The 56,781-nt window shown below is 70.5% G+C and carries 55 protein-coding genes (1 of these 55 running past the window's edge); 35 read left to right on the top strand and 20 right to left on the bottom strand.

What is annotated here, in order from left to right; translation table 11 throughout:
* Positions 1 to 165 precede the first annotated feature (165 nt).
* Together L324_RS04555 and L324_RS04550 are read right to left on the bottom strand one after the other, a co-directional pair.
* Complete coding sequence (locus L324_RS04555; protein WP_037304323.1) at positions 166 to 807, bottom strand: nitroreductase family protein; 642 nt, start codon at positions 805 to 807, stop codon at positions 166 to 168.
* A gap of 10 nt (positions 808 to 817) precedes the next feature.
* Positions 818 to 1,666: an alpha/beta fold hydrolase gene (locus L324_RS04550; RefSeq protein ID WP_037304322.1), complete on the bottom strand. Its 849-nt coding sequence runs from the start codon at positions 1,664 to 1,666 to the stop codon at positions 818 to 820.
* A 58-nt stretch (positions 1,667 to 1,724) separates the two neighbouring features.
* Here L324_RS04550 and L324_RS04545 point away from each other — a divergent pair, with 58 nt between their 5' ends.
* A complete protein-coding gene (locus L324_RS04545; protein ID WP_037304321.1) occupies positions 1,725 to 2,258 on the top strand; it encodes a CGNR zinc finger domain-containing protein in 534 nt (177 codons plus the stop codon).
* A 73-nt stretch (positions 2,259 to 2,331) separates the two neighbouring features.
* Here L324_RS04545 and L324_RS04540 read toward each other — a convergent pair whose 3' ends face one another.
* On the bottom strand, positions 2,332 to 2,859 hold the full coding sequence (locus L324_RS04540) for an amino-acid N-acetyltransferase (RefSeq protein WP_034312131.1): 528 nt from the start codon (positions 2,857 to 2,859) through the stop codon (positions 2,332 to 2,334).
* 88 nt (positions 2,860 to 2,947) lie between these two features.
* Between L324_RS04540 and rimO the strand changes: the two genes are divergently transcribed.
* The 7 genes from rimO to L324_RS04505 all read left to right on the top strand — a co-directional run bounded on the left by rimO (position 2,948) and on the right by L324_RS04505 (position 10,538).
* Positions 2,948 to 4,396, top strand: coding sequence for a 30S ribosomal protein S12 methylthiotransferase RimO (gene rimO / locus L324_RS04535; protein WP_037304319.1), 1,449 nt, complete (start codon positions 2,948 to 2,950; stop codon positions 4,394 to 4,396).
* Positions 4,393 to 5,040 carry a CDP-diacylglycerol--glycerol-3-phosphate 3-phosphatidyltransferase gene (gene pgsA / locus L324_RS04530; RefSeq protein ID WP_037304317.1) on the top strand — a complete coding sequence of 216 codons (648 nt, stop codon included), beginning with the start codon at positions 4,393 to 4,395 and terminating at the stop codon, positions 5,038 to 5,040. Before rimO ends, pgsA begins: the two co-directional genes overlap by 4 nt.
* Positions 5,037 to 5,501 carry a CinA family protein gene (locus L324_RS04525; RefSeq protein WP_037304315.1) on the top strand — a complete coding sequence of 155 codons (465 nt, stop codon included), beginning with the start codon at positions 5,037 to 5,039 and terminating at the stop codon, positions 5,499 to 5,501. The genes pgsA and L324_RS04525 overlap by 4 nt, the downstream gene beginning before the upstream one ends.
* A 101-nt stretch (positions 5,502 to 5,602) precedes the next feature.
* Complete coding sequence (locus L324_RS04520) at positions 5,603 to 6,049, top strand: helix-turn-helix domain-containing protein (protein ID WP_037304313.1); 447 nt, start codon at positions 5,603 to 5,605, stop codon at positions 6,047 to 6,049.
* Positions 6,050 to 6,362: 313 nt separating this feature from the next.
* Positions 6,363 to 7,205 carry a PspA/IM30 family protein gene (locus tag L324_RS04515; RefSeq protein ID WP_020637705.1) on the top strand — a complete coding sequence of 281 codons (843 nt, stop codon included), beginning with the start codon at positions 6,363 to 6,365 and terminating at the stop codon, positions 7,203 to 7,205.
* Positions 7,206 to 7,278: 73 nt separating this feature from the next.
* Positions 7,279 to 8,268: a phage shock envelope stress response protein PspM gene (gene pspM / locus L324_RS04510; protein ID WP_037304311.1), complete on the top strand. Its 990-nt coding sequence runs from the start codon at positions 7,279 to 7,281 to the stop codon at positions 8,266 to 8,268.
* Positions 8,269 to 8,900: 632 nt separating this feature from the next.
* Entirely contained in the window at positions 8,901 to 10,538 is a 1,638-nt protein-coding gene (locus tag L324_RS04505; protein ID WP_037304309.1) for an amidase family protein, read from the top strand.
* Here the strand turns inward: L324_RS04505 and L324_RS04500 are convergent.
* From L324_RS04500 to L324_RS04480, 5 genes are all read right to left on the bottom strand, one after another.
* Positions 10,498 to 11,547: a quinone-dependent dihydroorotate dehydrogenase gene (locus L324_RS04500; RefSeq protein WP_037304307.1), complete on the bottom strand. Its 1,050-nt coding sequence runs from the start codon at positions 11,545 to 11,547 to the stop codon at positions 10,498 to 10,500. The two genes, L324_RS04505 and L324_RS04500, sit on opposite strands and share 41 nt — an antisense overlap.
* 22 nt (positions 11,548 to 11,569) lie before the next feature.
* Positions 11,570 to 12,130: a GNAT family N-acetyltransferase gene (locus L324_RS04495; protein ID WP_037304306.1), complete on the bottom strand. Its 561-nt coding sequence runs from the start codon at positions 12,128 to 12,130 to the stop codon at positions 11,570 to 11,572.
* A gap of 380 nt (positions 12,131 to 12,510) precedes the next feature.
* On the bottom strand, positions 12,511 to 13,560 hold the full coding sequence (gene add / locus L324_RS04490; protein ID WP_037304305.1) for an adenosine deaminase: 1,050 nt from the start codon (positions 13,558 to 13,560) through the stop codon (positions 12,511 to 12,513).
* A 128-nt stretch (positions 13,561 to 13,688) separates the two neighbouring features.
* Positions 13,689 to 14,492 carry a DNA-formamidopyrimidine glycosylase family protein gene (locus L324_RS04485; RefSeq protein WP_037304304.1) on the bottom strand — a complete coding sequence of 268 codons (804 nt, stop codon included), beginning with the start codon at positions 14,490 to 14,492 and terminating at the stop codon, positions 13,689 to 13,691.
* A 5-nt stretch (positions 14,493 to 14,497) separates the two neighbouring features.
* Positions 14,498 to 15,361: a ParA family protein gene (locus L324_RS04480; protein WP_037304303.1), complete on the bottom strand. Its 864-nt coding sequence runs from the start codon at positions 15,359 to 15,361 to the stop codon at positions 14,498 to 14,500.
* Positions 15,362 to 15,472: 111 nt separating this feature from the next.
* Here L324_RS04480 and L324_RS04475 point away from each other — a divergent pair, with 111 nt between their 5' ends.
* The 3 genes from L324_RS04475 to L324_RS04465 all read left to right on the top strand — a co-directional run bounded on the left by L324_RS04475 (position 15,473) and on the right by L324_RS04465 (position 18,337).
* Positions 15,473 to 16,204: a methyltransferase domain-containing protein gene (locus L324_RS04475; protein ID WP_037304301.1), complete on the top strand. Its 732-nt coding sequence runs from the start codon at positions 15,473 to 15,475 to the stop codon at positions 16,202 to 16,204.
* 301 nt (positions 16,205 to 16,505) lie between these two features.
* The gene (gene dinB / locus L324_RS04470) at positions 16,506 to 17,723 is read left to right on the top strand and encodes a DNA polymerase IV (RefSeq protein WP_037304299.1); all 1,218 of its coding nucleotides are present in this window, start codon (positions 16,506 to 16,508) and stop codon (positions 17,721 to 17,723) included.
* A 197-nt stretch (positions 17,724 to 17,920) separates the two neighbouring features.
* A complete protein-coding gene (locus tag L324_RS04465; RefSeq protein WP_037304297.1) occupies positions 17,921 to 18,337 on the top strand; it encodes an SCO2097 family morphological protein in 417 nt (138 codons plus the stop codon).
* A 199-nt stretch (positions 18,338 to 18,536) separates the two neighbouring features.
* On the opposite strand, the gene L324_RS04460 is transcribed toward L324_RS04465, so the two are convergent.
* The 3 genes from L324_RS04460 to L324_RS04450 are packed head-to-tail and all read right to left on the bottom strand — an operon-like array spanning position 18,537 to position 23,437.
* A complete protein-coding gene (locus tag L324_RS04460; RefSeq protein WP_037304295.1) occupies positions 18,537 to 21,059 on the bottom strand; it encodes a transglutaminase TgpA family protein in 2,523 nt (840 codons plus the stop codon).
* Positions 21,056 to 22,330, bottom strand: coding sequence for a DUF58 domain-containing protein (locus L324_RS04455; protein ID WP_037304293.1), 1,275 nt, complete (start codon positions 22,328 to 22,330; stop codon positions 21,056 to 21,058). The genes L324_RS04460 and L324_RS04455 overlap by 4 nt, the downstream gene beginning before the upstream one ends.
* 18 nt (positions 22,331 to 22,348) lie before the next feature.
* Positions 22,349 to 23,437, bottom strand: a complete 1,089-nt coding sequence (locus tag L324_RS04450; RefSeq protein ID WP_037304291.1) for an AAA family ATPase — start codon at positions 23,435 to 23,437, stop codon at positions 22,349 to 22,351.
* Between the two features lie 283 nt (positions 23,438 to 23,720).
* Between L324_RS04450 and L324_RS04445 the strand changes: the two genes are divergently transcribed.
* The 21 genes from L324_RS04445 to L324_RS04345 all read left to right on the top strand — a co-directional run bounded on the left by L324_RS04445 (position 23,721) and on the right by L324_RS04345 (position 44,699).
* Positions 23,721 to 24,074, top strand: coding sequence for a hypothetical protein (locus L324_RS04445; protein WP_037304290.1), 354 nt, complete (start codon positions 23,721 to 23,723; stop codon positions 24,072 to 24,074).
* A gap of 4 nt (positions 24,075 to 24,078) precedes the next feature.
* Positions 24,079 to 24,621 carry a DUF3558 family protein gene (locus L324_RS04440; RefSeq protein ID WP_081736187.1) on the top strand — a complete coding sequence of 181 codons (543 nt, stop codon included), beginning with the start codon at positions 24,079 to 24,081 and terminating at the stop codon, positions 24,619 to 24,621.
* Between the two features lie 9 nt (positions 24,622 to 24,630).
* Entirely contained in the window at positions 24,631 to 25,209 is a 579-nt protein-coding gene (locus L324_RS04435) for a PPE domain-containing protein (RefSeq protein ID WP_081736179.1), read from the top strand.
* On the top strand, positions 25,206 to 25,958 hold the full coding sequence (locus L324_RS04430) for an ESX secretion-associated protein EspG (protein WP_037304286.1): 753 nt from the start codon (positions 25,206 to 25,208) through the stop codon (positions 25,956 to 25,958). The genes L324_RS04435 and L324_RS04430 overlap by 4 nt, the downstream gene beginning before the upstream one ends.
* Positions 25,959 to 25,992: 34 nt before the next feature.
* Positions 25,993 to 26,532 (top strand): YbaB/EbfC family nucleoid-associated protein, encoded by a 540-nt coding sequence (locus tag L324_RS04425; RefSeq protein ID WP_037304285.1) that lies wholly within the window; start codon positions 25,993 to 25,995, stop codon positions 26,530 to 26,532.
* A complete protein-coding gene (locus L324_RS04420) occupies positions 26,529 to 26,852 on the top strand; it encodes a type VII secretion target (RefSeq protein ID WP_037304284.1) in 324 nt (107 codons plus the stop codon). Before L324_RS04425 ends, L324_RS04420 begins: the two co-directional genes overlap by 4 nt.
* Positions 26,849 to 27,988, top strand: a complete 1,140-nt coding sequence (locus L324_RS04415; protein ID WP_037304283.1) for a WXG100 family type VII secretion target — start codon at positions 26,849 to 26,851, stop codon at positions 27,986 to 27,988. The genes L324_RS04420 and L324_RS04415 overlap by 4 nt, the downstream gene beginning before the upstream one ends.
* A 58-nt stretch (positions 27,989 to 28,046) precedes the next feature.
* Complete coding sequence (locus L324_RS04410) at positions 28,047 to 28,574, top strand: hypothetical protein (RefSeq protein WP_051173611.1); 528 nt, start codon at positions 28,047 to 28,049, stop codon at positions 28,572 to 28,574.
* Complete coding sequence (locus tag L324_RS04405; protein WP_235783393.1) at positions 28,574 to 29,164, top strand: DUF6346 domain-containing protein; 591 nt, start codon at positions 28,574 to 28,576, stop codon at positions 29,162 to 29,164. Before L324_RS04410 ends, L324_RS04405 begins: the two co-directional genes overlap by 1 nt.
* A 441-nt stretch (positions 29,165 to 29,605) precedes the next feature.
* On the top strand, positions 29,606 to 30,037 hold the full coding sequence (gene mraZ, locus L324_RS04400) for a division/cell wall cluster transcriptional repressor MraZ (protein ID WP_005156436.1): 432 nt from the start codon (positions 29,606 to 29,608) through the stop codon (positions 30,035 to 30,037).
* Between the two features lie 204 nt (positions 30,038 to 30,241).
* Positions 30,242 to 31,201, top strand: a complete 960-nt coding sequence (gene rsmH, locus L324_RS04395; protein ID WP_037304282.1) for a 16S rRNA (cytosine(1402)-N(4))-methyltransferase RsmH — start codon at positions 30,242 to 30,244, stop codon at positions 31,199 to 31,201.
* On the top strand, positions 31,198 to 31,914 hold the full coding sequence (gene ftsL / locus L324_RS04390) for a cell division protein FtsL (protein ID WP_037304281.1): 717 nt from the start codon (positions 31,198 to 31,200) through the stop codon (positions 31,912 to 31,914). The genes rsmH and ftsL overlap by 4 nt, the downstream gene beginning before the upstream one ends.
* Positions 31,914 to 33,842, top strand: coding sequence for a peptidoglycan D,D-transpeptidase FtsI family protein (locus L324_RS04385; protein WP_037304280.1), 1,929 nt, complete (start codon positions 31,914 to 31,916; stop codon positions 33,840 to 33,842). Before ftsL ends, L324_RS04385 begins: the two co-directional genes overlap by 1 nt.
* A 333-nt stretch (positions 33,843 to 34,175) precedes the next feature.
* On the top strand, positions 34,176 to 35,681 hold the full coding sequence (locus L324_RS04380) for a UDP-N-acetylmuramoyl-L-alanyl-D-glutamate--2,6-diaminopimelate ligase (protein WP_037304279.1): 1,506 nt from the start codon (positions 34,176 to 34,178) through the stop codon (positions 35,679 to 35,681).
* Positions 35,678 to 37,210 (top strand): UDP-N-acetylmuramoyl-tripeptide--D-alanyl-D-alanine ligase, encoded by a 1,533-nt coding sequence (locus L324_RS04375; RefSeq protein WP_037304278.1) that lies wholly within the window; start codon positions 35,678 to 35,680, stop codon positions 37,208 to 37,210. Before L324_RS04380 ends, L324_RS04375 begins: the two co-directional genes overlap by 4 nt.
* Positions 37,207 to 38,292: a phospho-N-acetylmuramoyl-pentapeptide-transferase gene (gene mraY, locus L324_RS04370; protein WP_037304276.1), complete on the top strand. Its 1,086-nt coding sequence runs from the start codon at positions 37,207 to 37,209 to the stop codon at positions 38,290 to 38,292. Before L324_RS04375 ends, mraY begins: the two co-directional genes overlap by 4 nt.
* A 3-nt stretch (positions 38,293 to 38,295) precedes the next feature.
* Positions 38,296 to 39,699, top strand: a complete 1,404-nt coding sequence (gene murD, locus L324_RS04365) for a UDP-N-acetylmuramoyl-L-alanine--D-glutamate ligase (protein WP_037304274.1) — start codon at positions 38,296 to 38,298, stop codon at positions 39,697 to 39,699.
* Positions 39,686 to 41,170, top strand: coding sequence for a putative lipid II flippase FtsW (gene ftsW, locus L324_RS04360; RefSeq protein WP_037304272.1), 1,485 nt, complete (start codon positions 39,686 to 39,688; stop codon positions 41,168 to 41,170). The genes murD and ftsW overlap by 14 nt, the downstream gene beginning before the upstream one ends.
* Positions 41,167 to 42,291, top strand: coding sequence for an undecaprenyldiphospho-muramoylpentapeptide beta-N-acetylglucosaminyltransferase (gene murG / locus L324_RS04355; RefSeq protein WP_037304270.1), 1,125 nt, complete (start codon positions 41,167 to 41,169; stop codon positions 42,289 to 42,291). Before ftsW ends, murG begins: the two co-directional genes overlap by 4 nt.
* Entirely contained in the window at positions 42,284 to 43,693 is a 1,410-nt protein-coding gene (gene murC, locus L324_RS04350; protein ID WP_037304268.1) for a UDP-N-acetylmuramate--L-alanine ligase, read from the top strand. The genes murG and murC overlap by 8 nt, the downstream gene beginning before the upstream one ends.
* 178 nt (positions 43,694 to 43,871) lie before the next feature.
* Positions 43,872 to 44,699: a cell division protein FtsQ/DivIB gene (locus tag L324_RS04345; protein WP_037304265.1), complete on the top strand. Its 828-nt coding sequence runs from the start codon at positions 43,872 to 43,874 to the stop codon at positions 44,697 to 44,699.
* Positions 44,700 to 44,798: 99 nt separating this feature from the next.
* Here L324_RS04345 and L324_RS04340 read toward each other — a convergent pair whose 3' ends face one another.
* The gene (locus L324_RS04340) at positions 44,799 to 45,554 is read right to left on the bottom strand and encodes a TetR/AcrR family transcriptional regulator (RefSeq protein WP_037304263.1); all 756 of its coding nucleotides are present in this window, start codon (positions 45,552 to 45,554) and stop codon (positions 44,799 to 44,801) included.
* A 96-nt stretch (positions 45,555 to 45,650) separates the two neighbouring features.
* Here L324_RS04340 and L324_RS04335 point away from each other — a divergent pair, with 96 nt between their 5' ends.
* Positions 45,651 to 46,484 (top strand): NAD(P)H-binding protein, encoded by an 834-nt coding sequence (locus L324_RS04335; protein WP_037304262.1) that lies wholly within the window; start codon positions 45,651 to 45,653, stop codon positions 46,482 to 46,484.
* Between the two features lie 133 nt (positions 46,485 to 46,617).
* Here L324_RS04335 and L324_RS04330 read toward each other — a convergent pair whose 3' ends face one another.
* A complete protein-coding gene (locus L324_RS04330) occupies positions 46,618 to 47,403 on the bottom strand; it encodes a hypothetical protein (RefSeq protein WP_037304261.1) in 786 nt (261 codons plus the stop codon).
* Positions 47,404 to 47,521: 118 nt separating this feature from the next.
* A complete protein-coding gene (locus L324_RS04325; protein WP_037304260.1) occupies positions 47,522 to 49,594 on the bottom strand; it encodes a PASTA domain-containing protein in 2,073 nt (690 codons plus the stop codon).
* Positions 49,595 to 49,778: 184 nt separating this feature from the next.
* Here L324_RS04325 and L324_RS04320 point away from each other — a divergent pair, with 184 nt between their 5' ends.
* Positions 49,779 to 50,147: an Rv2175c family DNA-binding protein gene (locus L324_RS04320; RefSeq protein WP_037304258.1), complete on the top strand. Its 369-nt coding sequence runs from the start codon at positions 49,779 to 49,781 to the stop codon at positions 50,145 to 50,147.
* Here the strand turns inward: L324_RS04320 and L324_RS04315 are convergent.
* Positions 50,116 to 51,294, bottom strand: coding sequence for an MFS transporter (locus tag L324_RS04315; RefSeq protein WP_037304257.1), 1,179 nt, complete (start codon positions 51,292 to 51,294; stop codon positions 50,116 to 50,118). The two genes, L324_RS04320 and L324_RS04315, sit on opposite strands and share 32 nt — an antisense overlap.
* A gap of 22 nt (positions 51,295 to 51,316) precedes the next feature.
* Here L324_RS04315 and L324_RS04310 point away from each other — a divergent pair, with 22 nt between their 5' ends.
* Positions 51,317 to 51,868, top strand: coding sequence for a CGNR zinc finger domain-containing protein (locus tag L324_RS04310; RefSeq protein WP_051173608.1), 552 nt, complete (start codon positions 51,317 to 51,319; stop codon positions 51,866 to 51,868).
* Positions 51,869 to 51,936: 68 nt separating this feature from the next.
* Here the strand turns inward: L324_RS04310 and L324_RS04305 are convergent, their stop codons facing one another.
* The 5 genes from L324_RS04305 to L324_RS04285 all read right to left on the bottom strand — a co-directional run.
* Entirely contained in the window at positions 51,937 to 52,722 is a 786-nt protein-coding gene (locus tag L324_RS04305; RefSeq protein ID WP_037304255.1) for an LLM class F420-dependent oxidoreductase, read from the bottom strand.
* Positions 52,719 to 53,648 carry a phytoene/squalene synthase family protein gene (locus L324_RS04300; RefSeq protein WP_037304254.1) on the bottom strand — a complete coding sequence of 310 codons (930 nt, stop codon included), beginning with the start codon at positions 53,646 to 53,648 and terminating at the stop codon, positions 52,719 to 52,721. Before L324_RS04300 ends, L324_RS04305 begins: the two co-directional genes overlap by 4 nt.
* Positions 53,645 to 55,120: a phytoene desaturase family protein gene (gene crtI, locus L324_RS04295; protein ID WP_037304253.1), complete on the bottom strand. Its 1,476-nt coding sequence runs from the start codon at positions 55,118 to 55,120 to the stop codon at positions 53,645 to 53,647. Before crtI ends, L324_RS04300 begins: the two co-directional genes overlap by 4 nt.
* Complete coding sequence (locus tag L324_RS04290) at positions 55,120 to 56,211, bottom strand: polyprenyl synthetase family protein (protein ID WP_037304251.1); 1,092 nt, start codon at positions 56,209 to 56,211, stop codon at positions 55,120 to 55,122. The genes crtI and L324_RS04290 overlap by 1 nt, the downstream gene beginning before the upstream one ends.
* A 177-nt stretch (positions 56,212 to 56,388) precedes the next feature.
* Positions 56,389 to 56,781 carry the 3' portion of a CGNR zinc finger domain-containing protein gene (locus L324_RS04285; RefSeq protein ID WP_037304250.1) on the bottom strand. Its footprint extends 156 nt past the window's final position, so only the last 393 of its 549 coding nucleotides appear in the window; the start codon falls outside the window, past its right edge; it ends in the stop codon at positions 56,389 to 56,391.

Here is a 56,781-nt window from a genome sequence, read left to right as displayed (position 1 = left end):
AGGGAGGGGTCCTTTTACGCGCGGCCACCGCGGCTGCTGGGGCAGGTGGTGTTTCTGAGGCTGCGGATAGCGATCGCGTAGTCCGTGAAGGCCTCCTTCCCTACCTTCAGAGTAGGCAAGGAGGCCTTCACGGACCTACCGCCAGCGCCTGCGGGTGTCCAAGGCCTAGAGTGCGTTGCCCCAGCCATCGAGGTACGCGACTTCGGACAGCGGCACACGGGCCGCGGGTTTGAAGTCCGGCACCGTCGTATAGGCGACCGGCAGCAGCCCGACCTGCGTGACGTCGGAGGGGATGCCGAGGATTTCGGCCGCCTCCGCCTCGTGGGTCAGGTGGTAGGTCGTGAGCGTCGAGCCGAGGCCGCGTGACCGCAGCGCCAGCTGGAAGTTCCACACCGCCGGGAAGATCCCGCCGTAGAACGCGGCGTCGGTCGCGTTGTCGCCGCTCGGCCTGCCTGCCAGACACGGGATGACGAAGACGGGCACCCGGTCGATCACGTCGATCAGGTGCTGTCCCGAAGCGAACGCGCGCGCCACGGAGGGCTCGGTGATCGCCTCGCCCAGCGCCGCCGCGTTCGTCTCCAGGTACGCCTTCCCGACCCGCCGGAACAGTGCGGACAGCCGGTCCTTCACCCCCTGATCCCGCACCACCAGCCACCGCCACGCCTGCTGGTTGCCCGGCGTGGGCGCCTGGAGCGCCAGCCGAAGGCACTCGCCGAGCACCTCGGGTTCCACCGGCCGGTCCAGGTCGAGTTTGCGGCGCACCGCCCGGGTCGTGCTGAGCAGATGGTCGGTGACCGAGGTGTCCATGTCCCGCCTTTCAGTGATGCGCCGCCAGGAAGCGGTCGATCAGCTCGCTGATCGGTTCGAGGTCCTCCTCCAGCGCGAAGTGTCCGGTGTCGAAGAAGTGAACCTCCGCCGAGGGAACATCATTCCGGAACGCCCCGGCCCCCGCAGGGATGAAGAACGGGTCGTTGCGGCCCCAGACGGCGAGCACCGGCGGCCGCGTCTCCCGTAGCCACGCCTGGAACTTCGGATACACGGGCGGGTTGTTCCGGTAGTCCCAGAGCAGGTCCAGCATCGCCTCCGTCCGGCCGGGAAGGCCGAGGAAGTACTGGTCCAGCAGGTAACTCGTGGGGTCGACGGTCTCCGGGTCGCGGGCGCCTTCGGTGTACTGGCCCTTGATCTGCTCCGGTGCGAGGATCTCCCTGAACCCGCGCCGCGCCTCGACCTCGTCCGTCATGGTGGCGAAGTCCGGCATCGCCGGCCCGAGCCCTTCGACGTAGGCGTTGCCGTTCTGCGTGATCAGCGCCGTGACCTCGGACGGCCGCGAGACGGCCAGCCGCAGCCCGGTCGGGGCGCCGAAATCGAAGACGTAGAGCGCGTAGCGGCGCAGTTCCAGCGCGTCCACGAACTCGCCGACCACGTCCGCGAGCCTGTCGAAGGTGAACGTGAAGCCTTGGGGCGTGACGGTCTGCCCGAACCCGGGCAGGTCCGGCGCGATGAGCCGCCACCGGCCGGCGAGACGGCGCATCAGCCGCACGAACTGATGCGAAGAGGTCGGGAAGCCGTGCAGCAGGAGCAGAACGGGAGCCTCGGGGTCGCCGGCTTCGCGATAGAAGACGTCGACGTCGCCGACTCTGACGGAACGGTGCCGGATGGTCGCCATGAACACTCCCTAATGGTTGGAACTGTTTTTAACCATTAGTACCTGCTAGTGTCAAGTCATGCTCGATCTCGACTCGCTCCCCGGTGACGATCTCGCGGTGAACCTCGCCGACACGGTCATGCTGGCCGTCTCGCCGTCGATCGACCTGCTCGACGACGGGCACGCCAGGTTCTGGTCGGCGCAGGCCTCGCTCCTGCCCGAAGGTGCCCGGCCGCCGTCGCCCGAGCGGACGAGGCGGCTGCGTTCGGCGGTGCGTGAGCTGCTGGAAGCCGTCGTGGGCGGACGGGAACCCGAGGCATGGGCGGTGGAGCGGGTCAACGCGGCCGCGGCCGCCGTCCCGACCAGCCCGCGGCTGACCGCCGAGGGCGCGGAGACGCGCTGGCACGGGGAGGACGAAGGCGAGATCGCCCTCGCCGCCGTCGCGGTCGCGGCGATCGACCTCGTGGCCGGGCCCCGCGCGGCCCGGCTGCGGCGCTGCGGCGCGCACGACTGCTCGATGCTGTTCGTGGCGGCCAACAGCCGCCGGGTCTGGTGCACGCCGTCGCTGTGCGGCAACCGGGTCCGGGTCGCCCGCCACGCCAGGAAGGGCTGAAGGGGCCCATCGCCGCATGCGACGGGGGGAAAGCGCCCTTCACCGCGTCGCATGCGGCGAAAGTCCCCTTCGGCTACAGCTCCAGCAGCATCCGGCTGTTGCCCAGGGTGTTGGGCTTCACGTACGGCAGGTCGAGGAATTCCGCGACACCCGGGTCGGCCGAGCGCCGCATCTCCTCGTAGACCTCCTGGGTCACCGGGGTGCCGTCGATCTCGACGAAACCGTGCCCGGCGAAGAAATGGGTCTCGAAGGTCAGCACGAACAGCCGCTTCAGCCCGATCTCGCGGGCGAAGTCGATCAGCTGCCCCACCAGCGCGTGCCCGATGCCACGGCCGCGGGAGTCCTTGTCGACCGCGATGGTGCGCAGCTCGGCGATGTCCTCCCACAGCACGTGGAGCGCGCCGCAGCCGAGTACGTCGTCACCGTCCTCGACCACCCAGAACTCCTGGACGCTCTCGTAGAGGGTGACGAGTTCCTTCTCCAGCAGCACCGTCCCGGCGTCGGAGTCGACCAGCGCCTTGATCTTGCGGACGTCCGCGATACGCGCGCGGCGAACGGTGGGGCGGCGGTGGAGTAGGGGGTCTGAGGGCACGTCCACCATTAAGCCATCCCGGGTGCGGGCGACGGTCGAAGGCTCGCCCGAGCGAGCGATCGCCGACCCCGGGAGCAGGCCAGCTACCCTAAGGCACGTGCCTTCTCCCACCACTGATCCTGTCGCCACCCGCCGCGTTTCCTTGCTGACCCTCGGTTGCGCCCGCAACGAGGTCGATTCCGAGGAACTCGCCGGACGGCTGGCGGCGGGCGGCTGGGAGCTCGCCGCCGAGCCCGAGGACTCCGACGTCGTGGTCGTCAACACCTGCGGCTTCGTCGAGTCCGCCAAGAAGGATTCGGTCGACACCCTGCTCGCCGCGTCCGACACCGGCAAGAAGGTCGTCGCCGTCGGCTGCATGGCGGAGCGGTACGGCAACGAGCTGGCCGAGAACCTGCCCGAGGCCGACGCCGTCCTGGGCTTCGACCACTACGCCGACCTCTCCGACCGGCTCGACGACGTCGTGGCCGGCCGCAAGATCGAGTCCCACACCCCCTCCGACCGCCGCAAGCTGCTGCCGATCAGCCCGGTCCAGCGGCCGACGGCCGCCGAAACGGTCGAGGTGCCCGGGCACGCGCAGCACGGCTGGGGCCCCCGCGTGCTGCGGACCCGGCTCGACACCTCCCCGGTGGCCGCGCTGAAGATCGCCTCCGGCTGCGACCGCCGCTGCTCGTTCTGCGCGATCCCGTCGTTCCGGGGTTCCTTCGTGTCCCGTCAGCCGGACGAGATCGTCGCCGAGGCGATGTGGCTCGCGGAGAACGGCGTCAAGGAGCTCTTCCTCGTCTCGGAGAACTCCACCTCCTACGGCAAGGACTTCGGCCGTGACGGCGCCCGCGCGCTGGAGCTGCTGGTGCCGCGCCTGGCCGCGGTGCCCGGGATCGAACGCGTCCGCGTCTCCTACCTGCAGCCCGCCGAGACGCGTCCCGGCCTGGTCAAGGCCATCGCGACCACGCCGGGTGTCGCCGACTACTTCGACCTGTCCTTCCAGCACTCCAGCGAGACCGTGCTGCGCCGCATGCGCCGCTTCGGCTCCACGGACTCGTTCCTCGCGCTGTGCGACCAGATCCGGGAGTACTCGCCCAACGCCGGCATCCGCACCAACGTCATCGTCGGGTTCCCCGGCGAGACCGAGGAGGACGTCGCCGAGCTGGAGCGCTTCCTGACCGGCGCGCGGCTGGACGCGGTGGGCGTCTTCGGCTACTCCGACGAGGACGGTACCGAGGCCGAGACCTTCGAGGGCAAACTCGACGAGACCGTGGTGGCCGAGCGGGTTTCCCGGATCTCCGCGCTGGTCGAGGAACTGACCTCCCAGCGGGCCGAGGACCGCATCGGCGACTTCGTCGACGTGCTGATCGAGCAGGCCGAGGACGGCGAGGACCCGATCGGCCGCGCCGCGCACCAGGCCCCCGAGGTCGACGGCGAATGCGTCCTGATCGAGACGGACGACCTGCCGTCGCTGGCGGTCGGTGACTTCGTGCGCTGCGAGGTCGTCGACTCCGAGGGCGTCGACTTGATCGTGCGGCCCGCGCCGCCCGAGGCAGACCGGTGAATGCCGCCCCGAGCGACGCCGGTGCCGGTGAAGGAACGGGAGGTGAGCACGCCCGGGTCCCCGAGGCCACCCCGGTCCCGACGCTGAACCTGGCGAACCTGCTCACCATGTCCCGGCTCGTGCTGGTGCCGTTGTTCGTGATGGCGCTGTTCACCGGCGACGGGGCCGACACCTTCTGGCGCGCGACGGCCACCGCGCTGTTCGCGATCGCGTCGTTCACCGACCAGGTCGACGGCTGGGTCGCGCGGAAGTACGGGCTGATCACCGACTTCGGCAAGATCGCCGACCCGATCGCGGACAAGGCGCTGATCGGCGCCGCGCTGGTCGGGCTGAGCGTGCTCGGCGAACTGGGCTGGTGGGTCACCATCGTCATCGCGATCCGCGAGATCGGCGTGACGCTGCTGCGGTTCTGGGTGATCCGGCACGGCGTCATCCCGGCCAGCCGGGGCGGCAAGGCCAAGACGCTCACCCAGATCGCGGCCATCACCGCGTACCTGCTGCCCCTGCCGCCCGCCGCCGAACCGGTCCGGTGGGCGCTGATGGGCCTCGCGCTGATCCTGACCGTCGTGACCGGACTCGACTACGTCGTGCGCGCGGTCCGGCTGCGCTCCGCCGGACGGCGTGCGGCGGGCACCGCGTCGTGACCGCCGGTGAGACCTTGGTCACTCACCTGATCGAGCGAGGGGAGACGGTGGCCACGGCCGAGTCGCTCACCGCCGGGCTGGTCTGCGCGACGCTGACCGAGGTCCCCGGATCGAGTGCCGTGGTCCGGGGCGGGCTGATCGTCTACGCCACCGATCTCAAGGCGTCGCTCGCCGGTGTCGACGAGGACCTCCTCGCCACCCACGGCGCCGTCCATCCCGAGGTCGCGGCGCAGTTGGCCATCGGCGCGAAGGACCGCTGCGGCGCCACCTGGGGCCTCGGCCTGACCGGTGTCGCGGGTCCGGCCGGGCAGGACGGCGTCGCACCCGGCACCGTCCACGTCGGCCTCGCCGGTCCGGGCGTGCTCACCGTCCGTACGCTGGACTTGAGCGGTGATCGAGCCTCGGTCAGGGGCGGTGCCGTGCGTGGCGCGTTCGCCCTGCTGGGGGAACATCTCGCATGATCGCCGCGTTCGCCCTTGGCGTATTGCCGTGTCAACACCTGCGCCCGGGGCACCGCTCTGGGTAACGTAGGGGACAGTCAGTCCTGGAAGGGAGGCGCGTGATGACCGTGCTGTTGCGCGAGGCTATCGGCGACCGGCTCCGACACGCCCGCACGAACCAGCGTCGAACCCTGCGGGACATCTCCCGCGCCGCCAGGGTGAGCCTCGGCTACCTTTCCGAGGTCGAGCGCGGGCAGAAGGAGGCGTCCAGCGAGCTGCTGGCGTCCATTTGCGAGGCCTTGGACCTTCCGCTGGGCGAACTCCTGCACAAGGTCGCGGCGGACGTCTCGGCGATGGACAACGTCGAGGTCGCCCCGGTGGACGAGAAGGTCGAGGCGGGCAAGCGGCGCGCTCCGGAGCGCGAAAGCGCCGAAGCGGGCCTCGAAGGCGGCCGCCTGGTGTCCGAGCTGATCGGCAACGACCTGGCCGACCTGCGGATCTCGCCGCCACCGCGGATGAGCCCCGCCCTGCGGACGACGATCGCCGCACCGAAGATGGTCGCCGCCTAGGGGTGGTGGCCTGAGCAAGGTCGTGAACGGAAAAAGGCCCCGGGCAGTCCGCCTGGGGCCTTCTTCCGTCGGTTCGCCGCGTCGCGGCGCCGACCCGGACCCGTCTTCACCCACGGTCACCGTCCGGTGAACCCGAAAGTCGTGCACATCACAGTCAGGGGGATCCCTGAATTCCGTCGGGGTCGCCTGGAACGCGGGACGCCGACCTGACACGATGGAACTCAACGCCGGGGTCGGGACGTTGCAACATCACAGAGGGGACGCCCCACCTCGAGGTAACAGCCCGTGGGATGCGAGAAGGCAGGCGGAGGAGATGGCCAACCCGTTCGTGAAGTTCTGGAAGTACATGATGGCGGCGTTCTCGTCGAAGATCGACGAGCACGCCGACCCGAAGGTACAGATCCAGCAGGCCATCGAGGAGGCGCAGCGCAACCACCAGGCGCTGACCCAGCAGGCCGCCTCGGTGATCGGTAACCAGCGTCAGCTGGAGATGAAGCTGAACCGCCAGCTCGGCGACGTGGAGAAGCTGCAGGCTTCGACCCGCCAGGCGCTGGTGCTCGCCGACGAGGCGCGCGCCAAGGGCGACGAGCAGAAGGCGACCGAGTTCGAAAACGCGGCGGAGAGCTTCGCCGCGCAGCTCGTCACCGCTGAGCAGAGCATCGAGGACCTGAAGACCCTGCACGACCAGTCGCTTCAGGCTGCGGAGCAGGCGAAGAAGGCCGTCGAGCGCAACGCGACCATGCTGCAGCAGAAGCTGGCCGAGCGCACCAAGCTGCTCTCTCAGCTGGAGCAGGCGAAGATGCAGGAGCAGGTCTCCGCTTCGCTGAACCAGATGAGCCAGCTGGCCGCGCCGGGCAACACCCCGTCACTGGAAGACGTTCGCGACAAGATCGAGAAGCGCTACACCACCGCGCTCGGCTCGGCCGAACTCGCCCAGAACTCCGTCCAGGGCCGGATGATGGAGGTCCAGGCCTCCACGACGCAGCTCGCGGGGCACTCGCGACTGGAGCAGATCCGCGCTTCCATGAAGGGTGACTCCGTCGCGCAGGTGACCGACGGCAAGACCGCGGCCGCGCCGAAGGCGTCGAGCGGTGCGGACATCCAGCGGGAAATCCAGGCACGGGTTCAGGCCGAACAGGGCAAGAACCCCGCCTGACACACCACCTAGAGCCGGTTCCGCACCCCGCGGGGTGCGGAACCGGTCTCACCGAAGACAGGGGCGAGGGCAAATGGGGCAGGGCAGGCGCAAGGACTTCGGGGAGTTCACCGCCAAGCTTGAGAAGCACATCGAAAAGCTGCCCGACTACGCCCAGCGCGCGCAGGAGAAGCTGCAGCGCTACATCCCGCCCTCCGAGCAGGGCTCCCAGCCCGCCACGCAGGCACCGCCGAAGCCGTCGCGGCCCCGGCCGCAGATGCCGCCGATGCCGGCCATGCCGAAGATCTCGCAGCAGCTGACGTCGATGGCGGCGGGTCAGATCCCGGTCGTCGCCGACGCGAAGGCCAAATGGGCCCGCTGGAACGAACCCGCCGCCAAACTGGAGCGGCGCAAGCGCCGGACCTCGCGCGCGCTGACCTTCTGGATCCTCCTCACCATCCTTTGTGGACTGTTCGCCGTCGTCGCGGGCACCGGCCTCTTGAAGGCGGGCCAGGCCGACGTCCTCCAGGCCATCGCGGGCGGCGCGTTCACGATCGTCTTCGGCACCTTCGGCGTCCGGTCGGGATTGCGGTTGCGGACGCTGAACCGCACCGTGCTGCCCGCCGCGCCCGCGGCTCCGCCGCCACTGCCCCCGGCACGGTCCGTCGCGCGGGAGCCGATGGAACGTCTCGTCGAGAGCGAGGCTTCGCTCGCGGAGCTGCTTCGCCAGCTTTCGCAGCCGACGTCGCTCGGCACCATGCCGGTGTCGGAGATCGCCGTGGCGGACGCCAGGACCACCGCCGCGGAGGCCGCACAGGCCCTGCGCGGACTCGCGGGCCGGATCCAGGCCATCGAACGCGGGCGTGACGCCGCGCCCGAGCGGGAACGCGGCGCCCTCGACGCCGCCATCAAGCAACTGCGCGAGCAGCTCGACGACGGCCTCGACGGTTACGGCGGGCTCGTCGCGGCCGCCGGGCACACCGTCGCCGCGAGTTCGGACGGCATGACGTCGTCCAAGGAGTCGCTCTCGGACGCGACCGACAAGCTCGCCGGCCTCGCGATGGCGATGCGCGAACTCTCCTGAGTCCAGAGGCCGTGAAGGCCTCCTTTCCTACCTTGAGAGTCAGAGTCCCGGCAAAGTCACAGAGCTGCTGGTCGGCACTGTTCTTGGTGGTCCGGATGTGGCATCGCGGGCGCCTGCAGGGTTCGAGCGTGGAGGATTTGGGACGTTCAACGTCCCGAATCCTCCACACTCGGGGGTGTACCGGGGCATGTCCCTGACCTTCAGAGTAGGAAAGGGGGCCTTCGCGGACCGCGGCTTGGTCTCACTCCGGGCCAAGGTGTCCCCAATGCGGCATTGGGGACAGAACGCGTCAGCGGACCACGCCGGGTGCAGACCCGTACCCCCGATCTGGCGTAGCCTCAGTGAGCGGGGCCGTCCTGAGCAGGCGCTTTCCTGGACCATCGTCCCATTCGTCGTCGCTAATACTCCATTGCGTAACGACTCGCTCACTGTGCGGTACCGAAACGCTCGCGTAACCCGAATCCGCTGGTGGCGGAAACCCGCGTTGCCTAACGTTTCTCCCATGCACGCAGTGCTTTTCCCAGCTCGGGCCTGAACCCAGCCCGCGTGAGCGGGCGTCCCAGGGTGGCGGACCGGACACAGTGGATCTCGCGCAGTGGTCTTTCTCGTCCCCACCGAGGAAAGGACGCCCAGTGACGACGCTCCCCCCGGAACCAGAGCCGATCCCGACCCCGCCTCCCAGCTCCTACCAGCGCGTCAAAGCCGCCTACGACCGGATCACCGAGGTCGACCGGCCGGACGTCTGGATCACCCTCCGCCCACTGGAAGACGCCCTCGTGGACGCGAAGGCGGTCGACGAACGCCTGCGCGCGGGCGCCGATCTCCCGCTCGCCGGAACACTGGTGGCGGTCGCCGACGTCATCGACGTCGCCGGTCTTCCCACCGCGGGGGAGGACGTCTGCTGTGTCGGCGCCACCTCGGTGTCCCGGCTGACCGCAGCCGGAGCGGTGGTCGTCGGCAAGACCAACTGCGACCCGTTCGGCAGCGACCTCGAAGACACGCACAGCCCGTACGGCGCCGTGAGCGCCGCGCTGAACACCGCCCGCGTCTCGGGGAGTGCCAGCAGCGGCGCGGCCGTGGCCGTCGCGCTCGGCCTGGTCGATCTGGCGGTCTGCGTGGACGACGCGGGAGCGGGCCGGGTGCCCGCGTCGCTCAACGGGATCGTCGGGATGCGGCCGACACCGGGTTTGGTGCCCAAGACCGGCGTCGTCGCTTCGCGGGACAGTGTGGCGTTGTTCGCGCGCAGCCTGACACTGGGGCAGCGCGCGCTGGGGCTGATGACCGGCCCCGACGGGGTCGACCCGCTCGCGCACGACTGGCCCGCCGACGTCCGGCTCGGCGCGGGAGACCGGCCCCGGGTCGCGATCCCGGGCTCCGAAACGCTCACCTGCCTGTCGCTCCAGTCCCGGTCCGCCTTCCTCGGCGCGGTTTCGGCGCTGCGCGCGTCCGGTGCCGTCGTGGAGACGGTGGAGGTGGCCGCCCTGCTGTCGGTGGGTGAGCTGATCCACGACGACGGCTTCCTCGCCGACCGGCAGCGGGTCGCCGAGGCCGGGATGCTCGCGCTCCGGATGCTGTCCGAGTACGACGCCCTGGTGCTGCCGACCGTCGCCGACCATCCGGAGGTCGCCGAGGCACTGTCCGATCCGGGTGGGGTCGCCGCCCGGCTGGAGCGGTTCACCGCGTTCGTCAACCTGCTCGGCCTCGCCGCGGTCACGGTGCCGTCGTCGCCGTCGGATCTCGGCCCGTACGGGGTGTCGGTGGTGGTGCGGCCGTTCGACGACCAGGTCGCCATCGACCTCGCCGCCGTGCTCACCGACGAACAGGCCGATTTCCCCTATCCGGCACCGGGTGCGGATCTCGTGGTGTTCGGCGCGCATCTGCGCGGGCAGCCGCTGAACGAGCAGCTGGTCGCCGCGGGGGCGCGGTTCACCGGACCGGTCCAGACCGGCGAGGGCTATCGGATGCTGTTGCTGCCGACCGAACCGCCGCAGCCGGGCGTGGTGCCGGTGAGCGGCTCGGGCGAGCACACGATGCTGTCGGGTGAACGCTGGCGGCTCTCGCCCGCCGCGCTCGGCGCCTTCGCCGCCGCGCTGCCCGAACCCTTCGTCCTCGGCCGGATCCGGCTGGAGAACGGGGAGACACCGCTGGCCGTGCTGTGTGATCAGGCGGCCACGGCGACGGCGACCGAGCTGACGCGGTACCAGTGCTGGCGGGCCTACCTGCGGTTCGTCAGTACGGCCGGGCCGCGAGACCTCGGGCGACCCGCTTGACCAGACCGGGACCGTGCAGGGCGAAACCGGTGTAGAGCTGGACGAGGCCGGCACCGGCGTCGAGCATGCGCGCGGCGGCGCCGGCGTCGAAGATCCCGCCGACGCCGATGATCGGCAGCTTGCCGCCGGTCTCGTCGTGCACGAACCGCACCACCTCGGCGGAGCGCGCGGTGAGCGGGCGGCCGGACAGGCCGCCCGCCTCCTCGCCGATGGCCGCTTCGGCCGGTGCGATCCCCTCGCGGGACAGCGTCGTGTTGGTCGCGATCAGCCCGGAGACACCGTGTTCGAGGCAGACCTCCAGCAGTTCCGCGAGCGCTTCGTCAGTGAGGTCGGGCGCGACCTTCACCAGCACCGGCGTCGGCGCGGCGTCGCCCGCCAGCTCGGCGGAGGTCGTGCGGAGTTCGGCGAGCAGTTCGGCCAGCGCGGCCTTGTCCTGCAACGCCCGCAAGCCGGGAGTGTTGGGCGAACTGACGTTGATCGCGAAGTAGTCGGCGTAGGGATACAGGGCCCGCAACGAGAACCGGTAGTCCTCGACGGCCTCGTCGAGCGGGGTCACCTTGGACTTGCCGATGCTGACCCCGAGCGGCACCGGCGGCTTCCCGTCCGCGGCGAGGCGGGCCGCGAGCGCTTCCGCGCCTTCGTTGTTGAAGCCCATCCGGTTGATCACCGCGTCGGTCCGGGCGAGGGTGAACAGCCGCGGCTTGTCGTTGCCCGGCTGCGGATGCCGGGTCACCGTGCCGACCTCGACGAAGCCGAAGCCGAGCGCGGGCCAGGCGTGCAGCGCGCGGCCGTTCTTGTCCATCCCGGCGGCGAGGCCGACGCGGTTCGGGAAGCGGAGCCCGAGGAACGTGACCGGATCGTCCGTCCGGTAGACGCGGCCGAGCGCGCCGAGCGCGGGGGAGACCCGGCTCAGCCTGGCGAGCGTGCCGATGGTGCGTTCGTGCACGGTTTCGGGGTCGTTGCCGGAGACCCGGTAGAGCGCGGGGCGGACGATCTTGTCGAAGAGCACGGCCCCATCATGCCTGGTGCCGCTAGGGCCTCGCCTTCCACTCGTCCTCGAGCATCGCGAAGACGAGTTCGTCACACCACTCGCCCTTCACGATCTCGTTCTCCCGCAGATGTGCTTCCTTCTTCATGCCGAGGCGTTCCATCAGCGCGGCCGACGCGGTGTTGCGCCCGTCACAGCGGCCGATGATCCGGTGCAGGCCCAGCTCCTCGAAGCCGAGCCGCAGCACCTCGACGGCGGCCTCCGCGGCGAGCCCCTTCCCGTGGTGGTCGGGATGGAAGACGAACCCGATCTCGCCCTGGCGGTGCTCGCTGCTGAGGTATTCGAGGTTCAGGTCGCCGATGAGCTGTCCGGTCTCGGTCAGTTCCGCGGCCACCGCGAGGAACTGCCCCTCCTTCGAGAGGGTGGCGCTGTGCACCCGTTTCGCGAGCGCGGCGGCGGATTCGGCCCGGCTGCGCGGACCCCAGTAGAGGTAGCGGGCGACGTCGGCGCGGGACTGGAAGGAGTTGAGTTCGTCGAGATCCGCCGGGGTGAAGGCGCGGAGTGTCAGTCGCGGCGTGGTGATCGGGAAATCGGGCCTCAACATGGGCGTCAGGCTATCCAGTCTGCGGGGTTCCGGAAGCGGAACAGCGGCGGACGGTCCTCCAGTGCGACGGGTGGTCCCCTTCGTGCTCGCAAAAGGGCCATATCCCGGAAATAAGGGTACCCCCGAGGTGGCTCCCGGACGCCGGAATCGGCGGCCGGGCCCGAGCCGGACCGGTGCTCGGGAACCTCGAGGGCCCGGTGACTGCCTGGTATTCGCTATCAGGCACCACGCGAAGCAGAGACGACGAGCCGAAGGTGGCTCCAACTTGCGTTGTATCGCTGCTCATAAGTCCTACGCGTGCGGTCCGCTAGCGGACAGTCACCTCACGAGTCCTGTTGGAATACAACTTTGGACCACCTCCTCTCTCGTGTACCGCCACGCTATGCGAGGAGTTCGGGGTCCTGCAACAAGATTTCTTCGATCTCCGTCACCAGCGCGGCTTTGTCCGCCGAAGGCAGAAAAGACGCTTCCACGGCGTTCTTCGCGAACAGGGCGATCTCGGTCGCGTTCAGGCCCAGCGTTTCGGCGACCGCGACGTACTCGCCGTCGAGGGTGGCGCCGAACATCGGCGGATCGTCGGTGTTGAGCGTGACCACCACGCCGTGGTCGAGCAGCCGCCGCACGGGATGCGCCGCGACCGAGGCGAACTGCCCCGTCCGGATATTCGACGTGGGGCACACCTCCAGCGGGATCCGTTGCACCGCAAGGTATTCCAGTAGCGCCGGATCGGTGTGCGCGCCGACGCCGTGCCCGATCCGCTCGGCGCCCAGATCGTGCACCGCCGACCAGACGGTGGCGGGCCCGGTGGTCTCACCGGCGTGCGGGACGCTGTGCAGCCCGGCCTCGCGGGCGGTGGTGAAGAAGGGGGCGAACTGCGCGCGGCCGACGCCGACCTCGGGTCCGCCGAGACCGAAGGACACCAGGCCGTCGGGGCGTTCGCGGAGCGCGAACACGACCGTCTCGCGGCCGGCGACGACCCCTTTCTCGCCGGGAATGTCGAAGCACCAGGCCAGTTCCACCCCGTGGTCCGCCCGTGCGGCCGCCCGTCCGGTGGCGAGACCGGTGAGAAGATCGTCACCGGTCATGCCGTCCAGAAGGTGGTTGTACGGCGTCACCGTGACCTCGGCGTACCGCGCGTTCTGCGCGGCCAGATCAGCCGCCAGCCCGGTGACGAGGGTGTGGATGTCGCGGGCGTCGCGCACCAGCGACGTCACCGCAAGGTAGTTGCGGAGAAAATGCGGGAAGTCGCGGAAGGTGAAGAACTCGGCGAGCGCCGCGGGGTCGGTCGGCACCCCCGCGGACGGTCGGCGCCGGGCCAGTTCCAGCACCGTGGGCAGACTCGCCGAACCGACGAGGTGGACGTGGAGTTCGACCTTGGGCAGGGCGTGCACGAACGCGCGCAGCGCCTCGCCGGTGAGGAATCCGGGCATGACGAAAGCTCCCTGAACTGGGGTGAAGGGTGACGTGCGGGGTGGACCGGGCGGCTCAGGGAGCGAGGTCGCCGCGTTCGGTGTCGGCCCCGTAGAGCGGGAGCTTGAACAACGTCACAGGGGTCAGCTTAGCGGCCGGGAGCGGGCCCGGACTGGCATTTCGGGCAGAACCACGTGGGCCGCGCCTGGTGCCCGGCGCCCTGGGAAGCGACCTGTAGCCGCCCGCCGCAGCGGAAACAGCCCTGCTTGGTCCGTTCGTAGACCCAGTGCTCCCGGCCGCGGCGCAGGTCACCGGTGGTGGTCTGCGAGGTGCGCCACGCGTTGGCCTTCAACAGCTTGCGGCCGAGTGCGACCGCCTTCGCCGGGTCCACTTCGGACACCGGCGTCCACGGCGTGACGCCGAGCAGGAAGCACATCTCGACCTTGTACATGTTCCCGATCCCGGCCATGATCCGCTGATCCAGCAGGGCGTCGCCCAGTTCGCGATCCGGGTCCGCGGCCAGCGCGGCCGCCGCCCGCCCCGCCAGTTCGTCCGTCCACTGTGGATCGAGCAGATCCGGGCCGAGATGGCCGACCAGGCTGTCTTCTTCGCCCGTGGGCACGAGTTCGAGATCGTGCACGCGGAAGCCGACCGCCTGCACGTCTTCGGCCGCGAGGATGACGCGCGCGTGATGCGCCGGATGGCGCCAGCGGGCCCCTGCCGGATAGACCGCCCACTTGCCGTCCATCCGCAGGTGGCTGTGCAGGGTGAGGTCGCCGGAGAACCGGGTCAGCAGGTGCTTGCCGACCGTGCCGACGCCGAGCACCTCCCGCCCGGCGAGATCCGCCGTGGCGAGCCGGGGAACCCGGAACTCGCCCCGGACGAGGGTCTTCCCGGCCAGTGCCTTGTCGAGGACCTTGCCGGCGAGGAAGACGGTGTCGCCTTCGGGCATCCGCGCTAACCCGTGCCGGTGTCGCTCAGCTTGGTGGGCTCTTCGGTGGGCTCCGGCTCGTCGCCGCGGACGCGATGCCGTCCGGCGCGGTTCGAGCGGAGCACCTTGGCCAGCACCATGTTGAAGGTGAGCGCGATCTCCTGGGCGCCGGGGGAGTGCCATTCGTGGATCGGGCTGCAGGCACCCTGGGCCTGCTGCACCGCGAGCCTGTCCGGGATGGCCGTCGGCATCACCAGCGGCCCGAAGTTCTCCCGCAGTTCCGCCACCCGGAACTGGTGCTCGTAGGAGCGCACGCGGAGCTTGTTGACCACGACGCCGATCGGGCGCAGCCCCGGGTTCTGCTCCTCGCGGATCTTCTCGATCGCTTCGAGCGCGCGGCGGGCGCCGGAGACGGCGTACATCGTCGGTTCGGTGACGATCAGGGCGCTGTCGGCGGCCACCAGCGCGGAGCGGGTCAGCCTGCCCAGCGACGGCGGGCAGTCGAGGATCACCAGTTCGTAGGGTTCCTCGCGCAGCGGGTTGGTGTGCAGTTCGTCGAGCGCGCGGGAGAGGTTCTCCAGACGGCGGCTGTCGGCGTCGGGCTCGTTGAGCATCTCCAGCTCTTCGGCGCCGACGAGGACGTCGATCCGGTCGCTCCAGACGCTGGGCGCGATCGCGCGTTCGAGCACCGAGCGCACCGGCGTCTCCAGGACGTCGGCCAGCGTGCGATCGGTGAGGGGCGGGTCCAGCGAGGTGGTGGCGTTGCCCTGCGGGTCGAGATCGGCCACGAGGGTCCGGGCGCCCCTGCGCAGGGCTGCGGACGCGACACCGAGAGCGACCGTCGTTTTACCGACGCCACCCTTCAGGCTGAGAACAGCGACCGTGTGCACTCGACACAGCCTACGGGCCTTCCGCGAGCCGGCTCCCCGGCAAGGTGTCGAACACCGCATCGGACTACACAGGTAATGCCCGCCGGAAGCCGGGCATTACCCTGTGCGCTTATGAAGACGGACACCGTGGCCACGCGGGGATCGGGGGCGGTCCGCCGGGTTCTCGAAGCAGAACTCCGGGCCGCCCGGGCGCGAGGCGCACAACAGCCGCACGTCGTCGACGTCGGCGGAGGGAGCGGCGGCTGGGCGGTGCCGCTGGCTTCGGCGGGCTGCCTGGTGACCGTCGTCGAGCCGAACCCCAACGCGCTGGCGACGCTGCGCCGCCGCGCCGAGGAAGAGGGCGTCTCCGCCAGCATCACGGTGATCGCCGACGACTCCGACGCGCTCGGCGCCCACGTCGCGGACGGCTCGGCCGACCTGGTGCTCGCGCACGGCCTGCTCGAGGTCGTCGATGACCCTGAGCTTGTGCTCGCCGCGCTGGCCGCCGCGGTCAAACCCGGTGGCGCGGTGTCGGTGCTGGTGGCCAACCGCCACGCCGCGATCCTGCAGCGCGCCCTGGCCGGACGGCTGGGCGAGGCCCGGGAGCTGCTCGCGGCCGAGAGCGGCGTGCTGGGCGGCGGCCGGGAGACCGTGCTGCGGCGCTTCGACGCCGAGGCGCTGCGGGCGCAGCTGGTCGCGGTGGGGCTCGAAGTGATCTCACTGCAGGGCGACGGCGTCGTGGCGGATTTCGTGCCCGGAGGGGTGCGGGAAGAGGACCTGGCGGAGTTCGAGCTGGCGGCCGCGTCGGTGTCGCCGCTGCGGGACATCTCCAGCCGGCTGCACGTCCTGGCCCGCCGCCCCTGAGCCTCGTGGGCGGTATGCCGGTCAGGCCCAAGCCCGGTCCGTGAAGGCCTCCTTCACTACCTTCAGGGTAGGAAACGCGACCTTCACACCTTCCCAAGTACATGAAGGCCCCCTTCCTTGCGCCAGGCGCAAGGAAGGGGGCCTTCATGTACTCCCGCCGGGACCCACGACACCGGCGACCGGGCCGGTCAAGTCTCGTGAGTGGTAATGACGGTTCTAAACCGTCATTACCACTCACGAGACTGTCGGTGGTCCGGGCTAGGTTCTGCCCGTGGGACGAAATGCCGAGCTGCCTGGCGGGATGGCCCGCTACCGCGTGACGACCGGGGCCACCACCTGGCCCGACGACACCGGTTGCGGGCTGCTGCACGTCGACATGGACGCCTTCTTCGTCTCCTGTGAGCTGCGCACCCGGCCCGAACTGGCGGGCAAGCCGGTGGTCGTCTCGGGCGGCGGGCCGAGGTCGGTCGTGGCGGCCGCGAGTTACGCGGCGCGCGAGTTCGGCGTCCGGTCGGCCATGCCGTTCTCGACGGCGAAGCGGCTCTGTCCGCAGCTGATCTGCATCACCCCGACACCCGGTCTCTACGGCGAGGTCTCGAAGGGCGTCATGGGGGTCTTCCGCGAGCTGACGCCGCTGGTGGAGCCGCTGAGCCTCGACGAAGCCTTCCTGGACGTCAGCGGGGCGCTCAAACGGCTGGACTCCACGCCCGCGCGGCTCGGCGCCTGGATCAGGGAACGGGTGGCCGCCGACTTCGGCATCAGCTGCTCGGTCGGCGTCGCGAAGGTCAAGTTCGTCGCGAAGCTGGCGTCCGGGATGGCGAAACCGGACGGCATGGTCGTCGTCCCGGCGGCCGAGACGCTCGCGTTCCTGCGTCCGCTGCCGGTGTCGGCGCTGTGGGGGGTCGGGAAGCGCACCGAGGAACATCTGCGGCAGCAGGGCCTCGACACGATCGCCGACGTCGCCGCCGCGCCGCTGCCCCGGTTGCGGCGTTCGCTCGGGCGGGCGCTGGGCGAGCATCTGTACGCGCTCGCGCACGGGCACGACGAACGCCAGGTCGTCCCGGAGACACCGGACAAGTCGATCGGCGCCGAGGTGACCTTCGACGTCGACCTCCACGACCGCTCGGCACTCGGGCTGGAACTGCTCCGGCTGTCCGAACGCGTCGCCGCCACCCTGCGCCGCCGGGGACTGCGCGGGCGGACGGTGTCGATCAAGGTCCGGTTCGCGGATTTCAAGACCATCACCCGCGCCAGGACAACCGCCGTTCCGGTGGACGTGGCCCGTGACATCCACCGGACCGCCGTCGAACTCCTCACCGAGCACGCGCCGGCGGGCGCGGTCCGCCTGATCGGCGTAAGGGTCGAGGGATTGGACACGGAGAGTAGTGGAGAACAACTACTTTTCGATTCACCCGAACCCCGTTGGCGGGATGCGGAGGTGGCCGCCGACGTCGCGAGGTCGAAGTTCGGCGCCGCGGCGGTGCGGCCCGCGTCACTGCTGACCCCCCGTGACCAGTGACATCGGCCGCTCGACCGTCTTCGAGAGAGCCGAGTCGGGTGGTTTCGGCCAATTCGATCCCTTCTGGATACGGGATCGGGTAGTCGGACGAGCGCGGGGCTCGTATCCTGGACAGAGACACCCCGCCTGGGGTTGTCTGTTGGGTCCATGACGTTGCGCGGCCCGGCGCCCGCGACAGCTGTGCCGGAGGAGGAAAGATGCCACTCTCCGAGCATGAGCAGCGGCTGCTCGATCAGATCGAGCGCGAGCTCTATGCCGAGGACCCCAAGTTCGCATCCACGGTGCGAGGCACCCGGTTGCGCCGCCCCGCCCGCCGACGGCGTATCCAGGGCGTTGCCCTGTTCGTAGTGGGCGTCGCACTGTTGGTGCTCGGCGTGGTGGTCAACATCCGGGTGGCCGAGATCCCAGTGATCAGCGTGCTCGGGTTCCTCGTGATGTTCTTCGGAGTCATGATGGCCGTCACATCGATTCGGCACGGAGCCGAAGCGGAGGACGCCCACGACAGCGGTGGTCCGCGAGCCGGTGGAGGTGGCGGCGGCAAGTCGTCCCCGCGCCGGAGCTCGTTCACCCAGCGCATGGAAGAGCGCTTCCGCCAGCGCTTCGAGGAGCAGTAGCTCTCACACACGCGAACATGCCGACGGGGCACCGCCTCGTCGGCATGTTCGCGTTCTCGTGTACTCCGCGCTCTGCTTGAAGGAGCTGAAGGGCGCTTTCCCCGCATGCGACGCGGTGAAAGCGCCCTTCAGCGCGTGAGATGCGGGGAAGGGGCCCTTCAGCTCCCGGGCCGGGGCGCCACCGCGGACCCGGCGGCGGCTACTTGCCCCGGCGCCTCAGCGACCGCGGGAACAGGCGGCCCTTCCACGACATGGGCGCGTTCCGTTTCAGGCTCCGGCGGACCTCGTCGAAGGCCGGGCCCAGCTCGTCGTCGCTCGCCGGCTTGTCCGAGTACCAGGACGTCTCCACCACGCCGATGACCGTCCGCAGGCCGGAGCGGCCCTCCTCGTCGAGGCGGTGCTTCTCGGCGACCTTCCGGCCCGCGACCCGCACCGTGTCCCCGTCGGAGAGCGGCAGGCCCCGGTCCGCGCATTCGTCCATCAGCTCGCGCCAGGCCGCGTCGGCCGCGGCGGGGGAGCGGGACGCGATCTTCTGCAGCCTCAGCCGCCGCTTGATCTCCCGGATCGCCGTCGGCGTGCCCAGCCCGCCGAGGACGACCACCAGGATCAGCGCGAACCACCACGAGACCCACGCCGCCAGGAACGCGAACGCCGCCACCCACAGCCCGATCGCGATCAGCGGCAGCCAGTTCGTGACGTTCGGATTGTCCAGGAACCCGCCGCCGCCCTCGGCGACCGGAGCCGGTGAATCCGGGGACGGCCCCGGGCGCATGAGCGCCCGGTATCTCAAGCGGGTGCGCACGATCACGACCACGGTGACCGCGGCCGCCAGGCCACCGAGGAGGCCGGCGAGGATCGCGGGCCACAGCGGCTCCTCCTCCTGCTGGCCCCCGGCGTCGCCCGCACCGAGATTCGGGTCCTGGTCCCGGGGCGTGCCGGTGGCGGGGGCGCTCGACGCGGGCGCGCTCGGCACTTCCTGGGTGTCGTTGGTCGTGGAGCTGCTGGTGTCGGTCTGCAGGTACGGCGGGACGACCGCGCGGCCGTCGACCAGCGGCGTCGGGTCGAAGCTGACCCAGCCCTTCGTCTGGAAGTAGACCTCGACCCACGCGTGCGCGTCCTCGGAGCTGATCGAGAGGTGATCGCCCTTCGGCGTGCCGGAGGTGAAGCCGATGGCGACCCGCGACGGGATGCCGACCGACCGCAGCATCACGGCCATCGCGGACGCGAACTGCTCGCAGAACCCGCGTTTGCCGTTGAGGACGAAGTCGGCGAGCGCGTCGGAGTCGGTGGCGTCGGCGGTCTTGGTGTCGTAGACGAAGCCGTTCTGCGCGGTGAAGAACGACCAGATCGCCTGGGCCTTGTCGAAGTTGTTCGACTCATTCTCGGTCAGCTGCCTGGCTTTCGCCGCCACCCGCGGGTCGACGCGGTCGATCTGGACGAACTGCTGCGGCACCTCGGCCAGGTTCGGGTCGTCGAGCCGGAGTTCGTCCTTCGACGGTTCCTTGATCGACGCGGTCTCGGTGTAGGCGGGCGCGTTCTGCTTGGTCGTGGTGAACACGGCGCCGCCGACCGGGTCGTACAGCCAGTTGTCGGCGAGTCCGGTGATCGACCGCGGCGCGCCGTAGATCGGCAGCCAGTTGTCGACCCAGTTCGTCGGCTCGATGCGGACCTCACGCGCCGGTCCGGCGCCGTCGTCGCCCGGAGCGGGCGGGAGCCCCTGGTTGGCCTGCACACCCTGCTGGGCCCGGCCGTTCTGCGCCAGTCCCCAGCCCTTGTTCGGGGTGAACGTGTCGAGGGTGAACGCGCGCAGCAGGCGCTTGTCCGCGCCCATCCCGTAGACCTTGAACAGCTCCACGTTCTCGCCCTGGTCGAGCAGTCCGCGCAGCTGCGTGAACGGCTCGACGCCGAACCCGCCCGCGCCGCCCCGGCCCGACCCGGTCCCGCCGGGAAGGCTGCCGACCGTGCCGACGCCGGTGACGGCCGCGCCGATGACCAGGCCCATCGCGATCGCGGCACTCACCACGCCGACGGGAGCGGTCAGCGTGCCCGCCGAGTTGCCCAGCCCCGGCGCGTCCCGGTTACGCCAGCGGCGATGCCGGTGGTTGCCGTCGACGGCGAGCAGCGCGGCGAAGGCCGCCGCGCCGAGCAGGAACGTCCACCACGGCAGCATTTCCTCGGCCAGCGCGGCCGGGACGGCGTACACGCACAGCAGCACCAGCCCCGTCGCGGCGGGCGCGGCGGCGGCCACCGCGAGGGTGTCGACCAGCACCGCGACCAGGCCGATCGCGATGGTGACCAGGCAGAGGATCGGCGGCGTGCCCTCGACCGGCGGCAGGCCGACGCGGATCTGCTCGGCCGACGCGGCGAGCACGCCGCGCAGTTCTTCGAGCGCGTCCGGGCCGGGGATGATCTTCAGGATCCCGCTGGTGGTGAACGCGCCGGTGACCAGGAACAGCAGCACCAGCAGCTGCGCGAGGCCGACGACGATGGTCGGCGCGCGCAGCGAGCGCAGGGCGAGCCCGGTCGAGGCGATCAGGACGACCGCCACCAGCAGGTAGCCGAACCACGCCCAGCCGGTGACGACGCCGGTGAGCGAGGTCGAGGCGAACAGGGTGGCGAGCCCGGCGGCGACCGGGGCGAGCACGCTGCTCGTCCAGACCGGCGGTGGCGCCTCGGGCCGGGGTTTCGGTGTGTGCGCGACGGGTGGCGCGGTCGTGGTCACAGGCCACCTCCGATCAGGGTGCCGCGGCGGGTGGCCGTCTGGCACAGCTCGGCCCAGACCTGCTGCATGGGCGAGCCGGGACCGGCGACGACGACGCCCCAGCCCGCGGCGCGCAGCAGCGCCACCGACTCCTCGGTGGCGGCGGCCCGGTTCTCGGGCCGGTTGACGCCCGAGGACCAGCCCGGGGTGTCGAGCAGCACGGCGAGGCTCCGGATCCCGCGTGGGCGGTACCGGGACAGCTCGTGCACGGATTCGTTGCTGACGGTGCCGAGCACGGCGATGAGTTCCTGTCCTTCGGCCGGGTCGTGGCCGAGGGTGATGTCGCGCTGGTGCGCGGGCTGGAGCGCGGCGAGGACGTCGAGCACGACGTTGTCGTAGTGCTCGCCACCCTCGCCGGGGGTGTCGGCCAGGGTCTGGCCGTGTTCGGTGATCAGCCGGACGCGGTGCCCGGAGCGGCGCAGGTGCAGTGCCACGGACGCGGCGAACGACACGGCCCATTCGAGGCTCGCGGCGGGTCCGGTGCCGTGGTGCGCGGCCGCGCGGTGGTCCAGCAGCACCGTGGTGCCGCCGCGCCACGGCCGCTCTTCGACGCGGACCATGATCTCGTCGCGGCGGGCGGTGGACCGCCAGTGCACCTTCCGCAGGTCGTCGCCCTGGCGGTACTGCCGGACGATCACGTCGGCCTCACCCTGTCCGGCGTGCAGGCGGATGCTGCCGTCGTCCCCGGCGCCGATCCCCGCCCCGCTGGGCAGACCCCACAGGCCGACCACCTTCGGCACGACGACCAGCCGCGAATGCCCGATCAGCTCCCGTTCGAACTCGCACAGCCCGAACGGGTCGGTGATCGTCGCCCGCAGCGGGCCGACCTGCTGGATCCCGCGCAGCACCGGCTGCAGCGGGTACCTCAGCGCGACGCGCCTGTCGTGGGGCAGCCGTTCGACGACGAACCGCGGGCGTGAACCCAGCGCGTAGGGCACGCCGTCTTCGAGGAGCACCTCGCCCGCCGGGAGCCTGCCGTCACGCCAGAGTTCGAGCTGGACCTCGCCGGGCGAGCCGACGGAGACCCGCTCCGGGCGCAGTGCGCGGGCCGCGCCCAGCCGCAGCCGGGTCGCCGAGATGAAGAAGGCGACCAGCAGCGGCAGGGCGACGACGAACACCGCCACCCGCAGCAGGTCCCGTTCGTTGAGCACGAACGAGCACACCGCCGCGGCGACGCCGGCGGCGAGGAGGCAGCGGCCGCGTGTGGTCAGGCCGGACAGAGCACGCAGCATGTGGCGCCGTTTCCTTTATCAGCGGTGGTTCGTACCCGCGGAGCCCTGCGGAACGGGGACACGGTGCAGGATCGCGCGGACCACGTCGGTGGCCGAGCGGCGGGCCGCGTGCGCCTCGGTGGTGAGCACCAGCCGGTGCGCCAGCACCGGGACCGCGACCGTGTGCAGGTCGTCCGGGACGACGAACTCACGGCCCGAAAGCGCGGCCTGCGCACGGGCGGCGCGGACCAGCTGCAGGGTCGCCCGAGGCGAGGCGCCGAGGCGGATCTCCGGCACCTGCCGGGTCGCGGACACCAGGTCGACGGCGTACCGGCGGACCTCCGGCGACATGTGCACCGAACGCACCGTCTCGATCAGCCGCTGCACCGAATCGCGGTCGGAGACCGGCTCGAGATCGGCCAGCGGGTTGTGCCCGGCGTGCTCGTCGACCATGGCCAGTTCGGCCTGCTGGTCGGGGTAGCCGATGGAGACCCGCGCGGTGAACCGGTCCCGCTGAGCCTCGGGCAGCGCGTAGGTGCCCTCCATCTCGATCGGGTTCTGGGTCGCGATCACCATGAACGGCTCTTCCAGGTGGTACGTCGAGGTGTCGACGGTGACCTGGTGCTCTTCCATGCATTCGAGCAGCGCCGACTGCGTCTTCGGCGAGGCGCGGTTGATCTCGTCGCCGACCACGATGTTCGCGAACACCGGACCGGGCCGGAACTCGAAACCGCCGCTCTGCCGGTTGTAGATGGACACCCCGGTGACGTCGCTGGGCAACAGGTCGGGGGTGAACTGGATCCGGCTCACGGTGCAGTCGATCGAGCGGGCCAGCGCCTTCGCCAGCGAGGTCTTGCCGACCCCGGGCACGTCCTCGACGAGAAGATGGCCTTCGGCGAGCAGGGTCACGAGCGCGATGCGGATGACTTCGGGTTTGCCGACCAGTACCCGCTCGACGTTGGCGGCGATCCGCCGCGCCGTCTCGTGCAGTTCGTCGAGCGACGCTCTGCCGTCACGGCCGTTCTGCCGGCCGCTGACCGAGCCCGTCGCCGTGGGGTACGGCGCCTGCCCGGTTGCCTGCTCGCCCTGCTGTTCGCCGGGCGTCGCAGACTGGATTCTCGACGTCACTCGACCTCCTGATGCCACGTGGCTGGTGTCCGCTGAGTCTGCTGAAGGCCAGCTTTCATCACTCGAGTGGTCCCCCGAGCAGCGGTCAGCCTCCCACGAAGTGTGTCAAACTCGGGCGAACTCTTGGGGGGAACCCCGCGAACCCCGGCCGATGACTCTGTGCGACCAGGAACCTTACCTCGATCGAGTGAGTCAAGGGCGTTTTCGGGTGCTCCCGCTGACGCGGGGTTTTGTCGTATGCTCCGATGCGAGGTCGCTCGACTACGGAGAGGCGTAATCGCATATGAGCGAGGTGAGTACCGCCAAACCACGGTTCGATCTGAGCGGGTTCGCGGTCGCCCCGGAGCTGGCGGCCGACGCCCATGTGAAGATCTCCGCCCTGCAGGACGTGGTCGGGCAGATGGTCCGCGAGGCCAAGGTGCTCGGCCGCACGGTTCCCCTCGGCGGGGGATACGCCGACGAGGTCGGCCGGTTCATGGCGCAGTACGGGATCGGTGCCGACGGCTCCGCGGTCGAGGCGCTCACCGCCTTCGGCAAGGAACTCGAGGCGCTCAAGAACCGGATCGAGAAGGCGCTGGCCCGCTACACCCGTCAAGATGAACAAGCGGCGGCGGATGTGGACTGTGTCGGCGGCTGAACCCATGAGCCCCCGCCTCCCCGGTTTCGGCGTCCTCGCTGCGCTTGTCCTCCTCACAGTGTCCGCCTGCGGGCAAGGGGCCGCAGGCCAGGCGCGGATTCCGGCCACCGAGAAGGTGGCGACCGGCGGTTCGGCCGCGGTCACCGCTCCGCCCGCCGCGCCGGATCCGTGCGCGCTGCTGGGCCCGGGGGACCGGTCGAGCGCCGGGCTGAACGTCCTCGGCGTCCCGAAGGAGATCAACGGCGCCCGCGCCTGCGACTGGACGGTGCCCGGCACCTTCGGCGTCACCATCACCGTGGACGAGCGCAACGGGCTCGCCGACCTCGAGGTCGCGCGCAAGACCGCCACGAAGACCAAGGTCGGCGACCGGGACGCGCTCAAGGTCTCCGACAAGAAGGCGGCCGACGGGACCTGCGCGGTCCTGCTCGGCATGGGGGAGAAGGCGAGCGTCCAGATCGACGTGAGCAACACGAACTTCACCGACACCCCGCTCGCCTGCGAGCGCGCGATGACGGTGGCGGGATTGGCCGAACCCAAACTGCCCTAGGAGACAAGCGTGTCTGAAGGAGAGATGCCGGGGCGCGAGGTCCCGGTCGCGGCCACGCGGTACGAGGCCTACAGCCACGAAGCGCTGGCGGCCGAGGTCGAGGACGGCAACGATCCCGAGGCCGCCGGCGGTATCGGCGCCGCCTGGGACGCGCTCGCGCGGCGGATGCACGACGCGACGTCCGAGCTGGCCGGACTGGTCGGCAGCAGCGAGGAGAACTGGCGCGGGGAAGCGGGTGACGCGCTCCGCGGCGTGCTGGCGACGGCGTCCGGCTGGCTGACCTGGTCGGCCGATCTCTCCTCCGCCCTCGGGCAGGCGATCTCCGGGCAGGCCGAGGTCGCGGCGCGGGCCCGCGCGGACATGCCGCCGCCGGTGGAGTTCGATCCGGGCGCGATGATCCGCGGTGCCGCCGCGGGCGGGAACCTGCTGGCGCTCGCGGCACTCGCCGACGAGATGGAGGCCCGCCGCGCGGAGGCCGAGGAGGCCCGGCGCAAGGCCGTCGACGTGATGAACACCCGCGACGCCTCGCTGCACTCGCTGACCCCGCGGGTCTCGTTCGGGAAGCCGCCCGAGCTGGGGCGGTCTTGATCCGCGTTTCCGCGTCGGCGTTCGACGTCCTTTGGTCCGATCTCGGCCACGCGGCCCCGCCGTGGCCGCTGTCCGTCCGCAGTGTCGGCGGCACGGAAGCGGAACGCGCCGAGATCCGCGGCGCGGTCTACGAAAACCTCGCCGAACGCGGCCTGTACGACGGGGACCGGCTCGACGCCGCCCTGGAAGCGCGACTGGACCTGCTCGCGCGCGCCGAGGTCTATGTCGAATGCGAGGCACTGGCCGACATGACGGCCGAAGCCCCGTTCCGCGCGGTCGCGGCGGCGCGGGGACGGCACGGTGTACTGGCCACTCAGCCCGAACAGACCATCGCCCTTTCCGGGATCGGCGACGGCGCGGTGTTCGCCGCGATCGTCGACGTCCTGCCGGAGCTGCGGCCCGGCCCCGGCTACGGGATCAGCCTGCCCGCGGCCCGTTTCGGCGGTGACCTGGAGGATCCGGTGTTCGGCGACGGCGGACGATCGTCGGCTTCGGACAGTCAACTGCGCGAGGTGCTCGCCATCCAGGCCCGGCCGGTCTACAGCGCGGGCCAGTTCACCGTGCGGACCCGGGGCCGTGACGGCCGGACGCGCCGGGCGGGCGGGCTGACCTGGTTCGACACCGACGTCGGCGCGTACTGCGCGGCGCGGACCGAGGGCCGCGGCGGGCAGGCATGGGTGAACGTGTCCCCTGTGGACGGTCCGCGGCTGGCCGCGCGACTGGCTTCGCTGCTGGATCCGGACCGCTAGGTTGTGAGGGTCGACAACCCGAGGGGGGTTCGGAATGACCGTGCCATTCGGTGGCCAGGTGCGCGATCCGCAGGAGTGGATGCGGGAACAGGAACAACGCAGCGCCGCCTTGCTGGCCAAGGCCGAGCAGGCGAAAACCGATCTGGAGAACAATGTCGTCACCATGAGCAGCCCGGACCGGCTGGTCACGGTGACGGTCAACCCCGGCGGCGGCCTGACGTCGCTCGCGCTGTCCCCGCAGGCACAGGAACGGCCGCCCGCCCAGCTCGCGTCGCTGATCATGAGCACCTACCGCAAGGCGACGACGAGGGCCGCGGACCGGACCCTGGAGATCATGGCCGAGCTGACCGGCGAGGATTCCGACGCGGTCGACTTCATCAAGAGCACCCTGCCGCCGAGGGAGGAACCGCGGCCCACCGCGGAATCGGACGACTCGGCCCGGTTCGGCCTCCCCGCCGAGCCACCCTCCGAGCCACCCTCTGGGCAGCCCGTGAAGCCCCGGCCGTCCCGTCCCGCGCCGGACGAGGACGACGGCGAAGACTTCCAGCACGTCGACTGGACCGGGCGCTCGTGAGCGGGCCGGGATACGGCGTCTCGCCGGAACGCCTCAAGGCGCACGCGGACCAGGTCTCCGATCTCGCCGACCGCATCCGGGGCGCGGCCTCGGCGGCGACCCAGGTCGGGATGGGCGGATTCGGTGGCTACGGCCTGCTGTGCGCGGTGCCCGTCGGTGGCGTGCTGCAGCTGGCCCAAGGCGACGCGGAGGAGCTGATGACCAGCGCGGCGAACCTCGGTGACGCGTTGTCCGGAGCGCTGAGGAAGGCGGCCACGGACTATACCGAGATCGACGACGACGCGGCGCGGCTCAGCCGGGACCTGGGGAAGAAGCTGTGAGCGAAGGACCGGTCGCGCGGCCGAGAGAACAGAATCTGGTCGCGCGGAAGGAAGCGAAGTCCGAGCCCTTCAAGGGCGGCGGAGCCTTCGAAAGTGGCTCGAGTCTGGGCGGCGACATCTACAAGGCCTTCAAGGGCGACGATGTCGACGCGTTCGCGTTCGCGATGGACGGTGTCTCGTTCAGCCTGGACGCGCTGTCAATGATCCTGAATCCGCTCGGAGAACTGGTCAAGGCCGGTGTCGGCTGGCTGATGGAGCACCTCGACTTCATCCGGGAGCCGTTGGAACTGCTCACCGGGGATCCGGAGCTGGTCCAGCAGGCGGCCCAGACCTGGAACAACATCGCCGGGGAACTCGAAGCCGTGGCGGGGGACTACGAGGGAGCACTCTCGACGACGTCCGGGTGGGACGGTGACGCTGCCATCGCCTACCGCCGCGTCGCTTTGCAGTACACACAGTCCCTGCGCGATGTAGCGGCCGACGCGAAGGACTCGGCGCACTGGATCACCACCGGGGGGATGGTGGTGGCCACCGCGCGTGCGCTGGTCTTCGACATCATCGCAACTTTTGTCAGTGATGTGATCACTCGGGCCTTGCTGGCGCTCGCCAGCTCGTGGTTCACCTTGGGCGGTTCGGTCGCGGCTTTCACCGCGAGCATCTTCGCCGACGCGGTCAACGTCATGGCGAAGATCCAGAAGAAGATCGGCAAGCTGCTCAGCGCCATCCAAAAGTTCGTGAAGAGGTTCGAAGGTTCGAGTGAGCGAGCCCGAGAGGCGGCGCGGGCGCTGGGACGTAAGGCTTCGGACCTCGGGCAAGAGGCCAACCGGGCGATCAAGGCCAGCGACAAGACCCTGGACACGTTCAAGGCCGACAATCTCAAGCTCGCGAAGAAGGCCCTGGATTCCGACGCTACGGGTGCCGAGCGCCTGCTCAAGCACACGCGTGGAGGAATGGACCGTATGGAGAACACCGTCGCCGGCAAGATCGCCGACAACACTGGCTTGAAGATCGGGAAAGAAGCCGGGAAGGCGGCCGCCGCGGACTACAACCAGTACGACGGCGGCTCAGCCGAACGCGGCAGGACGACGCCACCGAACAGCGGTCGGATCAGCGGTTCACTCGACGACGATGACTGACCGGATCGGATCGGAGGAGCGACCGGTTCGGAAGCGCCGAGGGCGATACAGCCTGCGGGTGCTCTCCGGCGTCGTCTTCGTGGTGCTGGGCGCATGGGTGATGTTCTCGTTCGGTGCCTCGCTGGGGATCGGTGCCGCAGGGACAGTGGACCGGTTCGGCGTCGCGCAGATCCGGGAGTGCCATCGCAGCCCGGTGCGACTCTGGATGATCCACGTTTGCGAGGCCGATGTGACGTGGGACCGGAAGACGCCCGGCAGACCACAGGTCACGTCTTCGACGATCGGTTCTGTCGCGGATCTGTCGGGTGAGGTGAGCGTCGTGTCCTACAAGTCAGTAGGCCGCTACGGGCTTCTTCACTACAACATCGTCCCTGTGGACCGCCCGCGGCCGTTGTTCTCCACTGGGTGGTGGTTCTTCTTTGTAATCGTGGGCACGATCCCCAGCTACATCCTCGGCTGGTTCGCGGGCAAGGGTATCGATCGGTTGCTTCCTGAACCGAAGGAGAAACCCAAGGATTGGCGTGGCGTCAGCCGTCGCACCACCCCAGGGATGAACGGACGCCGCCGCAAACGCGGACGCCGCTGATGGGCGAGCAGACCGAGCGGCCGACGCGTACCGGTCGCACCCGCTGGTGGCCCTCGGGCGTGATGGGCGCCATGGGCGTCCTGCTCACGTTGTGGCTGATGCTCTCTTTGCAGTGGGTGGTCGGTTTCGAGCCGTGGGGCACCCTGAGCAGGACCGGTACCGCCCAGGTCGAGCGGTGCCAGAGGAACGCGATCCACACCTGGATGACGTATTCGTGCAAGGCGGAAATCCGGTGGGACAACGTTTCCTCAGGAGGAGAACAGGTCTCGACCGCCGCGGTCACCTCGGTTTCCGCGCTTTCGGGCAGCGTCCCGGTAGAGGAGTACAAGTACCGGAAGAAGAACAGCTCACGAGGTGGATCTTCCGTGGTCCCGGTGGATCGGCCGCTGTGGCCGGTCGCCGACGGCTGGTGGATCCTTCTCGTTTTCGTGAGTGTGATCCCCGGCTGGTCGGCGGGGTTCTGGGTGGGAGATCGTCTCGATCGGTTGCTGCCGGAACCCACGGAGAAACCCAAGGATTGGCGTGGCGTCAGCCGTCGCACCACCCCAGGGATGAACGGACGCCGCCGCAAGCGCGGACGTCGACGGTGAGCGTGGAAGATCCGGGACACTGAACGTCCCGGATCTTCCACGCTCGGAGCGAAGCAGTCCTTTGTCGACATGTCGTCGGATGAACCGACGTCACCCTCCACTGTGTCCTCGGCGTCCCCCACCACTCCACACCGGATTCCCCACTTTCACCCCCACTTCGCCCCACCACAGGGTTCCGGCTGCCGATATCCGGACGCATCAGGCATAGATGAGGTTGCTTCGATACCCGCCCAGGGGGATCTTGGCCACCGTCCCCCACCATGCCCCCACCTGGCCCCACCTGGCTGACCAGCGAAAACGTCTGACACGACGGAGTGGTGGCGGCTTTTGTCGCGTTGACTGTGGTGAAAAGTGGGGTACGGTGGTGCGCAGTGGGGCAGAAGGGAGCCCCGTGGCCGACCCTGGTTGTCCGCAGCCGGGATCGGTAGGGAGGTGGAGCCGGTGTTCCTCGGCACCCACACCCCGAAACTGGATGACAAGGGGCGGCTCACGCTGCCCGCGAAGTTCCGCGACGCGCTCGCCGGTGGGCTGATGGTCACCAAGGGACAGGATCACTGTCTCTTCGTCTTTCCCCGGGCCGAGTTCGAGCAGATGGCGAGGAAGGTCGCCGACGCCCCGTTCACGAACGAGGCGGTCCGGGCCTATCAGCGTTATCTCTTCGCCGGGACGGACGAACAACGCCCGGACGGGCAAGGACGTATCGCGATCGCGTCCGAGCTCCGGCGCTACGCCGGGTTGAACAAGGAGTGCGTGGTGATCGGGGCGATCACCAGGTTGGAGATCTGGGATGCCCAAGCGTGGCAGGGCTACCTGGACGAACACGAGGACAGCTACGCGAAGGCTCGAGAGGAAGTTCTGCCGGGCGTCTTCTAGACGTGACCGAGGAAGCACCCACGCCGTCGGGGGGCGCGGGTTCACGCTTCGGGAACGCCGGAAACCGCCCACACGGATGCCGTGAGGCCTCTGTCCGCTCAGTGGCCCTGGTACACCTTCCCCGGTACCAGGTCAGCAGGCGGGCGGACAGGGACCTGACGGCATCCGGCATCTTCCCCGGCATGACAGGAAAGGGGGGAAGACATGGCAGACGAACACGAGCACGTTCCGGTGCTGCTGGACCGCATCGTCGAACTGTTCGCACCGGTCTTCTCCGACCGCGAGGCCGTGCTGGTCGACGCGACCGTCGGACTCGGCGGTCATTCCGACGCGCTGCTCACCGCCTTTCCCTCCCTGCGGCTGGTCGCACTCGACCGTGACCCCAACGCGCTGGAACTTTCCGCGCGACGGCTTGCGCAGCATGGGGATCGCGTCGACTTCGTGCACGCCGTCTACGACGAGATGCCGTCCGCGCTGGAAGGCCTCGGACTGTCCAGAGTGGACGGGATCCTGTTCGACCTCGGCGTCTCTTCGATGCAGCTGGACCGGGCCGAACGCGGTTTCGCCTACTCCAAGGACTCCCCGCTCGACATGCGGATGGACCCGACCACCGGGATCACCGCCGCCGACGTGCTCAACACCTACGCGCCGGGCGAGCTGATCCGGATCCTGCGCGACTACGGCGAGGAACGGTTCGCCCAGCGGATCGTCAAAGCCGTCATGGCGGCACGGGAGAAGGAACCCTTCACGCGCAGCGGGCGGCTGGTGGAACTGTTGTACGACGCGGTTCCCGCGGCCAGCAGGCGCACCGGCGGGCATCCGGCGAAGCGCACTTTCCAGGCGTTGCGGATCGAGGTCAACGGCGAACTCGAGGTGCTGCGGCGGGCGATGCCGCGGGCGCTGGCCTCGCTCGCCGTCGGCGGCCGCATCGTCGTGGAGTCCTATCAGTCCCTTGAGGACCGGCTGGTCAAGCAGGCCTTCGCGGAACTGGCGAAATCCCGGACGCCCGAAGGGCTTCCGGTGGAACTCCCGGGTCACGGCCCGGAACTGAAACTGCTCACCAGAGGGGCCGAGAAGGCCGGCGAGGCGGAGACCGAACAGAACCCACGGGCCGCCTCCGTGCGGCTGCGAGCCGCCGAACGGATCGGAGACCGAGCACGATGACCGCTCCCGCGAAGTCCCGCGGCCGCCGGGGTGCACCGGCGCCCGGACGGCGTGCCCGCGCGACCAGCACGGTCGACGAGGCACCGGACACCGCCGCACCCGAAACCGGGACGCCCGGTCGCGCCTCCCGCGGCCGGACGTCGGCGGCCGAACGCGCCTACGCCCGTCGCGCCCAGCGCGCCGACCTGCTGCAGCGCGGCCAGCGGCGCAACCGTCCCGACGCAGAAGGTGGCACGGGCAAGGAAGAGCCGCCCAAGAAGCTCAAGCTGCGCTGGCCGCGCTCGCGCGCGTCGTTCGTGCTGATGATGATGGGCATGCTGGCCGTCGGCGTGGCGTGCACGCTGTGGCTCACCACGCAGGCCATCGCCGACTCGTACCGGCTCGAACAGCTGCGCACGGCCAACGCCGGGCTCGCCGAGGCGAAGGAACGGCTGCAGCGCGAGGTCGCGAAGGCCGAGTCACCCGCTTCACTGGCACCCAAGGCCAGGGAACTGGGCATGGTGCCCGGTGGCGACCCCGCACACATCGTGGTCGGCCCGGATGGACAGTCCACTGTGGTCGGTGAACCGAAGAAGGCGGAAGGGGAAACCGTTCCCGCGCCGCCCGCCGGAGCGGTGCCGCCCGCCGAGGGCACCCAGAACGGCGTGATCGAGGGCGACCAGCCCGCGGTCCCGCACCCGAACGCGGAAACCCAGGCACAGGGAGGTCAGTGATGTCACCCGGCCGTCCGGCGCAGGCCCGGGCGCGGTCGGCGGGAAGCGCGCGGCGGACCTACGCCGCCGGGACTCGCCGTGCCACCGCCCGGCGGGGCAACGGGGGACATCCGAGCCGGTTCACCGGGGTGCGCATCCTGCTGATCATCGTGATGGTGCTCGCCGGCCTCAAACTGGTGCAGGTGCAGTGGTTCGAGGCGGGCGCGCTGTCCGAGGCCGCGGAACGGCAGCGGGCGTCGGTGATCGAAAGTCCCGCGCAGCGCGGGTCCATCATGGACCGCAACGGAACGAAGATCGCGTTCAGCATCGAGGTGCGGACGCTCGCGGTGAGCCTGAACTGGCTGCGCAAGACGATGGACGAGTTCGCCGCGAAGAATCCGGCCAAGGGCAAGAACTTCGAGTCCGAGGTCGCGGGCGCGTCGAAGCTGATCGCGGCCAAGCTGCCGGGGGTGATCACCGAGCAGGAGCTGCTGGACAAGTTCCACAAGCCGGACGGGTTCACCTACCTGGTCCATGACATCGAACCGTCGGTCGCCGAGTCGATCGTCAAGGCGTATCCGTGGATCACCGTCGAGAAGCGCTCGAAGCGGGAGTACCCCGGCGACTCGGTGGGGGCGAACATCATCGGCTACGCGAACTGGCGTACCGACGAGAAGGACATCTCCAAGCACAACCTGCACGGTGGCTACGGCCTCGAAGCCTCGCGGGACAACGACCTCGCCGGAACCCCGGGCCGCAAGATCGTCAACACCCGGAACGGCAACGACAACCTTGTCATCCCCGGGACCGAACGGGACATCCAGAACGCCGTCCCCGGTTCGGATCTGCAGCTGACGATCGACACCGACCTGCAGTACGAACTGCAGCGGCAGCTGAGCGAGTACGTCGTCAAGTCGCGGGCCAAGGGCGGCCAAGCGGTCATCATGGACTCGAAGACCGGCGAGGTCTACGCGCTGGCCAACGACAAGACGGTCAACCTCAACGACCCGGCTTCGCGCAGCGAGACCGAGAACCTGAACAACCGCGCGGTGACCACGCCGTTCGAACCCGGTTCGGTGAACAAGATCGTCACCGCCGCGGGCGCGATCGACGACGGCATCACCACGCCGGAGGCGTCGCTCCCGGTGCCGGGTTCGCTGCAGGTCGCGGACAAGATCGTCAAGGACGCCTGGATCCACGGCACGCAGCAGTTCACCACCACCGGCATCTTCGCGAAGTCGTCGAACGTCGGAACCCTGTTGCTGGCACAGAAGCTCGGCAAAGACCGCTACGCCGAGCTGCTCAAGAAGTTCGGTCTCGGCCAGCGCACCGGTCTCGGCCTGCCCGGTGAGAGCCCGGGTTTCGTACCGCCGCTCAACCAGTGGTACGCCACGACGTTCGGCAACCTGCCGATCGGGCAGGGTCTTTCGATGACCGTCGTGCAGATGGCCGGGATGTACCAGGCCATCGCGAACGACGGGCTGCGCGTGGAACCGCGGGTGGTCAAGGCGAAGGTCAATCCGGACGGGACCGTCGTTCCCGAACCGGCGCCGAAGACCGTGCAGGTCATCAGCCCGCAGGCGGCGAAGACCGTCCGCGACATGATGCGCGCGGTGGTGCAGAGCGGCCGAGGGCTGCAGAGCGGCACCGGACCGAAGGCGGCGCTGGAGGGCTACCAGGTCTCGGGCAAGACGGGCACCGGCCAGCAGGTCGACCCGCAGACGAAGACCTACAGCAACCATCTGTACAACATCACCTTCGCCGGGATCCTGCCCGCCGACAAGCCGCGGTTCGTGGTCGGCATCCGGCTCGACGCGCCGGACACCTCGCTGCCGGGCGGGGGCTCGGCAGCGCCGCTGTTCCACTCGGTGGCCGCCTACCTGGCGCAGCGGTTCCAGATCCCGCTTTCGGACGGCCCGACGCCTCAAGTGCCGCTGATCCTTTCCTGACTGTCCAGGAGCCTCGTGAGTGGTAATGACGGTTCTAACCGTCATTACCACTCACGAGGCCATGATCGTCCTCAAGCGACAGTCGGAAGCCCTTGCGTGCCAAGGAGAGCTCTCGAAACCCATTACCACGGGCATGATCACCTCGCGCACACACCGCACCGCTTCCGTCACCCGAATGCCACGCCGGTAACCTCCTTGGCTGTGTCGGTGCCTACTTCAGATCCCCGCAGCGGTCCCGCCGTCGAAAGCGGGTCCGGCGCGACGGCTGCCCAGGTCCCGGACAGCCCGGTCAAGGCCGTCTCCGCGCCCCCTCGTCCGGCCAGGATCGAGCCGATGCCGCTGGGCACGCTGCTCGCCAGGGCGGGCGCGCGGCTCGTGGTGGACGGCGACGACTACCCGGCCGCGGCCGAGCTGACGGTCACGGGCAGCACGCTGCGCGCGCAGCACGTCCTCCCCGGTGACCTCTTCGCCGCGCTTCCCGGTGCCCGCGCCCACGGCGCGGACTTCAGCGACCAGGCCATCGCCGCCGGCGCGGCCGCCGTGCTCACCGACGAGGCCGGTGCCGAGCGCCCGGTGCTCCGTGACGCGGGCGTGCCGATCCTCGTGCACCCCGACCCGCGTGCCGCCCTCGGCGAGATCGCGGCCTGGATCTACGGCGAACCGTCGCTGGAGCTGTCGGTCCTCGGGATCACCGGGACGTCCGGCAAGACCACGACGTCGTATCTGGTCGACGCCGGCCTCAAGGCGGCCGGGCTCACCACCGGCCTGATCGGCACGGTCGAGACCCGCATCGCGGGCGAGCGGCTGGCCAGCGGGTTCACCACCCCCGAGGCGCCGGATCTGCAGGCGCTCTTCGCGGTGATGGTGGAGCGCGGCGTCACGCACGTCCCGATGGAGGTCTCCAGCCACGCGCTGGCACTGGGCCGGGTCAACGGCACGCGTTTCGCGGTCGGCGCCTTCACCAACCTTTCCCAGGACCACCTGGACTTCCACAAGGACATGGAGGAGTACTTCGCCGCCAAGTCGCTGCTGTTCGACGGCCGCTCCACCGCCGAGGTGGTCGTCGTCGACAGCGCCTGGGGCCACGCCCTCCTGACCCCGCACACGGTGACCGTCTCCACCGAGCCGGGCTCGGACGCGCAGTGGCGCGCCACCGACCTCACGCCCACCCCTGCGGGAGAGCAGACCTTCACCCTCCACGGACCCGAGGGCCTCGCCGCTTCGGCGAAGATCCCGCTGCCTGGCGAGTTCAACGTGGCGAACGCGGTGCTCGCGGCCGCGATCCTCACCACCGCCGGTGTCCCGCTCGACGCCATCGTCGCCGGGCTCGCCGCGGTCGAGGTGCCGGGCCGGATGGAGCGGGTCTATCTCGGCCAGCCGTTCACCGCGGTGGTCGACTACGCGCACAAGCCCGCCGCGGTCGCGCAGGGGCTCGACGCGCTGCGCGCCCGCACCGAGGGCCGGATCATCACCGTCCTCGGCTGCGGCGGCGACCGTGACACCGCGAAGCGCCCGATGATGGGCGAGGCGGCGGTCCGGCGCAGCGAGGTGCTGATCGTGACCGACGACAACCCGCGCTCGGAGGATCCGGCCGCGATCCGGGCGGCCATGCTGGCCGGGGCCCGCAACGCCGGACCGGCGCTGGGCGGCGAGATCCTCGAGATCGCCGACCGCCGTGAGGCCATCGTCCACGCCGTCGAACTCGCCCGGCCCGGCGACATCGTGCTCATCGCGGGCAAGGGCCATGAGACCGGCCAGGAGGTCCAGGGTGTCGTGCACCCGTTCTCCGACCGGGACGAACTCGCCTCCGCCATCCGCAGACGTCTGGAGACACCGTGATCGTGCTCAGCCTGGCCGAGATCGCCGACATCGTCGGCGGCAGGCTGCACCGGACCGACGGCACCGCCGAGGTCACCGGGAGCGTCGAATTCGACACCCGCGAGCTGACCCCCGGTGGACTGTTCGTCGCGCTGCCCGGCGCGCGGGTCGACGGCCATGACCTCGCCGCGAAGGCCGTCGAGGCCGGCGCCGTCGCGGTGCTCGCGGGCCGTGAGGTCGACGCCCCGGCCGTGATCGTGCCGCCGCTGCCCGCCGGTACCGCGCACGATCGCGCGTTCGCGCTGGTCGCCGACAAGGACGGGGCGGGCGCCGCGGTACTGGCCGCGCTGGCCAAACTCGCCCGGCACGTGGTCGAGAAGCTGTCCGGGGACCACCTGTCCGTCGTCGGCGTCACCGGCTCCTCGGGCAAGACCTCCACCAAGGACGTCATCGCCCAGCTGCTGGAGCCGCTCGGCCCGACGGTCGCGCCGCCGGGGTCGTTCAACAACGAACTGGGCCACCCCTGGACGGCGCTGCGGGCCGACGCCTCCACCCGGCACCTCGTGCTGGAGCTGTCCACCCGCGGGCACGGCCACATCGCCGAGCTGGCCGCCATCGCGCCGCCGCGGATCGGGGCCGTGCTGAACGTCGGCACCGCGCACGTCGGCGAGTTCGGCTCCCGTGAGGGCATCGCCAAGGCCAAGGGTGAACTCGTCGAGGCGCTGCCGAGCGCGGAAGACGGCGGCGTCGCGATCCTGAACATCGACGACCCGCTGGTCGCCGCCATGGCGAGCCGCACGAAGGCGCGGGTGGTGTACGTCGGCGAGAGCGCGTCCGCGCACGTCCGCGCCGTGGACGTCACCCTCGACGAGGAGGCGCGGGCGTCGTTCCGCCTGGTGACCCCGTCCGGCGAGGCGCCGGTGAAGCTCCCGTTGTACGGCGAGCACCACGTCGGCAACGTGCTCAGCGCCGCCGCGGTGGCACTGGAACTGGGTTCGACGACCGAGGAGATCGCGGCCCGCCTGTCGGGCCTCGAGCAGCGCTCGGGACGCCGGATGGAGGTCACCACCCGGCCCGACGGCGTCACGGTGCTCAACGACTCGTTCAACGCCAACCCCGAGTCGGTGCGTGCCGCGCTCAAGGCGCTCGCGTCGATGAGCACGGAGCGCCGGTCTTGGGCCGTGCTCGGCGTGATGGCCGACCTCGGCGACGACGCGGTCGAGGCGCACGACGGCATCGGCAGGCTCGTCGTCCGGCTCAACATCGACAAGCTCGTGGTCGTCGGTGAGGCCGCCGCGGCCATGCACCAGGGCGCGCACCAGGAGGGTTCCTGGGGCGAGGAGTCGGTACTGGTACCCGACGTCGAGGCCGCCGTCGCCCTGCTGCATGATCAGCTCCGCGCGGGCGACATCGTGCTGGTGAAGGCGTCCAAGTCCGCCGCGCTGTGGCGGGTGGCCGATGCCCTGCTCGCCTCCCCCGAAACGAACGCTGAATCCCCTGCAGTACCCCCTTCCCCCTCCCAAGAACGCTCGAACGGTGGTGACGCGTGATCAGCATCCTGATCGCGGCCGCGGCGGGCCTGCTGGTCTCCATCCTCCTCACTCCCTATCTGATCCGGGTCTTCTCCCGGCAGGGCTTCGGCCAGGAGATCCGGGAGGAAGGACCGCAGGGACACAAATCCAAGCGCGGTACCCCGACGATGGGCGGTGTCGCGATCATCGTCGCGATGGTCGTCGGGTATTTCGTGGCCCATCTGATCAGCTCGCTCAGCGGCGGCAACGGCACCGGCGGCCCGTCCGCTTCGGGGCTGCTGGTGCTCGGGCTGGCCGTCGGCCTCGGGATCGTCGGGTTCCTCGACGACTTCATCAAGATCCGCAAGCAGCGCAACCTCGGGCTGAACAAGACCGCGAAGCTGGTCGGCCAGCTGGTGGTCACGATCGGTTTCGCGATCCTGGCGCTGCAGTTCGCCGACGAACGCGGGCTCACCCCGGCGTCGGAGAGCCTGTCCTACGTGCGGGACCTCGCGCTGATCACCTTCCCGTCGGTGTTCTTCGTGATCTTCTGCTACGTCGTCATCTCGGGCTGGTCGAACGCGGTGAACTTCACCGACGGCCTCGACGGTCTCGCCGGCGGCACCGCGGCGATGGTGCTGGCGACCTACGTCGTCATCGCCTTCTGGCAGACCCGCCTCTCGTGCGCGGTCACCCCGCAGGCCGCCTGCTACGACGTCCGTGACCCGCTGGACCTGGCCGTGGTGGCCGCCGCGGCGACCGGCGCCTGCGTCGGTTTCCTCTGGTGGAACGCCGCCCCGGCGAAGATCTTCATGGGCGACACCGGTTCGCTCGCGCTCGGTGGCCTCGTCGCCGGCCTGTCGATGACCACCCGCACCGAACTGCTCGCCATCGTCATCGGCGGTCTGTTCATGGTCGAGATGATCTCGGTGGTCGCGCAGATCGCGGTGTTCCGGACGACCCGGCGACGGCTGTTCCGGATGGCCCCGTTCCATCACCACTTCGAACTCGCGGGCTGGGCCGAGACCACGGTCATCATCCGGTTCTGGCTGCTCTCGGCCATCTGCTGCATGTTCGGTCTCGGCCTGTTCTACAGCGAGCAACTCGGCCTCGGGGGTTAAGCGGTGGAGCTCGCCGGGCGTCACGTCCTCGTCGCCGGAGCCGGGGTCACCGGCACGTCCATCGTCCCCGTCCTGAAGGACCTGGGGGCGCGGATCACCGTCACCGACGGCAACGCCGGACGGCTGGCGGAACTCGAAGGGCTCGGTGCGGAACTCGTGCCGGGCCTGACGGAGCCGCCCGAAGGCGTCGAGCTGGTCGTGACCAGTCCCGGCTGGAAACCGACGTCGCCGTTGCTGGTGGCGGCGGCCGAGGCGGGGATCGAGGTGATCGGCGACGTCGAGCTGGCGTGGCGGGTCGGGCAGCTGCGCGACAAGCCGCCGGTCTGGCTCGCGATCACCGGGACCAACGGCAAGACCACCACGGTCGGGATGCTGGAGTCGATCCTGCGCACCGCCGGGGTCGACGCCGTGGCCTGCGGGAACGTCGGTTTCGCGGTACTCGACGCGGTGCGGGCCGGGCACGAGGTGCTCGCCGTCGAGCTGTCGAGCTTCCAGCTGCACTGGTCGTCGACGCTGGCTCCGCTCGCCTCGGTGGTGCTGAACCTGGCCGAGGACCACCTCGACTGGCATGGCTCGATGGCCGAGTACGCGGCCGCGAAGGGCCGCATCCACGCCCATTCGGCGAACGTGGTGCACAACATCGGCGAGGAGTGGTCCGTCCGGCTCGCCGACGAGTACGCGCCCGACGGCGCCCGCCGCGTCGCCTTCGGCATGGACACCCCGCGCCCCGGTGAACTCGGGATCGTCGAGGATCTGCTGGTCGACCGCGCCTTCGTCGCCGACCCGGCGACCACCGCCGACGAACTCGGCACCCTGGCCGACGTGCGCCCCGCCGGTCCGCACAACGTCGCCAACGCGCTCGCCGCGGCGGCGCTGGCCCGCGCGTACGGCGTCACCGGCGAGGACGTCGCCAAGGGCCTGCGGGAGTACCGCCCCGCCCCGCACCGGGCCGAGGAGATCGGCGAGATCGACGGCGTCCGGTACATCAATGACTCCAAGGCCACCAACCCGCACGCGGCGAGTGGTTCGCTGCGCGCGCATCTCTCCGTCGTCTGGATCGCCGGGGGCCAGCTCAAGGGCGCCTCGGTGGACGAACTGGTCGGCTCGATCGCGGGAAGACTGCGCGGAGTCGTCCTGTTCGGCGTTGATTCACCCGTGATCGCCGCCGCTGTTGCGCGACACGCGCCGGATGTCCCGGTCAACAGCCTCCCTTCGGGTGACGATGACACCATGACTGCGGCGGTGAAGGCGGCCCGCGCCCTGGCGCGCCCTGGAGATGTGGTGCTGCTGGCCCCCGCCGCGGCGTCGTTGGACATGTACCGCTCCTATGGCGAGCGCGGCGACGCGTTCGCCCGTGCGGTCCGTGTCCTGCGCGACGGTGCGGGGGAGACCAGTGACGGCGGTTGAGGAGAAAAAGGGCCAGCCGGCGCCACGGCAGCGCAAGTCCCGTGAACGCAAGGAAAGCCCGTTCGTCGCCTTCCGCACCGCGCTGACGGCCTGGCTTTCGCGGCCGCTCGCCTCGTTCCACCTGGTACTGGCGCTCACCGGCGTGCTGACCGTGATCGGCATCGTGATGGTGCTTTCGGCGTCGTCGGTCGCTTCGTACAACCCGAAGACCGGCAGCGGCGTCTACGCGCAGTTCAGCAAGCACATCCTGTTCGTCGCCATCGGCTCTGTGGTGTTCTGGGTCGGCCTGCGGATCCCGCTGGAACGCGTCCGGCGTCTTTCGGCGACGATGACCGTCGTCTGCCTCGGCCTGCTCACGCTGGTGCTGACCCCGCTGGGATCCACCGTCAACGGCTCGCAGGGCTGGTTCATGTTCGGCGGGTTCGCCTTCCAGCCGGTCGAGGCGGCCAAGCTCGCGCTCGCCTTCTGGGGCGCGCACATCCTGGTGATCAAGTACAACATCATCAACCAGTGGCGGCATCTGCTCGTCCCGGTGGTGCCGATCGCGCTGCTGATGTTCGCGCTGGTCATGATGCAGCCGGACCTCGGCGGCACGATCACGCTGGCGGTGGTGCTGCTGGCCCTGCTGTGGTTCGCGGGCGCGCCGAAACGGCTGTTCGGCGTGATCCTCGCCGGCGGGCTCGTCGGGGTGCTGGTGCTCGCCATCATCGCCCCGTACCGGCTGCGGCGGGTCATGTCGTTCGTCTCCGGCGACCCGGACACCAGCGCCGACGGTTTCCAGGCCAACCAGGCGAAACTCGCGCTCGCCGACGGCGGGCTCTTCGGCAAGGGACTCGGGCAGGGCCAGTCCAACTGGGGCTATCTGCCGAACGTGCAGAACGACTTCATCTTCGCCCTGATCGGTGAGGAACTCGGCTTCATCGGCTGTGTGGTGGTGCTGGCGCTGTTCGCCGGGGTCGCCATCGTGGGGCTGCGGATCGCGGCCCGCAACCTCGACCCGTGGATCCGCATCGTGGCGGGCACGCTGACCGTCTTCCTGGTCGCGCAGGCGGGGATCAACATCGGCTACGTGGTCGGCCTGCTGCCGGTCACCGGGGTCACGCTGCCGCTGATCTCCTACGGCGGGACGTCGCTGGTGATCACCATGCTCATCATGGGCGTCCTGGCCAACGCCGCCCGGCACGAACCGGAGGCGGTGGCCGCACTGCGTTCGCAGGGGCCGGGTAAATTCGGACGCCTGCTGAGGCTTCCCGCGCCCGACCCGTACCGCCCGCCCGCCAAGCGCAAGGGCGCCGCGGCCAGGGGAGGCGCCGCCAAGGCGGCGAGGCCCGCGCCGAGGACGGCGAGGCCTTCGCCCGCCCAGGAGCGGCGCCGCTCGGTGCGGGAACCCGGCAGAAGGACGGCCGCACGTACGGCGGTGAACCGCGGTACCGCGAAACGGGGTACCGCAAATCGGAGAGGTCATAGGTGAGTAACCCCGTTAAGGGAGCCGAGAGATCCGCCGCGGGCAAAGCGCCGGTGGTCGTGGTCGCCGGGGGCGGCACCGCAGGACACATCGAACCAGCACTCGCGCTCGCCGACGCCGTGATGCGCCTGCGTCCCGACGCGAAGGTGATCGCGCTGGGGACCGAGCGCGGTCTGGAGACCAAGCTCGTCCCGGCGCGTGGCTATCCGCTGGAGCTGATCCCGCCGGTGCCGATGCCGCGCAAGCCGACGCCTGAGCTGCTGAAGATGCCGCTGAAGGTCCGCGACGCGGTCAAGCGCACCCGTGCCGTCCTGGACCGGGTCGGCGCGGACGTCGTCGTCGGCTTCGGCGGCTATGTCGCGCTCCCGGCGTACCTCGCCGCACGCGGCCGCACCCCGATCGTCGTGCACGAGGCCAACAAGGCGGCGGGCCTGGCGAACCGGGTCGGCGCGCGGTTCGCCGCCCGCGTCGCGGTCGCCGTCCCGGGGACGCCGCTGCCGAAGGCCGAGGTCGTCGGCATCCCGCTGCGTCACTCCATCACCTCGCTCGACCGGGCCGCGCTGCGTGCCGAGGCCCGGGAGTTCTTCGGGCTCGACCCGGATGTCCCGACGCTGCTGGTCTTCGGCGGTTCGCAGGGCGCGGTGTCGATCAACGGCGCGGTCTCGGCCGCGGCCAAGGAGTTCGCGGACGCCGGTGTCGGCGTCCTGCACGCCCACGGCCCGAAGAACACGCTGGTCGTCCAGGAGTTCCCCGGCAGGCCCGCGTACGTCCCGGTGCCGTACCTGGAGCGGATGGACCTCGCCTACGCCGCCGCCGACGCGGTGCTGTGCCGCTCCGGCGCGATGACCGTCGCCGAGGTCACCTCCGTGGGCCTGCCCGCGGTGTTCGTCCCGCTGCCCTACGGCAACGGCGAACAGGCGAGCAACGCCCAGCCCGCGGTCGACGCGGGTGCCGCGCTGATGGTGACCGACGCCGACCTCACCGCCGCCAAGATCGCCGAGCTGGTGATCCCGCTGGTCGCCGACGCCGACAGGGTCGCGAAGATGAGTGCGGCCGCGGTCGGTCTCGGCCACCGCCAGGCCGACGAGACCCTTGCCAAGATCGTGCTGGAGGTAGCCGGTGCCTGACAACCTCCCGGACACGCTCACGCGTGCCCACCTGATCGGGATCGGCGGCGCCGGGATGAGCGGCATCGCCCGTATCCTGCTGGCCCGCGGGGCCCAGGTCTCGGGGTCCGACGCGAAGGAGTCGCGCGCGTTCCTGTCGTTGCGTGCCCAGGGCGCCGAGATCGCCATCGGCCAGCGCGCCGAGAACCTCGACGCGTTCCCGGAGGGCCCGTCCTCGGTGATCGTGTCGACCGCGATCAAGGAGACCAACCCGGAACTGGCGGCCGCGCGGGAACGCGGGATCACCGTCCTGCACCGCGCGCAGGCGCTGGCCGGGCTGATGGGCGGCCACCGCGTCGCGTGCATCGCCGGGACGCACGGCAAGACGTCGACGACGTCGATGCTGACCGTCGCGCTGCAGCACTGCCGGCTCGACCCGTCGTTCGCCATCGGCGGCGACCTCAACGAGTCGGGCGCGAACGCCCACCACGGCGAGGGTGGCCTCTTCGTCGCCGAAGCCGACGAGAGCGACGGGTCGTTCCTGGCCTACTCGCCGACGGTCGCCGTGGTGACCAACGTCGAACCGGACCACCTGGACCACCACGGCACGGCCGAGGCGTACGTCTCGGTGTTCACCGACTTCCTCGGCCGGATCGAACCGGGCGGGCTGCTCGTCGTCTGCGGTGACGACGAGGGAGCGGACAAACTGGGCTCGCAGGCGGAGGAACGCGGCATCCGCGTCCGCCGCTACGGCCGTTCGGTCACCGGCGCGGACGACGCGAAGGTGCTGGACTACACGCCTGCCCCCGAAGGTGGCGTCGTGCGTATCTCCTTGCAGGGCAAGGAAATCGACCTCCGCGTCGCGGTGCCGGGTGAGCATATGGCGCTGAACGCGATCGCCGCGCTGCTCGCCGGGATCGAACTCGGCGCGCCGGTCGAGGGCCTCGCCGAAGGGCTCGCCGCGTTCGGCGGTGTCCGGCGCCGGTTCGAGTTCAAGGGCCGCTCCGGCGACGTCCGGGTGTACGACGACTACGCGCATCACCCGACCGAGGTCGACGCGCAGCTGCGCGCGGTCCGGACGGCTGCCGGTTCCGGCCGGGTCATCGTGGTCTTCCAGCCGCATCTGTACTCGCGCACGAAGACGTTCTCGAAGGAGTTCGCGACCGCGCTGTCGCTGGCCGACGAGGTCATCGTGCTGGACGTGTTCGGTGCCCGCGAGGAGCCGGAACCCGGCGTGAGCGGCGCGCTCATCGCCGACCAGATCTCCGGCCCCGCCGTGCACTACCAGCCCGCGTTCGACGTCGCGGCGAAGCTCGCGGCGGATCTGGTCAAACCCGGCGACCTGCTGGTGACCATGGGCGCCGGCGACGTCACGCAGCTCGGCCCGGAGATCCTGGCCGAACTGGACCGGCGGGCGGGCTAGCCATGTCTCCCAAGGCGCGCTTTCGGATTCCCGTAGCCGGGCCGCGGCATCGCCTGTCCACTCGCGAGGCCAGGTCGGCGGCCCGCCTCCGCGAATCCGAGGCCTCCGGCCGAAAAGAACCGCGCGCGCGTACCCTCACCCAACCTGTCCACCTCAGTTCGGGAGGCACGCTTCAGCCATGACGCAGACCGGGGAACGCCGCCGCCCGGCCGAACCCGGTCGGCGTCCGCGTACCGAACGAGACAAGCGGGTCAAACGGGTCGAGGGGGCGAAGGCCCGGCGCGGCAGGCGGTCCGCCCCGGATCGTCGCCGGATCACCCGGCCGGTCCGGCGCAAGGAGATGCGGCGGCGGTGGGTCGCGCTGCTCTCGGTGCTGACCGTCATCGCCCTCGTCTACCTGCTGTGGTTCAGCTCGATGCTGGGCGTGCGGCAGGTCGACGTCGTCGGCGCGAACTCCGTGCCCGCGGACCAGATCCGCGCCACGGCGGCGGTGCCGGACCAGAAACCGATGCTGCGCCTGGACACCGACGAGATCCGCGACCGGGTGGCGCAGATGCCCGGGATCGCCACCGTCGACGTCTCCCGGTCCTGGCCGGGCACCCTCGAGATCACCGTGACCGAACGGGCGGCCATCGCGTTCTTCGACAGCGGCCCCGGCGGCGACGGGGTGCACCTCGTCGACGGCGGGGGAGTGGTGTTCAAGACGGTCAAGGAACGGCTCGCGGGGCTGCCCGAGCTGAAGCTGATGTCGGTGTCGGCGGACGACCCGGTGACCCGTGCGGTGACCGGGGTCCTCGGCGTGATCCCGCAACAGCTGCTGAAGCAGGTCACCACGGCGACGGCGAAGACGCCCGGCAGCGTCGAGTTCACCCTGGCCGACGGGAAGACGGTGCGGTGGGGGACCTCGGCCGACACCGAACGCAAGGCGAAGGTGCTCGCCGCGCTCCTCACCCGCGAGGGCAAGGTCTTCGACGTCTCGGCGCCGGACCTGCCCACCGTCTCCTGACCGCGTTTAGCCCGCTAAACGCGATCCTTGCGCACGCACCTACCGCATTTAGTCCTCTGGATGCGGTAGTTGGCGGTACGAACTAGCGCATCCAGAGGACTAAATGCGGCGGGTGACGAGGGCTTCGATGCCGTCCAGCATGCGTTCGAGGCCGAAAGTGAAGGCTTCGTCGGCGGCTTCGCAGGTGTCCGCGTCGTAGCCGCCGCTCTCCCACATCCGCGTCATCGCCGGATGGCGTTCGACGTCGAAGTACTTCTCCCAGAACACCGACCGCTGCCCCCACCAGGCGTCGGTCGACTGCCCGGTCCGCTGTTCGACCTGCGCCGTCTCGGCCGAAAGCGCCGCGTTCGCCTGGACGTACATCTCGACGCTGTTCGCGGCCGCGGCCGCCTCGCGCGGCCGCAGCCCGATGTCCGCGACGGCCGCGATCAGGTACTCCTGCCCCGCCATCAGTCCCGGTCCCAGCACCGGCCGCACCGACGACGCCGAGCGCAGCCACGGATGCTTCCGGAACACGGCCACGGTGCGTTCGGCGTAGAGCCGGATCTGCTCGCGCCAGCCGTCCGGCCGGGGGGCGCCGGGGCCGGGAAGGTCCCGTTCGGCGAGGACCGCGTCCACCATGAGGTCGAGCAGTTCCGTCTTGCCGGGGACGTAGGTGTAGAGCGTCATCGTGCCGGCGCCGAGTTCCTTGGCGATCTGGCTCATCGACACGGTCGCCTCGCCCGCGCTGTCGGCGAGGGCGACGGCGGTGGCGATCACCTGGTCGAGGGTCAGTTTCGGTTTCCGCCCCCTGGTCGGCTGCCGGGCATCGCCGCGGTCACGCCACAACAGTTCGAGACTGCGCTCGAAGTCCATCCGCACTCCACTCGGCCGTGAAGCTGGATTCTACATTCTCGTATGCGGTACGGTTGGGCAATTCCCGTAGGACGTACGAATAAGGAGTGGGGCATCGTGACGATCCTGGTGACCGGTGCGACCGGAAGCGTCGGCAGGCTGCTGGTCGACGAGCTGGTGAAGGCCGGGGCGCCGGTGCGGGCGCTGACCGTCAACCCGGCGAAGGCGGCGCTGCCGGAGCAGGTGGAGGTCGCCAAGGGCTATCTGGGGAAGCCGGAAACGCTGCCCGAGGCGCTGAAGGGCATCGAGACCGTGTACCTGGCGCCGCTGGCGGACACGGTGGACGACTTCGTGAAGCTGGCGAAGGAGGCCGGAGTGCGCAGGGTGGTGGCGCTGTCGGGCAGCAACGCCGACGACCCGGTCGAGAACTCGAGCGGGGTGGCCTACGCGATCATCGAAAAGGCGGTCCGGGAGGCCGCTTTCGACTGGACGTTCCTGCGCCCGGGGGCGTTCATGAACAACACGCTCGGCTGGGCGGAGCGGATCAAGGCCGAACGGGTGGTCCGCGAGGCCTACCCCGAGGCGCGGATGACGCCGATCGACCTCGGGGACATCGCCGCGGTCGCGGCGCACGTCATCCTGACCGAGGGACACGTCGGCGAGAAGTACACCCTGAGCGGGCCCGAGGCGGTCAGCCAGCGCGAACAGGTCGCCGCCATCTCCGCCGCGCTCGGCGAGGAGGTCACCTTCCAGGAACTCACCCGGGAGGAGGCGGACAAGCAGTGGACCGACGCCGGGATCCCGGCGGAGATCGCGAAATGGCTGCTCGACGGATTCGCGTACTTCACCGAGCACCCGGACACGCCGACGGGCGTGGTCCAGGAACTCACCGGGCGGCCTGGCGTCACCTACGCGGAGTGGGCCGTGGCGAACGTCGAAGCGTTCCGCTGAGGGTCGCCTCCTGCTTCGGCAAGGGGCTGAAGGGCGCTTTCCCCGCATGCGATGCGGGGAAAGCGCCCTTCACCGCGTGAGATGGGGGGAAAGCGTCCTTCAGCTCGCCGGTGAAGGGGTTCAGTGAGGGGGGTCAGCGGGCCCGGCGGGGCAGGCGGGTCGGCAGTGGCGCGCCCCGCCGCGGCCGGTCCGCCTTCTCCTGGGCGGGCAGCGGCGAGGCCGGGCGCTGGGGCTGGGGCAGCGGAGGCGGGGCCTGCGACTCGCGCGGCCAGGCGGGGGTGATCATCGCCTGCGCCCCGACCCGGCGGACCGGCAGCCCGTGCGCCTCGCGGGCGGGCAGGCCGGGCCAGATCTCGCCCGCCTCCTTCGCGGCGTCGCGGATCGCGGTGCCGTCGAGCGCGGTGCGTGTCTCCTCGATGTCGCGGTCGAGCCACTGGACGACGAACTCCAGCGGACCGGCCGGCGGCAGCGGCCACAGGAAGATCTCGTGGTCGACGTGGAACGACGTCCCGCCCAGACCCTGGGCGCGCAGCACCGGCTGGTCCGGTTTCGAAGCCGACGGCACGGAGATGGTCTCCGAGCTGGCCCGGCGGCCGTCGGGGAAGAGCACCCCGACGAGCAGCGCGTTGTAGTCCGGGACCCGGCGGTGGTCGATCAGGCCTTCGCCGGGTTCGTCCAGCAGCAGATCCCGCGAGTACACCGACAGCTGGAAGGTGACCGACTCCGGCCACACCTCGATACCCCTCAGCGCCACGATGGTCCGCTCGGCGCGGCCCAGCGGCATCGACCAGGGCAGGATCGCCGGGACGATGTACTCGTGCGGCGGATCCACCCAGGGGCGGCCGTTGTACCCGAACAGCTCCTGTTCCGGCACCGGGAACAGGGGGCGGCTTCGCGGACCGTCGGTGAAGAAGCTCATCGCGGACCGGGTGGGGCGAACCTGGCTGAAACGCCCCTCACGCCGTCAAAGACCACCATGGGATTCACGGTATCCGATGACCATGCCGGTACTGAACGGTTTCACCGCACCTTTTGTGTCACCCGAAGCCCCTGAGCCGCACTTTCGAGCCCTTCGGCACCTTGGTGCCCGGCTGCGGATCCTGCTGCAGGACGAAGTCGAAACCGCCGTTTCCGCCGCCGTGGCCGTTGCCGTTTCCCCGACCCTCACGGTCGGCTTCCAGTCCGGCCTGACGCAGGATCTGGATCGCCTCCTCCATCCGCTTGAAGGTCACGTTCGGTACTTCGACGGCGTTCGAAACGAACACCCCGATCCGGCGGTTGCTCGCCTTGCCGCCGCCCTTGGGGTCGGTGCGGGTCACCTGGCCGGCGGCGAACTGGTCGGAGAACTCCTCGCCTGCCTGGAACGGCTGGAAGCCCGCTTGCTGGAGGATCGCGAACGCGGCGTCCTTGGCCTGGCCCGTGACGTCCGGGACCGGCGGCAGCGGTTCGGGGCCCTTCGACAGGATGATCGTGACCTGCCCGCCGATGTTCAGCTGCGAACCGGGAGCCGGGTCGACGCGGATCACCTTGTTCTTGGCGACGTCGCTGAACTCCTGCTCGCCCTGGACCGGGGTCAGCTGCGCGGCCTTGATCGCCGTCTCCGCGTCCTGCTGGCTGGTCCCGGCCTGGATGTCCGGCACGATCGGGCGGCCCTTCGACAGCACGACGTTGACCGTGGTGCCCGGCGCGACCGACGCGCCCGCCGCCGGATCGGACCGGATCACCGTGTGCTGCGCGGCGGTGTCGCTGTACTCCTCGGTGTAGGCCGGGGTCAGCTTCGCCGACCGGAGCGCGTCACCGGCGGCGGCCTGGTTCATCCCGGCCAGCTTCGGCACCGACGACGTCGTCGGCGCGGAGTCGTTGAGGATGAAGGCGAACGCGCCGATCAGGCCACCGAGGACCAGGACCGCGGCCGCGATCATCACGTAGAGCCGTTTGCGGGACCGCGGCCGGTCTTCGTCGTCCGCGGCCGGTTTGGGCCGAGGGGGAGGAGTGCGCGGCGGCTGGGTGCCGGGCGGCGGGGTGGGCGGGAACTGCGGTTCCCGGTGCAGCGCCTGCGTCCCGCGCGGGCCGGTGACCGGCAAGGTCGCCTCGGCGACCGGGGCCAGCACGGTGGTCGCCATGGCGGGGTTCACCGCCGGGACGGCCGGGATACCGGGGGTGGTGCGCTCCGCGGCGGTCTCCCGGTCGGCGTCGGCGGGCAGCGGCACGGGTACCGGGACCGCCGGGATGCCGAGGACGGTGCGCAGATGGTTCAGCTCGGCGAGGAATACCGCGGCGTCGGACGGGCGCTGCTCGGGGTCGCGGCGGGTGGCGCGCAGGATCAGCTCGTCCAGCGCGGGCGGGATCCCCGGCCGGAGTTCGCTCGGGCGCGGGACGTCGTCGTTGACGTGCCGGTACGCCACCGAGATCGCCGTGTCGCCGGTGTAAGGCGCGCGGCCGGTGAGCATCTCGTACAGCAGGATCCCGGTGGAGTAGACGTCGCCGCTGGACGTGGTCGCACCCGTGGCGACCTGTTCGGGCGAGACGTAGGCGACGGTGCCGAGGATGACGCTCGAACTGGTCGTCCCCGCGCTCGCGATCGCGCGGACCAGGCCGAAGTCGCCCACCTTGACCACGCCGCCCGAAAGCGCAGTGCCGCCGCGGCCGATGAGCACGTTCTCCGGTTTGACGTCGCGGTGCACCAGTCCGGCCGCGTGCGCCGCGGCGAGGGCGGACAGCACCGGTTCGGCGATGCTCAGCGCGAGCGCGACGTCCAGCGGACCGCGTTCGGCGAGCAGCTCGCGCAGGGTCCCGCCGTCGACGAGTTCCATGACCAGGAAGGCGCGGCCGGACTCCTCCCCGCCGGGGGTGTCGAAGCCCTGGTCGTGCACCGCCACCACGTGCGGATGGTGCAGCCGGGCCGCCGAGCGGGCCTCCCGTTCGAAGCGCTCGACGAACGACCTGTCGTCGGCGAAGCGCGGGTCCATGATCTTGATGGCGACCTGGCGGTCCAGGCGGGTGTCGACGCCGCGGTACACCGACGACATCCCGCCGCGCGCGAGCAGCTTGTCCACCCGGTAACGGCCCTCGAGCAGAGTGCCCACCAGAGTGGGGTCCGTGCGTGTCACGGCTATGGATCGTACGGAAGTGCCCATGTTCTGGTGTACGGGACCTGGCCCGGCAAGGATCACGATTTCCGGCATTTCGTCGAATCGGCGGTATGCGTGACTGAGCGGACACGCTCCGTCATGGCGAAGTCGTCACCCGTGCGCACTAACGGAGCGGGAGACGGAATGTGGCACAGTGTCACCTGTGAGTGGTATTCCCGTCGCCGACGACGTTCTCGATGCAGATGTGGCCGTTCTCCCGCTTCCGGAGGTCGCGACCGCGCTGAACGTTTCGGCCAACAAGGTCCGCCAGATGCTGCGTGACGGTCACCTGATCGCCGTGCGGCGCAAGGGCGAGCTGTACGTCCCGGTCGCCTTCCTGGTGAAGGACGGCGTGGTCAAGGGCCTGGCGGGCACCATCACCGTGCTCGCGGACTCCGGCTTCACGCGGACGGAGATGCTGCGCTGGCTCTTCGCCGAGGACGAGACCCTGCCGGGGGCCACCCCGGTCAACGCGCTCCGGACCAGCCACGGCACCGAGGTCAAGCGGCGCGCGCAGGCGATGGCGTTCTAGTCCGCCTGGACGTTCTGACCACGGCATACGTCGCAGCCGCGAGCAGCTGGCAGCCCGCCGCGGCGCTCAGCCCGGCGGTTACGGAGAGTGCGCTCAAAGGCCCCGCGGCCGCGGCACCCGCCGCGAGGCCGGTGATCTTCACGCTCGCCGCCGTCGTGAAAACCTGAGCCCGCACTTCGGCGGGTGCTTCGCGATGCCGGATGGCGAAAAGCGCCGAAAGCTGCGGTCCCTCGGCGAATCCGGCGAGGACGGCGGCGGCCAGCAGGGTCACCACGTCGTGCCCGGCGGCGGCGAGCAGGAAGCTCGCGCCCAGCAAGCCGGTGCTGACGAGCACGGTGCGGTCCGGTGGCGGCGGCCTGCGGGCCAGCACGGCGTTCGCGACCAGGGACGCGGCGGCCAGCACGGTGAGCAGGAGCGCGCCGGCCCCCGGGTTCCCCAGCCGTTGGGCGCCGAGCAGCGGGTAGCAGACCACGGCCATCCCGACGCCGACGAAGGACATCGTGGAGGTCGCTGTCGCCCGCAGGAGCGCGCGATTGCGGAACAGGACGGCGAAGCCGGCGGCGAGCTGCCGCCGGATCGGCTTCCCCGGCCGGGCTTCGGCGGCGGGAAGTGACCACGCGGCCGGGAAGGCCGCGACGACCAGGGTGATCGCGACGGCGACCGCGGCCGGGGCACCGGCGTAAGCGGTCACGAGCCCGGCCAGTCCCGGTCCGGCGAGGCTCGCCGCGGTGAACGTCATCGCGTCCAGCGCGCTCGCCCTCGGCAGCGGTGTCGTGCCGCGGACGCCGGGCAGCTGGGCCGTCCAGCCCCCGGCCAGCGCGGGGTTGAGCAGCCCGGCCGCGACGGCGACCGCGATCGCCGCGGGGATTTCGACGAGCGCGAGCACCGCGCCGAGTCCGCCCGCGTAGGCCAGCAGCGCCCACGCCAGCAGCCGTCCCGGGCGGGGACTGCGGTCGAGCAGCGCGCCGAGCAGCGGCCCGCCCGCCGCCGCGGAGATCGTCAGGCCCGCGAGCAGTGCCGACCCCGTGGCGGCGGAGCCGTCGACGCCGAGGCCGAGCAGGAGCAGCGCCGGCCCGGACAGTTCGTCGCCGGTCCTGGCGATCGTCGCCCCGGCGAGATAGACGGCGAGTCTGTAACGGCCTCTCATGAAAAAGACGTTACAGTGGGATATGACTTCAGCGCAGCGGGATTTCCTGCCGGGGCGTTCGGCGCGGGCGGCGGCGCAGCGGGCGGTGGATCTGCTGGAGGTCCTGCTCTCGCCCGAACCCTCGGCTTCTACGGTCCGTCCCGTCCTGGCGGCGCACGGTGAGACCGACGTGGAGCTGAGCCCTTCGGACCTGACGTCCTTGCGCGAGGCGGCATGGGAGCTGCGTGAGGTGTTCGCGGCGCGGGATGTCGCGGAGGCGGCCGGAGTGCTCAACCGGCTGCTGGCCCGGTACGCGCATCCGCCGCGGCTGACCGATCACGCCGACGGGTTCGGCTGGCATCTGCACGTGGACGCCGACGATGACGGACCGTGGGGTGCGTGGCTGGTGACGTCGTCCGCGCTGGCGCTCGCGGTCCTGCTGGCCGACCGGCAGGCGCCGCCGGGCGGGCTGTGTGCCGCTTCGGGCTGTGGGAAGCCCTTCGCGCACTTGGGCGGAGGAAGCCCGCGCCGGTACTGTTCGACGCGGTGCGCGACCCGGGAGCGGGTGGCGGCCCACCGGCGTGGTCGGTCCTGAACGCCATGAAAGGTCCTTTCCTCGCAAATTTTGCAAGGAAAGGACCTTTCATGGCACGCGAAAGGACCTCAGGACTGCTTGTCCCGCCACTGGATCCAGGACCGCAGCAGGTCGAAATTGTAGTCCGGGCCGCCGGTCGCCACGGTGAACAGCGAGACGCCGTGCTCCAGCAGCTTCGGGCCCAGCTCCTCGGGATCACCCTCGACGCCGACCGAACGCTCGATCTCCTTCGGGTCCCGGCCGATGTCGGCGCAGTGCTGGTCGAGGATCTTGACCTTGCGCTCGACGACCTCCGGGTCGCCGAAGCCGTGCCAGATGTCGGCGTGCTTCGCGACCAGGCGCAGCGTCTTCTTCTCGCCGCCGCCCCCGATCAGCACCGGGATCTCGCGGGTCGGCGCGGGGTTCAGCTTGCCGAGCCTGGTCTCGATCCGCGGCAGCGCCTCGGCGAGGTCGTCGAGCCGCCCGCCCGCGGTGCCGAACTCGTAGCCGTACTCGTCGTAGTCCTTCTCGAACCAGCCGGAGCCGATGCCGAGGATGAGCCGCCCGTCGGAGATGTGGTCGACGGTGCGCGCCATGTCGGCCAGCAGCTCGGGATTGCGGTAGCTGTTGCACGTCACCAGCGCGCCGATCTCGACCCGCGAGGTGGACTCCGCCCAGGCGCCCAGCATGGTCCAGCACTCGTAGTGCAGGCCGTCGGGATCGCCGTACAGCGGGTAGAAGTGGTCCCAGTTGAACACGATGTCCACGCCGAGGTCTTCGGCCTCCGAAGCCGCCCGGCGGATCGCCTTGTACTCGGCGTGCTGCGGCTGCAGCTGGACGCCGATCCGGATCTTCCTGTTCGCAGCAGTGGTCATGACCGCACCCTAAGCCTGGAGTTGCTCCACGCGCTCGTCAGCAACTTCGGCAGCGCGGTCGCCAGCCGCCGTCGCCGCGGCACGAACGCGCGGGTGTTCAGCACGTCGTAGCCGAGCGCCACGATCTCGTCGAGAATGCCTTCGTAGAGCACCAGCGCGGTCCGGACACAGTCGCGGGATTCCGGGCGCAGCAACGGGATCCCCGCTTCGGCACGGCGGTACACCGCGCGGTTGCGCGCCACCGCCACGGCGAGCGCGCGCCGCACCCGGCGGTCCGGCAGCCCCCGGGCGCGCGACCACATGAGCAGCTCGCGGTCGACGCCGAACGCGGCCAGCTCCTCGGTGGGCAGGTAAAGCCTGCCCCGGTCGAGGTCCTCGCCGATGTCGCGCAGGAAGTTGGTCAGCTGGAACGCCTCGCCCAGCGCGGCGGCACCGGGTTCGGCGTCGGCGACCGGGACGACGGTGCCGAAGACCGGCAGCATCTGCAGGCCGATCACCTCGGCCGAACCGTGGACGTACTCCTTGAGATCGGCGTAGGTCGCGTATTCGGTGATCTCGAGGTCCATCGCCATGGACCGCAGGAACGCGTCGAACAGGCCGCGGTCCAAATCGTGGCGGCGCACGGTGTCGGCGAGCGCGGCCAGCACCGGGTCGGCGGGGGTGGCGCCGTCGAAGACCCGCGCGACCAGCCCGGCGACCTCGTCGAGCGCGAACGCGGGATCGGTGCCGGGCGCGGGATTGTCGACCAGTTCGTCCGCCATCCGCGCGAAGCCGTACAGCGCGTGCGCGAACGGCCGCGTCCGGGGCGGCAGCAGCCGGGTCGCGAGGAAGAAGGTACGGCCGTGGTGCGCGTTGATCCGGCGGCATTCGGTGTACGCCGCCCGCAACGTCTGCCCGGTGATGCCCGCGGCGTCGAGTTCGCTCATCGGCCCGTGACCCTTTCCGCCGCGAGCCTGCCGGAGATCACCACCGGCGGGATGCCGACGCCCGGTGTGGTCCCGCAGCCGGCCAGCACGACGTTTTCCGCCGCCCGCACCAGGTTTCCCGGCCGGAACGGGCCGGTCTGGGCGAAGGTGTGCGCCAGCGAGAACGGGGTGCCCGCGGTGAGACCGCGTTCCGCCCAGCCCGCCGGGGTGATCATCTCGTCGACGGCGAAGTCGTCCGCGAAGCCGGTGAGGCCGCGCTTTTCCAGCGTACGCAGGAGTTCCGTGCGATAGGCGGGGCCGACCCTCGTCCAGTCGATCTTGCCGCGACGGAGATTCGGTGCCGGTGCCAGTACCGAGATCACCTGGCCGCCGCCGGGGGCGAGCCCCGGTTCGGTCGCGGTCGGCCGGGTCACCAGCAGCGACGGGTCGCTCATCAGCCTGCCCTCGCGGATGATCTCCGAGAAGGTCTTTTCCCAGGCGTGGCCGAAGAAGATGGTGTGGTGGCCCAAATCCGGCCATGCTTTCGGCGCGTGCCCGTGCAGGACGACGGCCGACGGCGAGTACCGCAGTGGCAGCGGGCGCCGGGGACGGGCGCCGAGCAACCGGTACGCGGTACCCAGTTCGGTCGCGAGAACCACGGTGTCGCAAGGGATCCGCTCACCCGAGCGGGTCCGCACCGCGCGCACCCGCGAGGAAACCCGTTCCAGCCAAGCGGCTTCGGTGCCGAACCGCACGTCCGCACCGGCCCGTTCGGCGGCGCCCGTCAGCGCCCGCGCGACCTCGCCCATCCCGCCCGCCGGGTAGTAGACGCCGCCGACGGTGTCCATGAAGGAGATGACGCCGTACGCGCCGATCGCGCGCGCCGGGTCGAGTCCCGCGTAGAGCGCCTGGAAGGAGAACAGGCGGCGCACCCGGTCGTCGCGCAAGAACCGGCCGATCTGCGGGCCGAGCCTGCCGAATCCGCCCAGTGCGGCCAATTTCACCAGTTCCGGGCGGACGAGGTCGAGCGGCGAGTCGAAGTTCGCGCCGATGAAACGGTCCTTCTGTACCGCGTACAGCTCGGTCAGCCAGCGCCGCAGACGGCGGTAACCGTCGGCTTCGGCCGGACCGGCGGCCGCGCGGATCTCGGCCTCCATGGCCGCCGCCTCGGTATGCACGGCGATCGTGCTGCCGTCGGCGAACCGGGCGCGATAGGCCGGGTCGAGCCGGGTCAGGGTCAGATTGCCCGACAGCGATTCGCCGACCGCCGAGAAGGCCTCGTCGAGCAGTTCCGGCATGGTCAGCACGCTGGCGCCGGTGTCGACGGTGTTGCCGCCGAAATCCGCCTGTCCGGCGCGGCCTCCGGGACTCTTGTCCTGCTCCAGCAGCGTGACCCGGCGTCCGGCGCCGAGCAGGTGCAGCGTCGCCGACAGCCCGGCGAGCCCGCCACCGATCACCACCACGTGGTCACTCGGACCGGTGACAGTGCGCATCAGTAGGTCCGCTGGGTCGCCTTGACGACCAGCCCGGTCAACGCGGCGGGGGCGGGCTCGGCGAGGTGAGCGCGGTCGAGGGCCGCCATCGCGGAGTCGGTGAGCTCGTCGATGCGGCGTTCCACCGCGTCGACGGCACCGACGTCCTGCAGTGCCTCGCGCACGCTTTCGACGGCGTCTTCGGACAGATGCGCGTCGCCGATGGCGTCGGAGATGACCCGCGCCGCGGCGTCCTTGCCCTGTTCGGCCGCCCGCTGGAGACCCAGCGCGACCAGCAGCGTGCGTTTGCCCTCGCGCAGGTCGTCGCCCGCCGGCTTGCCGGTGACCGAGGGGTCGCCGAACACGCCGAGCAGGTCGTCGCGCAGCTGGAACGCCACGCCGACCTCGTCGCCGAACTCGCGCAGCGTCGCGATCAGGGCGTCGTCGGCGCCGCCGAGCGCGGCACCGAGGTGGAGCGGGCGCTGGACGGTGTACGCGGCCGTCTTGAGCTTGCAGATGTGCAGCGCGGCCTCGGGGGAGGCGTCGCCGGTGGCCTGGGTGCGGACGTCGAGGTACTGCCCGGCGAGGACCTCGGTGCGCATCGCGCGCCACGCCGGCCGCGCGGCGGTCAGGGCCGCGGGCGGGAGCGGGGCCTCGCCGAACATGTCGTCGGCCCAGGCCAGCGCGAGGTCACCGACCAGGACGGCGGTCGCGAGCCCGAACGTGCTCGGCGAACCCAGCCAGCCGCTGTCGGCGTGGAGTTTCGCGCCCGCGATGTGCACCGTCGGCGAGCCGCGGCGTGAATCGGAGGAGTCGATGAGGTCGTCGTGGATCAGCGCGCACGCCTGGATCAGCTCCAGGCTCGCGACCGCCTGCAGGACGCCTTCGACGTCCGGCCCCGCCGGATCGCCGCCCGCGCCGCGCCAGCCCCACCAGGCGAACGTCGGGCGCAGCCGTTTGCCGCCGCCCAGCACGAACCCGGCCAGCGCGTCGATCCCGGCGCCGACGGTCGGTTCGGTGCGGCGGATTTCGGCACCGGCGCGCTCGAGGAACCCGGCCAGCGCCCGCTCGACATGGGCGGGCAGTTCGGCGTCGTAGGCGGACGTGTCCATGCGCACATCCTCCGGGAAGGACGCCTCCGTGACCCAGTCGGGTGCCGTGGAATGTGGCGAACGAGACGCGCCCCATCCCGCGTTCAGTCCTCTGGATGCGGTAGTTACCTCGCGCAACTACCGCATCCAGAGGACTCGATGCGGTAGTACGTAGTGCCAACTACAGCATCCAGAGGACTAAACGCGCGTCTTGTCGTAGTGCCGCTTCGCCCGCGCCCGGTTTCCGCAGTCCGACGAACTGCACCACCGCCGCGACCGGTTGCGCGTGTGGTCGGTGAAGACCCAGCCGCACCCCGGCCCTTCGCACTCCCGGATCCGTTCCCTGTCCCCGGACCGCAGCAGCTCCTCGGTCGCCAGCGCGAGGAAGTGCGGCAGCGCGTCGCCGTTCTCCAGCGGCACCGTCCACCGCAGTGGCAGGGACGGCTCGAGGTCGGCGTGCCGGTACGCGGCGAGCAGCGGCTTTCGCAGGGCCCCGACGTCCGGGGGATCGGACACGAGCACCCGGTAGAGCGTCTCGCGGAAGGACTTCACCGACTCCAGGACGGCCTCTGAGATCTCCAGGCGGTCCGG

It is taken from the genome of Amycolatopsis orientalis DSM 40040 = KCTC 9412, from assembly GCF_000478275.1.
In the GTDB taxonomy this organism is placed as follows: Bacteria; Actinomycetota; Actinomycetes; order Mycobacteriales; family Pseudonocardiaceae; genus Amycolatopsis; species Amycolatopsis orientalis.
The sequence above is the reverse complement of the archived record's forward strand: the minus strand, read 5'-3'. Positions and strand labels throughout refer to the sequence as shown.

Coding starts and splice junctions, on each gene's coding strand:
- L324_RS04555 (WP_037304323.1), bottom strand. CDS start 807: ATGGACACCTCGGTCACCGACCATCTGCTCAGCACGACCCGGGCGGTG.
- L324_RS04305 (WP_037304255.1), bottom strand. CDS start 52,722: ATGACCACTGCTGCGAACAGGAAGATCCGGATCGGCGTCCAGCTGCAG.
- L324_RS04315 (WP_037304257.1), bottom strand. CDS start 51,294: ATGAGAGGCCGTTACAGACTCGCCGTCTATCTCGCCGGGGCGACGATC.
- L324_RS04485 (WP_037304304.1), bottom strand. CDS start 14,492: ATGCCCGAAGGCGACACCGTCTTCCTCGCCGGCAAGGTCCTCGACAAG.
- add (WP_037304305.1), bottom strand. CDS start 13,560: ATGCCCGGATTCCTCACCGGCGAGGCGCTGCGCGCGTTCGTGCACGCC.
- L324_RS04340 (WP_037304263.1), bottom strand. CDS start 45,554: ATGGACTTCGAGCGCAGTCTCGAACTGTTGTGGCGTGACCGCGGCGAT.
- L324_RS04330 (WP_037304261.1), bottom strand. CDS start 47,403: ATGAGCTTCTTCACCGACGGTCCGCGAAGCCGCCCCCTGTTCCCGGTG.
- L324_RS04310 (WP_051173608.1), top strand. CDS start 51,317: ATGACTTCAGCGCAGCGGGATTTCCTGCCGGGGCGTTCGGCGCGGGCG.
- L324_RS04425 (WP_037304285.1), top strand. CDS start 25,993: ATGACCGTGCCATTCGGTGGCCAGGTGCGCGATCCGCAGGAGTGGATG.
- ftsL (WP_037304281.1), top strand. CDS start 31,198: ATGACCGCTCCCGCGAAGTCCCGCGGCCGCCGGGGTGCACCGGCGCCC.
- L324_RS04465 (WP_037304297.1), top strand. CDS start 17,921: ATGCCACTCTCCGAGCATGAGCAGCGGCTGCTCGATCAGATCGAGCGC.
- L324_RS04545 (WP_037304321.1), top strand. CDS start 1,725: ATGCTCGATCTCGACTCGCTCCCCGGTGACGATCTCGCGGTGAACCTC.
- L324_RS04515 (WP_020637705.1), top strand. CDS start 6,363: ATGGCCAACCCGTTCGTGAAGTTCTGGAAGTACATGATGGCGGCGTTC.
- L324_RS04475 (WP_037304301.1), top strand. CDS start 15,473: ATGAAGACGGACACCGTGGCCACGCGGGGATCGGGGGCGGTCCGCCGG.
- L324_RS04445 (WP_037304290.1), top strand. CDS start 23,721: ATGAGCGAGGTGAGTACCGCCAAACCACGGTTCGATCTGAGCGGGTTC.
- L324_RS04550 (WP_037304322.1), bottom strand. CDS start 1,666: ATGGCGACCATCCGGCACCGTTCCGTCAGAGTCGGCGACGTCGACGTC.
- L324_RS04300 (WP_037304254.1), bottom strand. CDS start 53,648: ATGAGCGAACTCGACGCCGCGGGCATCACCGGGCAGACGTTGCGGGCG.
- L324_RS04495 (WP_037304306.1), bottom strand. CDS start 12,130: ATGTTGAGGCCCGATTTCCCGATCACCACGCCGCGACTGACACTCCGC.
- pspM (WP_037304311.1), top strand. CDS start 7,279: ATGGGGCAGGGCAGGCGCAAGGACTTCGGGGAGTTCACCGCCAAGCTT.
- crtI (WP_037304253.1), bottom strand. CDS start 55,120: ATGCGCACTGTCACCGGTCCGAGTGACCACGTGGTGGTGATCGGTGGC.
- dinB (WP_037304299.1), top strand. CDS start 16,506: ATGGCCCGCTACCGCGTGACGACCGGGGCCACCACCTGGCCCGACGAC.
- L324_RS04540 (WP_034312131.1), bottom strand. CDS start 2,859: ATGGTGGACGTGCCCTCAGACCCCCTACTCCACCGCCGCCCCACCGTT.
- rsmH (WP_037304282.1), top strand. CDS start 30,242: ATGGCAGACGAACACGAGCACGTTCCGGTGCTGCTGGACCGCATCGTC.
- L324_RS04290 (WP_037304251.1), bottom strand. CDS start 56,211: ATGGACACGTCCGCCTACGACGCCGAACTGCCCGCCCATGTCGAGCGG.
- L324_RS04385 (WP_037304280.1), top strand. CDS start 31,914: ATGTCACCCGGCCGTCCGGCGCAGGCCCGGGCGCGGTCGGCGGGAAGC.
- L324_RS04520 (WP_037304313.1), top strand. CDS start 5,603: ATGACCGTGCTGTTGCGCGAGGCTATCGGCGACCGGCTCCGACACGCC.
- L324_RS04345 (WP_037304265.1), top strand. CDS start 43,872: ATGACGCAGACCGGGGAACGCCGCCGCCCGGCCGAACCCGGTCGGCGT.
- L324_RS04440 (WP_081736187.1), top strand. CDS start 24,079: ATGAGCCCCCGCCTCCCCGGTTTCGGCGTCCTCGCTGCGCTTGTCCTC.
- L324_RS04405 (WP_235783393.1), top strand. CDS start 28,574: ATGGGCGAGCAGACCGAGCGGCCGACGCGTACCGGTCGCACCCGCTGG.
- L324_RS04455 (WP_037304293.1), bottom strand. CDS start 22,330: ATGCTGCGTGCTCTGTCCGGCCTGACCACACGCGGCCGCTGCCTCCTC.
- L324_RS04380 (WP_037304279.1), top strand. CDS start 34,176: ATGCCGCTGGGCACGCTGCTCGCCAGGGCGGGCGCGCGGCTCGTGGTG.